Origin of the sequence: Pseudidiomarina sediminum DSM 21906, assembly GCF_000423165.1 — a bacterium.
Taxonomy (GTDB): domain Bacteria; phylum Pseudomonadota; class Gammaproteobacteria; order Enterobacterales; family Alteromonadaceae; genus Pseudidiomarina; species Pseudidiomarina sediminum.
The window spans coordinates 1-57671 of sequence record NZ_AUHL01000008.1 but is presented as its reverse complement, the minus strand read 5'-3'; the positions used below and the strand labels follow the sequence as shown (position 1 = coordinate 57671).

Annotated in this window: 58 protein-coding genes (1 of these 58 running past the window's edge); 27 read left to right on the top strand and 31 right to left on the bottom strand. The window is 51.4% G+C overall.

Annotated features, from left to right (window positions below; all coding sequences use genetic code 11):
• Window positions 1–32: the 5' end (the start) of an ABC transporter permease gene (locus tag G535_RS0104540; protein WP_026860981.1), read on the bottom strand. 697 nt of this gene lie to the left of the window's left edge; 32 of the gene's 729 nt are visible here — the first part of the coding sequence; the start codon lies at window positions 30–32; its stop codon lies off the left edge, out of view.
• Entirely contained in the window at window positions 10–765 is a 756-nt protein-coding gene (locus G535_RS12885; protein WP_051206960.1) for an ABC transporter ATP-binding protein, read from the bottom strand. Before G535_RS12885 ends, G535_RS0104540 begins: the two co-directional genes overlap by 23 nt.
• Window positions 766–906: 141 nt before the next feature.
• Here G535_RS12885 and G535_RS0104530 point away from each other — a divergent pair, with 141 nt between their 5' ends.
• On the top strand, window positions 907–1986 hold the full coding sequence (locus tag G535_RS0104530) for a sensor histidine kinase (RefSeq protein WP_026860980.1): 1080 nt from the start codon (window positions 907–909) through the stop codon (window positions 1984–1986).
• A complete protein-coding gene (locus G535_RS0104525) occupies window positions 1983–2579 on the top strand; it encodes a response regulator transcription factor (RefSeq protein ID WP_026860979.1) in 597 nt (198 codons plus the stop codon). The genes G535_RS0104530 and G535_RS0104525 overlap by 4 nt, the downstream gene beginning before the upstream one ends.
• Here the strand turns inward: G535_RS0104525 and G535_RS0104520 are convergent.
• Both G535_RS0104520 and G535_RS12880 read right to left on the bottom strand, forming a co-directional pair.
• Window positions 2576–4972, bottom strand: a complete 2397-nt coding sequence (locus G535_RS0104520) for a DUF2309 domain-containing protein (protein WP_026860978.1) — start codon at window positions 4970–4972, stop codon at window positions 2576–2578. The two genes, G535_RS0104525 and G535_RS0104520, sit on opposite strands and share 4 nt — an antisense overlap.
• Window positions 4969–6408, bottom strand: coding sequence for an NADH-quinone oxidoreductase subunit L (locus tag G535_RS12880; RefSeq protein WP_084616786.1), 1440 nt, complete (start codon window positions 6406–6408; stop codon window positions 4969–4971). Before G535_RS12880 ends, G535_RS0104520 begins: the two co-directional genes overlap by 4 nt.
• A gap of 110 nt (window positions 6409–6518) precedes the next feature.
• Here G535_RS12880 and G535_RS12875 point away from each other — a divergent pair, with 110 nt between their 5' ends.
• A complete protein-coding gene (locus G535_RS12875; protein WP_051206958.1) occupies window positions 6519–7454 on the top strand; it encodes a LysR family transcriptional regulator in 936 nt (311 codons plus the stop codon).
• Window positions 7430–8863: a protein adenylyltransferase SelO gene (locus G535_RS0104505; protein WP_051206957.1), complete on the top strand. Its 1434-nt coding sequence runs from the start codon at window positions 7430–7432 to the stop codon at window positions 8861–8863. The genes G535_RS12875 and G535_RS0104505 overlap by 25 nt, the downstream gene beginning before the upstream one ends.
• Before the next feature lie 2 nt (window positions 8864–8865).
• Here G535_RS0104505 and G535_RS0104500 read toward each other — a convergent pair whose 3' ends face one another.
• Complete coding sequence (locus G535_RS0104500) at window positions 8866–9354, bottom strand: TspO/MBR family protein (RefSeq protein ID WP_026860976.1); 489 nt, start codon at window positions 9352–9354, stop codon at window positions 8866–8868.
• 13 nt (window positions 9355–9367) lie between these two features.
• A complete protein-coding gene (locus tag G535_RS0104495; protein ID WP_026860975.1) occupies window positions 9368–9634 on the bottom strand; it encodes a TIGR03643 family protein in 267 nt (88 codons plus the stop codon).
• Between the two features lie 137 nt (window positions 9635–9771).
• On the opposite strand from G535_RS0104495, the gene G535_RS0104490 reads away from it, so the two are divergent.
• Genes G535_RS0104490 through G535_RS0104475 form a run of 4 tightly spaced genes read left to right on the top strand, consistent with a single transcriptional unit; the run spans window position 9772 to window position 15395 of the window.
• Window positions 9772–11553 (top strand): long-chain-acyl-CoA synthetase, encoded by a 1782-nt coding sequence (locus G535_RS0104490; protein WP_051206956.1) that lies wholly within the window; start codon window positions 9772–9774, stop codon window positions 11551–11553.
• Window positions 11554–11562: 9 nt separating this feature from the next.
• Entirely contained in the window at window positions 11563–12801 is a 1239-nt protein-coding gene (locus tag G535_RS0104485; RefSeq protein WP_026860973.1) for a DUF418 domain-containing protein, read from the top strand.
• 57 nt (window positions 12802–12858) lie between these two features.
• Window positions 12859–13272: a hypothetical protein gene (locus G535_RS13830; protein WP_051206955.1), complete on the top strand. Its 414-nt coding sequence runs from the start codon at window positions 12859–12861 to the stop codon at window positions 13270–13272.
• Between the two features lie 47 nt (window positions 13273–13319).
• Entirely contained in the window at window positions 13320–15395 is a 2076-nt protein-coding gene (locus G535_RS0104475; protein WP_051206954.1) for a TonB-dependent copper receptor, read from the top strand.
• A 3-nt stretch (window positions 15396–15398) separates the two neighbouring features.
• On the opposite strand, the gene G535_RS0104470 is transcribed toward G535_RS0104475, so the two are convergent.
• The 6 genes from G535_RS0104470 to G535_RS0104445 all read right to left on the bottom strand — a co-directional run bounded on the left by G535_RS0104470 (window position 15399) and on the right by G535_RS0104445 (window position 22408).
• Window positions 15399–15812 (bottom strand): YchJ family protein, encoded by a 414-nt coding sequence (locus G535_RS0104470; RefSeq protein ID WP_026860971.1) that lies wholly within the window; start codon window positions 15810–15812, stop codon window positions 15399–15401.
• Window positions 15812–16990: a 2-methylaconitate cis-trans isomerase PrpF gene (gene prpF, locus G535_RS0104465; RefSeq protein WP_026860970.1), complete on the bottom strand. Its 1179-nt coding sequence runs from the start codon at window positions 16988–16990 to the stop codon at window positions 15812–15814. The genes G535_RS0104470 and prpF overlap by 1 nt, the downstream gene beginning before the upstream one ends.
• A 2-nt stretch (window positions 16991–16992) precedes the next feature.
• A complete protein-coding gene (gene acnD, locus G535_RS0104460) occupies window positions 16993–19596 on the bottom strand; it encodes a Fe/S-dependent 2-methylisocitrate dehydratase AcnD (RefSeq protein ID WP_034727628.1) in 2604 nt (867 codons plus the stop codon).
• Between the two features lie 15 nt (window positions 19597–19611).
• The gene (gene prpC, locus G535_RS0104455) at window positions 19612–20736 is read right to left on the bottom strand and encodes a bifunctional 2-methylcitrate synthase/citrate synthase (protein ID WP_026860968.1); all 1125 of its coding nucleotides are present in this window, start codon (window positions 20734–20736) and stop codon (window positions 19612–19614) included.
• A gap of 106 nt (window positions 20737–20842) precedes the next feature.
• Window positions 20843–21721: a methylisocitrate lyase gene (gene prpB, locus G535_RS0104450; protein ID WP_026860967.1), complete on the bottom strand. Its 879-nt coding sequence runs from the start codon at window positions 21719–21721 to the stop codon at window positions 20843–20845.
• A gap of 3 nt (window positions 21722–21724) precedes the next feature.
• A complete protein-coding gene (locus G535_RS0104445; RefSeq protein WP_026860966.1) occupies window positions 21725–22408 on the bottom strand; it encodes a GntR family transcriptional regulator in 684 nt (227 codons plus the stop codon).
• A gap of 267 nt (window positions 22409–22675) precedes the next feature.
• On the opposite strand from G535_RS0104445, the gene G535_RS0104435 reads away from it, so the two are divergent.
• From G535_RS0104435 to G535_RS13825, 3 genes are read left to right on the top strand one after another with little or no spacing between them, the layout of a single operon-like run.
• A complete protein-coding gene (locus G535_RS0104435; protein WP_034727623.1) occupies window positions 22676–23257 on the top strand; it encodes a YceI family protein in 582 nt (193 codons plus the stop codon).
• A 3-nt stretch (window positions 23258–23260) separates the two neighbouring features.
• The gene (locus G535_RS0104430; RefSeq protein ID WP_026860964.1) at window positions 23261–23719 is read left to right on the top strand and encodes a GNAT family N-acetyltransferase; all 459 of its coding nucleotides are present in this window, start codon (window positions 23261–23263) and stop codon (window positions 23717–23719) included.
• Window positions 23720–23764: 45 nt separating this feature from the next.
• Window positions 23765–27268, top strand: coding sequence for a sensor domain-containing protein (locus tag G535_RS13825; protein ID WP_051206953.1), 3504 nt, complete (start codon window positions 23765–23767; stop codon window positions 27266–27268).
• Here G535_RS13825 and G535_RS0104420 read toward each other — a convergent pair.
• Window positions 27261–29285 (bottom strand): BCCT family transporter, encoded by a 2025-nt coding sequence (locus tag G535_RS0104420; protein ID WP_026860963.1) that lies wholly within the window; start codon window positions 29283–29285, stop codon window positions 27261–27263. The genes G535_RS13825 and G535_RS0104420 overlap by 8 nt on opposite strands.
• A 113-nt stretch (window positions 29286–29398) precedes the next feature.
• On the opposite strand from G535_RS0104420, the gene G535_RS0104415 reads away from it, so the two are divergent.
• Window positions 29399–30769, top strand: a complete 1371-nt coding sequence (locus G535_RS0104415) for an SLC13 family permease (protein WP_026860962.1) — start codon at window positions 29399–29401, stop codon at window positions 30767–30769.
• Here the strand turns inward: G535_RS0104415 and G535_RS0104410 are convergent.
• Genes G535_RS0104410 through G535_RS0104395 form a run of 4 tightly spaced genes read right to left on the bottom strand, consistent with a single transcriptional unit; the run spans window position 30766 to window position 35822 of the window.
• Window positions 30766–32133 carry an MBL fold metallo-hydrolase RNA specificity domain-containing protein gene (locus tag G535_RS0104410; protein ID WP_026860961.1) on the bottom strand — a complete coding sequence of 456 codons (1368 nt, stop codon included), beginning with the start codon at window positions 32131–32133 and terminating at the stop codon, window positions 30766–30768. The genes G535_RS0104415 and G535_RS0104410 overlap by 4 nt on opposite strands.
• Before the next feature lie 17 nt (window positions 32134–32150).
• Entirely contained in the window at window positions 32151–33617 is a 1467-nt protein-coding gene (locus G535_RS12860; RefSeq protein WP_051206952.1) for a phospholipase D family protein, read from the bottom strand.
• Between the two features lie 12 nt (window positions 33618–33629).
• Window positions 33630–34733 (bottom strand): ferrochelatase, encoded by a 1104-nt coding sequence (gene hemH / locus G535_RS0104400; protein ID WP_026860960.1) that lies wholly within the window; start codon window positions 34731–34733, stop codon window positions 33630–33632.
• Between the two features lie 21 nt (window positions 34734–34754).
• Window positions 34755–35822, bottom strand: coding sequence for a hypothetical protein (locus tag G535_RS0104395; RefSeq protein ID WP_026860959.1), 1068 nt, complete (start codon window positions 35820–35822; stop codon window positions 34755–34757).
• A 153-nt stretch (window positions 35823–35975) separates the two neighbouring features.
• Between G535_RS0104395 and xthA the strand changes: the two genes are divergently transcribed.
• Window positions 35976–36785 carry an exodeoxyribonuclease III gene (gene xthA / locus G535_RS0104390; protein WP_026860958.1) on the top strand — a complete coding sequence of 270 codons (810 nt, stop codon included), beginning with the start codon at window positions 35976–35978 and terminating at the stop codon, window positions 36783–36785.
• On the opposite strand, the gene yfbV is transcribed toward xthA, so the two are convergent.
• The gene (yfbV, locus tag G535_RS0104385) at window positions 36782–37195 is read right to left on the bottom strand and encodes a terminus macrodomain insulation protein YfbV (RefSeq protein ID WP_026860957.1); all 414 of its coding nucleotides are present in this window, start codon (window positions 37193–37195) and stop codon (window positions 36782–36784) included. The two genes, xthA and yfbV, sit on opposite strands and share 4 nt — an antisense overlap.
• A 184-nt stretch (window positions 37196–37379) precedes the next feature.
• On the opposite strand from yfbV, the gene G535_RS0104380 reads away from it, so the two are divergent.
• From G535_RS0104380 to G535_RS14030, 4 genes are read left to right on the top strand one after another with little or no spacing between them, the layout of a single operon-like run.
• The gene (locus G535_RS0104380) at window positions 37380–37727 is read left to right on the top strand and encodes an arsenate reductase (RefSeq protein ID WP_026860956.1); all 348 of its coding nucleotides are present in this window, start codon (window positions 37380–37382) and stop codon (window positions 37725–37727) included.
• Window positions 37724–38869 carry a succinyl-diaminopimelate desuccinylase gene (dapE, locus tag G535_RS0104375; RefSeq protein ID WP_026860955.1) on the top strand — a complete coding sequence of 382 codons (1146 nt, stop codon included), beginning with the start codon at window positions 37724–37726 and terminating at the stop codon, window positions 38867–38869. Before G535_RS0104380 ends, dapE begins: the two co-directional genes overlap by 4 nt.
• Window positions 38863–39597, top strand: coding sequence for a M15 family metallopeptidase (locus tag G535_RS12855; protein ID WP_051206951.1), 735 nt, complete (start codon window positions 38863–38865; stop codon window positions 39595–39597). Before dapE ends, G535_RS12855 begins: the two co-directional genes overlap by 7 nt.
• Window positions 39582–39743, top strand: coding sequence for a DUF2897 family protein (locus G535_RS14030; protein ID WP_084616784.1), 162 nt, complete (start codon window positions 39582–39584; stop codon window positions 39741–39743). The genes G535_RS12855 and G535_RS14030 overlap by 16 nt, the downstream gene beginning before the upstream one ends.
• 7 nt (window positions 39744–39750) lie before the next feature.
• On the opposite strand, the gene purC is transcribed toward G535_RS14030, so the two are convergent.
• Genes purC through dapA form a run of 3 tightly spaced genes read right to left on the bottom strand, consistent with a single transcriptional unit; the run spans window position 39751 to window position 42440 of the window.
• The gene (gene purC, locus G535_RS0104360) at window positions 39751–40464 is read right to left on the bottom strand and encodes a phosphoribosylaminoimidazolesuccinocarboxamide synthase (protein ID WP_026860954.1); all 714 of its coding nucleotides are present in this window, start codon (window positions 40462–40464) and stop codon (window positions 39751–39753) included.
• Window positions 40465–40494: 30 nt separating this feature from the next.
• Window positions 40495–41553 carry an outer membrane protein assembly factor BamC gene (gene bamC, locus G535_RS0104355; RefSeq protein WP_026860953.1) on the bottom strand — a complete coding sequence of 353 codons (1059 nt, stop codon included), beginning with the start codon at window positions 41551–41553 and terminating at the stop codon, window positions 40495–40497.
• Window positions 41550–42440, bottom strand: coding sequence for a 4-hydroxy-tetrahydrodipicolinate synthase (gene dapA / locus G535_RS0104350; RefSeq protein WP_026860952.1), 891 nt, complete (start codon window positions 42438–42440; stop codon window positions 41550–41552). Before dapA ends, bamC begins: the two co-directional genes overlap by 4 nt.
• 145 nt (window positions 42441–42585) lie before the next feature.
• Here dapA and bcp point away from each other — a divergent pair, with 145 nt between their 5' ends.
• Window positions 42586–43050 (top strand): thioredoxin-dependent thiol peroxidase, encoded by a 465-nt coding sequence (bcp, locus tag G535_RS0104340; RefSeq protein ID WP_026860951.1) that lies wholly within the window; start codon window positions 42586–42588, stop codon window positions 43048–43050.
• Here the strand turns inward: bcp and G535_RS12850 are convergent.
• Window positions 43047–44153 (bottom strand): AI-2E family transporter, encoded by a 1107-nt coding sequence (locus G535_RS12850; RefSeq protein WP_051206950.1) that lies wholly within the window; start codon window positions 44151–44153, stop codon window positions 43047–43049. The two genes, bcp and G535_RS12850, sit on opposite strands and share 4 nt — an antisense overlap.
• Window positions 44154–44322: 169 nt before the next feature.
• On the opposite strand from G535_RS12850, the gene bepA reads away from it, so the two are divergent.
• Window positions 44323–45783: a beta-barrel assembly-enhancing protease gene (bepA, locus tag G535_RS0104330; protein ID WP_026860950.1), complete on the top strand. Its 1461-nt coding sequence runs from the start codon at window positions 44323–44325 to the stop codon at window positions 45781–45783.
• Here the strand turns inward: bepA and G535_RS0104325 are convergent.
• On the bottom strand, window positions 45780–46244 hold the full coding sequence (locus G535_RS0104325; protein WP_051206949.1) for a TlpA family protein disulfide reductase: 465 nt from the start codon (window positions 46242–46244) through the stop codon (window positions 45780–45782). The genes bepA and G535_RS0104325 overlap by 4 nt on opposite strands.
• Before the next feature lie 54 nt (window positions 46245–46298).
• Here G535_RS0104325 and arsC point away from each other — a divergent pair, with 54 nt between their 5' ends.
• From arsC to G535_RS0104310, 3 genes are read left to right on the top strand one after another with little or no spacing between them, the layout of a single operon-like run.
• The gene (arsC, locus tag G535_RS0104320; protein ID WP_026860948.1) at window positions 46299–46649 is read left to right on the top strand and encodes an arsenate reductase (glutaredoxin); all 351 of its coding nucleotides are present in this window, start codon (window positions 46299–46301) and stop codon (window positions 46647–46649) included.
• Complete coding sequence (gene wrbA / locus G535_RS0104315) at window positions 46650–47234, top strand: NAD(P)H:quinone oxidoreductase (RefSeq protein ID WP_026860947.1); 585 nt, start codon at window positions 46650–46652, stop codon at window positions 47232–47234. It abuts the gene before it with no gap.
• Window positions 47231–47620 carry a DUF2069 domain-containing protein gene (locus G535_RS0104310; protein WP_026860946.1) on the top strand — a complete coding sequence of 130 codons (390 nt, stop codon included), beginning with the start codon at window positions 47231–47233 and terminating at the stop codon, window positions 47618–47620. Before wrbA ends, G535_RS0104310 begins: the two co-directional genes overlap by 4 nt.
• Here the strand turns inward: G535_RS0104310 and hda are convergent.
• Both hda and G535_RS0104300 read right to left on the bottom strand, forming a co-directional pair.
• Window positions 47617–48297 carry a DnaA regulatory inactivator Hda gene (gene hda, locus G535_RS0104305; RefSeq protein ID WP_026860945.1) on the bottom strand — a complete coding sequence of 227 codons (681 nt, stop codon included), beginning with the start codon at window positions 48295–48297 and terminating at the stop codon, window positions 47617–47619. The genes G535_RS0104310 and hda overlap by 4 nt on opposite strands.
• Window positions 48294–49346 (bottom strand): DUF2066 domain-containing protein, encoded by a 1053-nt coding sequence (locus tag G535_RS0104300; RefSeq protein ID WP_026860944.1) that lies wholly within the window; start codon window positions 49344–49346, stop codon window positions 48294–48296. The genes hda and G535_RS0104300 overlap by 4 nt, the downstream gene beginning before the upstream one ends.
• Before the next feature lie 165 nt (window positions 49347–49511).
• On the opposite strand from G535_RS0104300, the gene G535_RS0104295 reads away from it, so the two are divergent.
• Complete coding sequence (locus G535_RS0104295; protein ID WP_026860943.1) at window positions 49512–50813, top strand: MFS transporter; 1302 nt, start codon at window positions 49512–49514, stop codon at window positions 50811–50813.
• On the opposite strand, the gene pgm is transcribed toward G535_RS0104295, so the two are convergent.
• Window positions 50810–52447, bottom strand: coding sequence for a phosphoglucomutase (alpha-D-glucose-1,6-bisphosphate-dependent) (pgm, locus tag G535_RS0104290; RefSeq protein ID WP_026860942.1), 1638 nt, complete (start codon window positions 52445–52447; stop codon window positions 50810–50812). The genes G535_RS0104295 and pgm overlap by 4 nt on opposite strands.
• Window positions 52447–52947 (bottom strand): N-carbamoyl-L-amino acid amidohydrolase, encoded by a 501-nt coding sequence (locus tag G535_RS0104285; RefSeq protein ID WP_026860941.1) that lies wholly within the window; start codon window positions 52945–52947, stop codon window positions 52447–52449. Before G535_RS0104285 ends, pgm begins: the two co-directional genes overlap by 1 nt.
• Before the next feature lie 81 nt (window positions 52948–53028).
• On the opposite strand from G535_RS0104285, the gene G535_RS0104280 reads away from it, so the two are divergent.
• The 4 genes from G535_RS0104280 to fur all read left to right on the top strand — a co-directional run bounded on the left by G535_RS0104280 (window position 53029) and on the right by fur (window position 55173).
• The gene (locus G535_RS0104280) at window positions 53029–53820 is read left to right on the top strand and encodes an alpha/beta fold hydrolase (protein ID WP_051206948.1); all 792 of its coding nucleotides are present in this window, start codon (window positions 53029–53031) and stop codon (window positions 53818–53820) included.
• Window positions 53821–53875: 55 nt separating this feature from the next.
• Entirely contained in the window at window positions 53876–54091 is a 216-nt protein-coding gene (locus G535_RS0104275; RefSeq protein ID WP_026860939.1) for a DUF2788 domain-containing protein, read from the top strand.
• 41 nt (window positions 54092–54132) lie between these two features.
• Window positions 54133–54657, top strand: coding sequence for a flavodoxin FldA (gene fldA, locus G535_RS0104270; protein WP_026860938.1), 525 nt, complete (start codon window positions 54133–54135; stop codon window positions 54655–54657).
• Window positions 54658–54726: 69 nt separating this feature from the next.
• Window positions 54727–55173, top strand: coding sequence for a ferric iron uptake transcriptional regulator (gene fur, locus G535_RS0104265; protein ID WP_026860937.1), 447 nt, complete (start codon window positions 54727–54729; stop codon window positions 55171–55173).
• Here the strand turns inward: fur and G535_RS0104260 are convergent.
• From G535_RS0104260 to G535_RS12845, 4 genes are all read right to left on the bottom strand, one after another.
• Entirely contained in the window at window positions 55170–55403 is a 234-nt protein-coding gene (locus G535_RS0104260) for a putative signal transducing protein (RefSeq protein ID WP_026860936.1), read from the bottom strand. The genes fur and G535_RS0104260 overlap by 4 nt on opposite strands.
• Before the next feature lie 148 nt (window positions 55404–55551).
• Entirely contained in the window at window positions 55552–55734 is a 183-nt protein-coding gene (locus G535_RS0104255; protein ID WP_026860935.1) for a hypothetical protein, read from the bottom strand.
• 159 nt (window positions 55735–55893) lie between these two features.
• The gene (locus tag G535_RS0104250; RefSeq protein ID WP_026860934.1) at window positions 55894–56322 is read right to left on the bottom strand and encodes a hypothetical protein; all 429 of its coding nucleotides are present in this window, start codon (window positions 56320–56322) and stop codon (window positions 55894–55896) included.
• Window positions 56322–57671, bottom strand: a 1350-nt coding sequence (locus tag G535_RS12845) for an RHS repeat domain-containing protein (protein ID WP_034727617.1), incomplete at its 5' end; no start/stop codon positions are given. The genes G535_RS0104250 and G535_RS12845, both read right to left, overlap by 1 nt.

The window sequence follows — 57671 nt, the reverse complement described above, 5'->3', positions numbered from 1 at the left end:
TATTTGGCTTCATTCTGATAGATCGTCAACATGCTGCTGTGCTCCAATTAAGGTGAGGTAATGTTGTTCAATACTGATGTCGGCGTGTGCGGCTTGCGCCTTAAACACATCCATACTCAGCTCGGTGGTAACGCTGCCATGGCCAAGCACCACCACCCGATCGGCAAGTGCAACCACCTCTTCTAGATAATGCGTGGTCAGGAGCACGCCACAGCCTTGCTGGCGTAACCATTTCACTTGTTGCCACATCAAATGCCGGGCGGTAATATCCATGCCTAAACTCGGCTCATCTAAAAACACCAACTTAGGAGCGCCGCAGACTGCGATGGCAAACAACAAGCGTTGTCGTTGGCCACCCGAGAGGTTGCCAAACTGCGTCGTGGCAAGTTCCGTCAAAGCAAAACGTTGCAGCAGTTCAGGTACCGGGATCGGAGTGCCATAGTAGCTGGCAAATAGCGTCAGTTGCTCAGTAACGGTGAGGTTAGCGGTCAACCCCGCCACCTGCATCATCACGCCTATTTGCCGTTGAAGCGCGCGCTTTCGATGCTGGCCGTGCTGGCGTTCACCGAACAAGGTTAACTGCTCAAACTGCGCCGCCACGCTGCCGAGCAACGCGTGAATCAAGGTTGTTTTACCCGTGCCATTAGGCCCTAGCACCGCCACAACTTCACCGGCCTTTATTGCCAGATTTACATCATTTAGCACGGGTTTGCCTGCCTGATAGGCGTGGCGTAATGCTATTGCTTCTATTAAGGTGTCCTGCATGCGTGCTTTCCCCTCTGCCGTGATGCAATGATTTCGTCAGCTACTTTATCGAGCACAAGAACATTTAAGCAGAAGCATTTGTCATCTTTTTCGATGACATTTGTCACTGGTAACCCCATTGGAATGCGGCATAATGAAGGCATGAAACATCTCAAACTCGATCAAGATTACGCGTGGGTATACCTCTTAAATTTAGGTTTCTACCTACTCCCTATGCTGCTGTTTCCATACAGCACTTGGCAGTTGCTGATCATGAGTGCAGTGCTTGTCGGCTTTATCGTCACCTACTACAGTGTCTACCGCTGCACAGACCAGCAGCGACCGTGGCGTATTGCCTTATTGTTTTGCGCTGCCGTGCTCATGAGTCACTGGAATCCTGGTACCATTGCCATGTTTGGCTTTGTCAGCTTCTTCTTGGGCTTTTACTACCAAGGAAAACGCGCCTTTCCACTGATTGGCGCACTGATCGCGACCTTGTTTGCGATTCAATGGCAGATAGGCACCTATTGGGACTACTTTGCCATGTACGGTGCCTTTCTCGTGGTGCTGATAGGACTCTTTGGCGTGATTGAACGGCAACGCTGTCTGCGTTTGCTTGAACAGCAGCAAAGTGAAGCCGAAATTCGACGATTAGCGGCCAGTGTCGAGCGTGAGCGCATCGCGCGTGACTTACACGATATTCTCGGCCACACGCTTTCGAGCATCGCTTTAAAAGCTAACCTCGCCGAAAAACAGTTACAAAAGCAGCACTATAACGACGCTCAGCAGCAGGTACATGAACTCAACGCCATTGCCCGTGACAGCTTGCGTAAAGTGCGCGAAAGCGTCAGCGGTTTTCGTCATAACGGCTTAGACAATGAACTAAAAAGTCTCGAACACTACCTCAATGATGCGGGCTTTAAGGTTACCATTCAGGGCGACTTACCTGAGCTTTCCAAAGCCTCAGAACAGGCGGTGATCCTTGCTTTGACGGAGCTCGCGACCAATATGATCCGACACAGTCAAGGGCAAGCTTGTCACATCCGCTTTGTGCCGCAAGCTGAGACCTTAACCATTGAGATCAGCGACGATGGCGATTGTCCCCCGTTTACCGAGGGCAATGGCCTGCAAGGTATTCGTGAACGTTTGGAGGCATTAAACGGTCGTTTTGACTATCACCAACAGCACGGCTGTACGTTTTGCTTAACCCTCCCTCTGCCGGCACCGAAGGCGACGCCATGAAACTGTTACTCGCTGAAGATCAAACCATGGTGCGCAATGCGCTTGCGGCGTTATTACGCCTCGAAGGTGACTATGACGTACATGAAGTTGCCGACGGCCAGCAAGCTCAACAGGCCTTGCAGCACCAACCTTATGATGTGGTTCTGACCGATATTGAGATGCCAAACCTGACAGGTCTTGAGCTGTTGCAGTGGAGCAAACAGCATGCGCCAGCGACCAAGGTCGTGGTGATCACAACCTTTCATCGCAGTGGCTATATTCAGCGGGCGATTCAAGCCGGAGCCGACGGCTTTATCTTAAAAGACGCGCCGATTGAAGAATTGTTGCAAAGTCTACAACAGGTGTTGCAAGGGCAGCGTGTCATTGCCAATGCACTGCTGCTGCAAAGCTTAGATCATCACGACCCGTTAACGGAGCGAGAGCGAAAAGCCCTGCGCCTCGCCGCCGACGGACATAGCACTGCCGCTATCGCAACGGCATTGTTTATTGCTGAAGGCACAGCGCGCAATTGCTTATCTGAAGCAATGAGCAAGTTACACGCCAGTAACCGCATTGAAGCAGCCCGTATCGCCCAACGGAACGGCTGGCTTTAACTTATATCGACGGCGTCAAACAGCGCCTCAGAGAGTTCGTGCCAACGCCCATCACAGCGTTGTTTTAACGCACCTGTGGCTGGTTGCCACTGCCACAAATGCAGCCAATGTTGCTCTACCAAATCACGTACGACCTTTTCACTTGCCAGCACCAGCTCTAACGCTTCAATGGGCGCGGCAACCACGACGGTCAAGCGTAACGGTTGGTGGTACCACTGCTGACCATCGTGCAAGGACTGCTTGGCTAGTCCAATCCGCAAGTCGCCGCCATTGCCTTCAAACACGCCGACCCCATCAGCGACCACGTTATGCAGCATTTTGTTGCCACTCCCGAAGGTTTCGGGTGCGGTCATGGAGCCGTAGTACTGCATGTTGATCCAATGAGCCACCACCATCGGCGCTGTCAGTAGTTGTCGTAATAAGCCCGCATCAGGGTCTTGCGCGGCATCGTAACTATGCAAAAACGTACGACCATCAAAGTGACTCTTTCGGGTAGCCGCACGCGGTCCGATAATCATCGCGGCGTTCCGCGCAAGGCCCCACTCGGGACGTAACTCGGCCCAGTTTGCCGCCCGCCGCGATAGCGCATTTAACGCTTGCGGACGGTCAACTAAGCGGGTGCGCTGCTCTTGCTGCGCCAAACTACTCGCCTTGGTGAAATAAGCCGCCACCATCGCAGGTGCTTGGCTAGCCGATAACAAGCGCAGTTGCTGTTGCGTGGTATCGTGCAACGCTGCGTAAAACACCGTTTGTTCAGGAATGTGGATACCATACTCGTGCGCCAAGTGTGTCCGCACCTGGTGATCATTAAACAACTGTGCCAGTACCCGCGCATTCACTTCACCAGACTGCCCCCCACACGCTCCACAATCGAGACTCGCGGCATGCGGGTTATTGGTGACACAGGCGCTATGCCCGACCAATACCACCGCTGGCGCAAATTCTCGCGTTAACCCCATACCTTTCAGCGCATTGGCGGCCAAGTTCGCCTGTTGCGCCACACTTAACGGCTGGTCGTGGTGACGGATCTGCCAAGCACTTTCACGGATCACTTCAGAACCTATGCGTAATTGCGGTTTCGGGAAAAAGCTTCGCTCGAGTAGCTTCCATACTTTCGCCAAGCCACTCATTTCAACCCAACCATAAGCACCAGCTGGACTTTCCAAGGAACGGTGCCAGCTGGCCGCACGCCAACTGCGTCGCCGCCGTGCGTGCGCAGTCGCGTCGGCCGCTTGCTGCACACTAAATTGCGCAGACAGTAAGCCCGGCACTTGCGGTTTTTGCAGGCCATCGCTCACACAATAATTTAACGGCAGGCCAAAGAAGCCCGCAAAACCAAAGGTTTGCACCTGTTCACTTTGCGCTTCGAGTGCCCGGCGTATCGGTTCAGAACGCACATCGATACAAAACACCGCTTGCAGCGTCGCTGGCGGCGTTGGCGACGCCAGCGCGGTCTGTAACTTGTGCTGCAACTGTTGTTGGTAACTTAACTCTAATGCACGTTGCCAAACCCATAACGGCGCATGGCTTTGCTGCGCATCGGCTTCCAGCTCTGGCAGGCGTGCATAGCACTCGCGCAAGGCTTGCTGCTGACACGACGTAGCACGTTGCCAGCACACCCATTCCCATGCCAAGCGAATGGTCAGCAATTGGTTCAAGGCATCATTTTCATGCGCACCTGACGCGCCTTGACGCTCCCAACGGCGTTGCGCGAAGATACTTGCCCAGCCATAAACATCGTGCAAGATGCGCTCTAACCATGCCTGTTGCTGCGCCACATCCGGCAAAGCCACCGCAGCAATCACCTGTTGCCAGAGTTCCTCGCTTGTGCGTGGCAATTGCGCCAACAACCTGCGTACCTGGGTGTCACCAACCACCAAGGCAATCCCGCGGTCGTGCCGCACAATGTCCCGCCATGCCAAATACATAGCGTCCTCTCTAGATCGCGCATCAAATTGTTCAGGATAATTCACCCACAAGGCACAAAATTGACTGATTTGCTGGACAATTTCTGTCGCCCACGGAAGCTGTTTGGCCGAGGCTGACGTTGCATCCAACAGGCTTGCCACACTCGGCAGTGCTGGCTCACAGCGTTGCTCACTTGCGTTGGCGTGCGACAGCGCATTAAGGAGTTCAGCAACGGACATTGGTACTTGTTCAAGCGCTGCGGCAGTGCGCAAATGGTGTTCTTGAATACTACTGAGCCAACACTCTTTGTAATAGCTTGGCGGCATTAGCATACGCACATTTTTTCGCGCCCATTGCCGTGCCGCAACATCCGCTATAGGCTGTTGGTGCTGTTGCCACCAAGGGTTGACCGCAATACTCCGCGCCAGCGGCCAGACCGGTGCTACTTGCTGCGTTACCTGCTGTTGCAGTTTCAACATCGTCATGATTTGTTCTCCAAAACAAACTTCGGTGCTGCACCACGTGAGCGCAGCGGCCACATGCGTAAGGTCAACCGTGTCGCCCACTCATCAAGATAGAGCCCAGCGTTCAGGGCAATAAACAGACGGTGCCCAAGGGCCTGATGCGGGTGATACAGCAGCCAAAAATACACGCTCGCAATCGCGACCAAGACCAGACAAATCCAAACATCGATGCCGATCAGGTAGTTCTGCGACGCGGGGCTGGGGAGAAGATGATTGAGCCCCCAAACGCCTAAGCTATACAGCAGTAGCCATGCCGCAGCATTGCCCAAGGTCCGAATGGCATAACGCCAGCTTAACTGTTCAACTTCAGAAGCCAACCACAATGCTAACGCCATGCCCACCGCGAACCAGGGCGCCAAATAAAACGCTTTATCGACCAGCGCTACGGTCATCACAACCAGTACCAACGCTACGCTTGCCCCCAGTAGCAAGCTCTGGAACTTAGGCAACCCCACTTGTGCGAACTTTTGCCGCTCATGTTGCTCCACGACGCTTCCGGCCATTAAGAAGGCATGCGCCTTGTAACACGAGTGCGCGACCAAATGCAGCATGGCTAAGGCGTAATAACCCAGACTGATTTCCACCAACATCAACGCCATTTGCGCCACCGTTGACCAAGCTAAGCGCACCTTGACGCTAATCCGCGTCATCGTGACCGACGCAGCAACTAACATGCTGATGCCAGCCACCACTGCTAACAACCAGCGTGCGGCTTCAGCCGGGGCGAGCAGCGGCGTAAACTGCAATAGCAAGTAGCCGCCGAGGTTAATAATGCCGGCATGCAGCAATGCCGAAACGGCTGTTGGTGCTTCGACCACTTGTAACAGCCAGCCATGCACCGGCAGTTGCGCACACTTCATCGCGGCCACGGTGACCAGGAGCAAAGCAAGCAGATGGCTGACGTGGTTGTGAGCCAGTTGCCCTAACGCACTGATCCGCACAATATCGAAGTGCCAATACAAGGTCAGTAGCACAACGGCTAACAAGGTTTCGGCGATACGCGCAAAAATAAACTTTTTATGCGCGGCGAGGATTGCCCGAGGTCGGTCCGGATAAAACAGCAGCAAACGGTGTAAGGTGAGACTAACGGTCACCCAGCCGAGCCAAAACAATAGAAAATGATCTGCGACAGCGGTAACTAAGATGGCACTTAAGGTCGCGACCAGACGCCAAAAGAAGCGGTGCTGATCCGGCTCATCACGAAACTGTACAGCGGCATAACGCAGCACTATCAGACCAATAAAGCAGATCATTGCGGCAAAACCAGCACTCAGTGATGTAAGTAACACGCCCGATACCCCGAGAGGAGCCATCAGCGCGTTTGCAACCAAGCCACTGACCACCGCAAACCCCACTCCTAATATGAGCAATAGCCCTTGTGCGCTGCGCCATAACATGTTTCGTTCGTCTCCTCGATGGGTTGATGGCGCTATTGTGCAGAGACTGGAAGCATACTAAAAATACATATATTCTATTGATTCGTTCTATTTTATAAATAGGTTTGCCGATGCCACGTCTGAACTACCATCATCTTTATTACTTCTGGCGGGTCGCCAAGCATGGCAACCTTACCGCCACCGCGGAACAACTGGCTCTGTCACAGTCGGCGCTCTCGGCCCAAATCAATCAACTGGAACACAGTATTGGCCAACCGCTATTCTCCCGTGAGGGGCGGCGTCTGGTATTGACTGAGCTGGGGCAGCGTGTGTTGGTGTACGCGGAAGATATTTTTCGCCGCGGTGAAGAGTTACAGCAGCTGTTAACACGCGGAGCAACCACCGTCCCCACCCTGCGGCTGGGGGTCTTATCGAGTATGTCGCGTAACTTTATCGAGAGCTTTATCGAGCCTTTAATGGACAAAACCAAGCAAGGCTCAGCATTAAAATTTCGCTTGGTCGCGCGTCCGCAAAATGAATTGCTGGAATTACTGGCGCAGCATCAAATAGATATCGTCTTGACCAACCGTGAAGTCACCAGTTACGCCGACATTGCTTGGCAAACCCAATTGTTAACGCGTCAAGCGGTTAGCGTCATCGCGCCGGCAGAGTTGGCGCATTTACCAGCGCAGATGGATGCCAGCTACACCCAACAGAAATGGGTGGTACCCAGCGTCACCTCACCGGTGCGCACGGCGTTTGATAGCTTTTGTACGCAACACAACTTTGAACCTGAAATCATTGCTGAAGCGGATGATATGGCAATGCTACGCCTCTTAGCACGTGACAGCGGAGCGCTTACCGTGATGCCTGAAGTTGTGGTGCGCGACGAGCTGATCAGCGGTTTGTTGAGTAAGCGTTTCGCCTTGCCCAATGCCTTCGAAAACTTTTATGCCGTTACCCTCACACGTAAATTCGGTCATCCTTTATTGCCAGAACTGTTACACTTTTGGCTCACCAACGACACGGTCAGCGAGGCATCATGCACACCGAACTCTCCTATGTAAAACTGGACCCACGCTTAAGTACCGCTTGCCAACCCACACCGGTAAAGCAACCGCAATGGTTAGCCTTCAACAGTGAACTGGCGGCCTTACTCCAGCTCCCTGAAACGCTCTGCGCGACTGAACTTGGCGCACAAGTTTTTGCCGGCAACAGCACCCCTGATTGGGCTCAACCGCATGCGTTAGCTTATGCAGGACATCAGTTTGCCCACTTTGTGCCGCAACTCGGCGATGGCCGCGCGTTGTTATTAACAGAGGTGATCGCCGCTGATGGCGAACGGTATGATCTCCAACTGAAAGGTGCTGGACGCACGCCCTACTCACGCGGCGGTGATGGCCGCGCGCCCATTGGGCCAGTGCTCCGTGAGTACCTCGTCAGTGAAGCCATGCATACCCTCGGGGTGCCTACCACCCGTGCGTTAGCGGCAGTAGCGACCAGTGAATGGGTGCAGCGCGATCCGGCTCAACCCGGCGCCGTGCTCACACGGGTCAGTAAAAGTCATTTACGTGTTGGTACCGCGCAATACGTGTTGGCGTTGCGTGAGAAGAAACTGCTCAAAGCCTTTGCCGACTATGTTATTCAGCGCCACTACCCAAGCTGCGCTGACCAAGACGCACCTTATCTGGCGCTGTTAAAGGCGGTCATTGATCAACAAGCGCAACTAATTGCCCAGTGGATGTCGCTCGGCTTTATTCATGGCGTGATGAATACCGATAACATGACCTTATCCGGGGAAACCATTGATTACGGTCCCTGTGCCTTTATGGAAGCTTACGACCCAGCCACAGTGTTTAGTGCCATCGACCAGCGTGGCCGCTATATGTTCCAAAACCAGCCGCCGATCGCGATGTGGAACTTGGCACGCTATGCCGAAACTTTGCTGCCGTTGTTTGATGCCGATGAAGCCACCGCGATAGAGCAAGCGACCCAAGCTGTCACCGAATTTGAAAGCAGCTATCAGCACTACTATTGGCAACGTATGACCGCAAAATTAGGTCTGAATGACAGTGTCGAAAACCGTCAACTTGCGCAGGATTATCTTGATTTAATGCAGCAACGCGGTGTTGATTTCACCCTTGCCTTTCGCTATCTCGGCGATGCCGACTCAGAGCGTCTCGCGGCCTTATTTGAGCGGCATGAAGATTGGCAAAAGTGGTATCAAAAGTGGCAGCAAGCGTTACCGTCATTGGCGGCGCGCAGCCAGTTAAAACTGGTGAATCCGGCCTATATTCCACGCAATCACTTGGTGGAAGCGATGATTCAAGAAGTGCTCGAAACCGGGGCATTGACGCGCTTTAATCGTTTGCATGACGCTCTGAAAAAGCCCTACCATGAGCGTGAGGAGCTGGCCGATCTGATGCGACCGGCCAGCGCACAAGAGCAAGTGAAACAAACCTTCTGCGGCACTTAAGCTTATAAGACGCCCGGATTAAGCTGCCAAATACTGTAGCTTAATCCGGCAGCGAAGGTGACCCACAACCAATAAGGCACCAAAAGCAATGCCGCGGCTTTGTTTAAGCGCCAGTAAGCCACGACAGTCGCAGCAATGGCAAACCATAGCAGCACAATTTCAATAAAACTTAATGCGCCCAAATACCACGCAAAAAACAACCAGCTCCACAAAGTATTCAAGAGCAACTGTACGATATTAATACTTAAGGCAATTTTGGCTTTTCCTGCAAAGCCATGTTGGCGCCAGACCAGCCAAGCCGCCACCGCCATCATGGTGTAAAGCGCAGTCCACACTGGCCCAAACAACCAGGTCGGTGGCGCCCAACTCGGCAACTGCAATTCTTGATAAAATACCGGGGCATTGACCGAGCCTAGCCCGCCTATCGCAGCCACAATAAAGCTCACCAATAACCAAGCGATTAAACCTAAAAACTGTTTCATGACCGACATCAAAGCTTCCTCTTCAACGTTTGTACTGGGTTGGACAATACCCACGCAACACCTTTGGATCGCGTAACTTTGCGTGTTTCGTCACCCGTGCGCTAACGCGTTTACGCCATAATCGAAACGATGCAGGTTTTAACCATGCGCGCATGAGCTGAATCACTGCAGGCTCGGTTAACCCATAAAGGCTCGCAATCGCTTCAAACGGCGTGCGATCCTCCCACGCCATTTCGATAATACGTGAGCGGTCGGCCTCGGACCATTGATGTTGTTGAACGCTCGCCACCTTTACTTCCTTTTTCTGAATCGACAAACACCATACGTACAACAGGGCGAAACAGATGACCGTCCCTCAACCTGGGTCTATTGATTCTAGCTGAAAAGCCTCCTATGCTAGCCAAGACCTCATTAGGTGACTTTTTTATGACGATAACAACAACAAATAATAACAATAGTTTTTCGTTCGGCACCATGGCGTTGACCTTTGTGCGCTTTATCCCACGGCTACCACGACTTGCCATAACCTTAGTACAATTGACTTGGGCTAAAAAGCAACGGCGCGGCTCCACCGGCTATTATTTGCAGCGTGCAGCCTACCGTCATCCACAACGCTTGTTCCTGAAACATCAAGATGTCAGCTACACCTATGCCGCCTTTAATCAGTGGGTGAATGCCTTAGCGCATCAGCTTCAGCAGCAAGGTATCCGGCACGGCGATTGTGTTGCCTTGTATTACCCCAATAGTCCAGAGCTGTTAGCTTGGGCTTTCGCTATCAATAAGATTGGCGCCATTGCTGGACTACTCAACCCCAAGGAGCAAGGCGATAGCCTTGCCCATGCACTAGCAGTCATGCAGCCCAAACTAGTGATCGCTGCGCCCGAACAACGCCAGCTGTTTGATGAACTGCGCCAGTATCCAAGCTTCTTTCCAAGTGCCGAGTGGTTGCAGCAACAGCGTGCGCGCTATCATGACAACCCGAGCCAAACCGCACGTTTACGACTCGGTGACACCTGTTTTTATATGATGACTTCAGGCACCACCGGACGTCCAAAAGCTGCTGCTATGACGCATTTGCGCTGGTATAAAGCAGGTATTGCATTTGGTCGTTTAGCGCTGACATTAAAGGCGCGCGATACGCTCTACAATTGCTTACCCTTGCATCACAACACCGCGCTTTCGATTGGGGTAAGTTCCGCGGTATTGACCCAGACCTGCTTGGCCATCGCTGAACGCTTTAGCGCCAGCAATTTCTGGCAAGATATCGAGCATTACCGCGCCACCTGCTTCGTTTATGTTGGCGAAGTCTGCCGCTATCTACTCCAGCAACCCGCACGCGACGATGACGCCAAACATGGTGTGCGCGCGGTGGTCGGCAATGGTTTGCGCCCCGAACTTTGGGACGCGTTTCAGCAGCGCTTTGGTATTCCACGTATTTGTGAACTCTACGGCGCCAGCGAAGGCAACGTAGGCTTCGTCAACGCCTTTAATCTCAAGGGCACGGTCGGATTTTCGCCGATGACTTTCGCCATTGTTCGCTTTGACAATGTGAACGAAACCCCGGAACGCGACCGCAAAGGACGTCTTCAGAAAGTAGCCAAAGGCGAGACGGGCCTGTTGCTCACCAAGGTGTCCGCTAAAGCCCCCTTTGACGGCTATACACATAATCCTAAAGCCAACGCTGAGAAACTGTTTCACGATGTATTTAAGCCCGGTGACTGTTGGTTTAACACGGGCGACCTCGTGCGCCATCAAGGCTATCGCCATATCGCCTTCGTTGATCGGGTCGGAGATACCTTCCGCTGGAAGTCGGAGAATGTCGCGACCACAGAGGTTGAAGCCCAGGCGGGACGCTTTCACGGCGTACTTGCAGCCGTTGCTTACGGGGTCAAAGTGCCCCACACTGAAGGTCGTGCAGGTATGGTCTCCTTGGTGCTTGAGCACGGCCGCGCGTTCGACGCCAAGGCTTTTTACCAGCATATTCGTCAAGCCTTACCCGACTATGCGCAACCTCTATTCATTCGGCTGCAAAGCGCCCATGACATCACCTCGACGTTCAAAATACGTAAACATCAACTGAAGCTAGAGAATTTTTCCATCGAACATGTTACCGATCCCCTCTACGTACTGTTGGATCGCCAACAAGGGTATCAACCGCTTGATCGCCACATTTTCAGTGCGATTCACCAAGGAACATTACGGTTTTAAGGGACAACCATGAGCACCATTACACCCATAGGGGTAACACAGCGTCTTGTTTTACTGGATATTCTTCGAGGCTTTGCCTTACTTGGCATTCTCTTAATGAACATGGAGTTCTTTCAACGGCCACTGCTGGCCGGTGCCTTGGGGTTTGACCAATCCTTGACTGGCCTCGATCGCACCGTTGGACTCAGTGTTTACACCTTAGTGCAAGGCAAGTTCTACACTTTGTTCTCCATGTTATTCGGTATCGGCTTTATCCTGTTTTATGAACGCTTAAAAGCAACTCATGCTGCACCACATAAACTCTATCGTCGTCGGCTCTTTTGGCTAGCACTTATTGGTGCCACGCATATTGCTTTGGTGTGGGCCGGTGATATTTTATTCATGTATGCCGTAGCCGGTTATTTCTTGGTGTTCTTTCGGAATCTCCGCGCAGATATTCTTTGGAAGCTAGGTTTGGTCTTTATTTTCGCCCCGGTCGCGCTATTTTGGCTCGGCGCTTTAAGTATTGCAGCGGTTGCCAATGACCCGACCATGAGCGCCGAGTTTATGGCAAGTCTTAACAAGGACCGAGCCGAGCTACTCAACACCTTAACCTTGGCCAATCAAGCCTACCAAAGCGGTGCTTTTACTGACGTCATGCAGGTGCGTTTGCAAGAATACTTTGGCAGCGGTGTGTTATTCATGGCGCCCATGGTGCTGGGTACCTTTATGATCGGCGGTAGCCTGGCCCGCTACGGCCTGTTTGTTCAGGAACAAGACAGTGCGCTTTACGGTAAAATCATGCGCCGCAGCCTGCTTGTGGGCCTGCCCCTGGCAGTCTACGTCGGGCTGTTTGGCAACGACATCGACTATTTGCTCCCAACCGTCCAAAGTGCGTTAAGCTTCACCTTGATGACCATTGCCAACCTTGCCTTAGCGCTGTTTTACATGACAGGTCTTGCTTGGCTCTGGCACCGTCATGCGCAACCTACGTGGTTGGCCCGGCTTGCCCCGGCGGGACGTATGGCATTGACCCACTACCTCCTGCAAACAGTGTTCTTCACAACCCTGTTTTATGGCTATGGCTTCGGCTTTTACGATAACTTTGGGCGTGCCACCACCACCTTAGCTGCAGTGATCTTCTGGCTCTTGCAAGTGGCAATAAGTCCTTGGTGGCTCGCGCGGTTCCAGTATGGTCCTTGTGAATGGCTCTGGCGCAGCCTGACCTACAAAACTTGGTTGCCCTTTAAGAAAAGCCCTACAAACTAAGTGACAATTTGCGCAAAAGTCGTATCCTATAGGCAGGTTGTTAAACGGGTGTGAGCTTTGCGTAAGTTATTCTCATCTTGGTTCATTGCACTATTGGCATTACTGCTGCTTAGCAGTAGCGCCAGTAATGCGTGGCTCAATACCCATACGCAACTGCAAGCCAATCCCTATAAAAACGAACGCCTGGATCTGATTTGTACCGGCGACGAACTGCGCTGGATTGACCCACTCGCCAGTATTGCGGCGGGTCAGTTTGTCTTCGTTACGCCGCCTACCGATGCTCCGCAAACGATCCAGCACCCTGACTGTGGCTTAGCGCAACTCAGCGATCATTCCAGTCCGCTGCCCCAGCTTCCGTATTTACCTGCCCGCAATGCCCTAACCGATGCGCGCTTGCCGGCAGTTACACCGCTTGTTGTGGTACGTTTCCGCGTTACCCCTCCGGCGCGTGCTCCACCTGTCCTGTCCTAACCCTCTAACGAAACAGTCCATTTATTTCTTAGAATTAGGAACAGCATATGTCCAAACATTCTGTGCCTGCGTGCAAGCAAACCCTGCGCGCAGCGAAAACCCCTGTAGCACTCGCGGTTGCAGCAATCTATAGCCTTGTACCCGCGCTGGTTGTTGCACAAGAAAAGCAACAAGAGCCCGTCGAGCATATTGTCATTACCAGTGAGCAAATGGTGTCACCAAGCGTGGTGGTTACCGATCCCAAACAGCCGCGACAACCGTTACCGGCCAATGATGCGGCGGATTTTCTCAAGACCATTCCCGGCTTTAATGTGATCCGCAAAGGCGGCGTCAGTGGCGATCCGACCTTCCGGAGCATGGCAGCCTCACGCTTGACCATTATGAGCGACGACAGTCTCGTACTCGGTGGCTGTAACAGCCGGATGGACCCACCTACGGCGTATATTACGCCGCACAATTATGATGTGATCCGTGTCATTAAAGGCCCGCAGTCGGTCCTCTACTTGCCCGCGCAAGCGACCGTGCTCTTTGAACGGGAAAACTATCGGCTAACCGAGACCACCTTACGGGGTCAGCTAGGAATGACGTGGGCGCGCTTCGGCCGCTTTGATACTGAGCTTGATGTAACTGCAGGCACCACTGATGGTTACGCACGGGTGACCGCGAACCAAGCCCAAGGCAATGATTACAAAGACGGTGATGGCAAGGCCATCAATAGCCAATATCAACGCTGGAGTTATCAAACTGAGTTAGCCTGGACGCCAACGGACGACACCAGTGTGATTGTCAGTTTTGGTCGCAGTGATGGTGAAGCCGCCTATGCCGACCGGAGCATGGACGGCGCCCTGTTTGACCGTACTTCAAAAGGCCTCAAAGTACGTCATGACGATCTCACCAACTGGCTTAAACGCATTGAGTTCAGTGTCACCGATACTTACGTTGATCATGTCATGGACAACTACAGTTTACGTGATTTTAGTCCCAGCATGATGATGCCAAACCCCAGTGCCATGAACCCTGATCGCGATACCCAAACCTATCGCCTCACCGGCGAACTCAGTTGGGCACCCGCGTGGCTGGCCGTCGTCGGTGTTGATGCGAGTGATAACCAGCACAGTAACCGAATGAGCATGAATCAGCCGCTGATGCCCTACCAAGCGAAACCACGGCTCCCCGATGCTGACTTTGCACAGCAAGGCCTGTTTGTTGAAGTCACCTATCAACCGAACGCCGCACTGCGCTTGCATGCTGGGCTTCGACAAGATCGTTGGCAAACCGAAGATTTGCGCGCCATGCTGATGAAAACCATGCAACAAAAGGTTGTTAACCCTACCTTCGGAGCGACGCGAGACGAACGCTTACACAGCGGCTTTGTCCGAGCCGAAGTGCAACAACAGGCACATACACTGTACATGGGACTCGGTCATGCCGAACGTTTCCCTGATTACTGGGAACTCATTGGCAAAGCACGCGGGAGCGAAACCAGTGCGTCAGCCTTTTTCACCGACATTGAACGCACGGATCAACTCGATCTTGGCTGGCTTTATCGCAGCGGTCAGTTGAATGCCGAGCTTGCGCTCTATTTTGGCGCTATCGACAACTTCATTTTGTTAGAGCAACAAAGCATGATGGGGCCAGAAACCGTGCGTAACATAGATGCGCAGATCTGGGGCGGTGAAGCCAGTCTCGGTTATCAATGGACCGAACAGCTGCACCTGCAAGCAACCCTCGCCGTCAGTCGCGGTAGTAACATCACTGATGCGCGCGACTTAGCCCAACAAGCGCCTACCGAACTACGTTTCGCGGCGGATTATGAGTGGCATGATTGGCGTCTCGGCGCCTTGTGGCGATTGGTGGATGGACAGGATCGTTTTGCCCCGAAGCAAGGCACCATTGTTGGTTTAGATAGTACGGCGACCGCCGGATTTGGCGTGCTATCGATCAACGCCCAACGCCAGCTTGCGCAGGGTTGGACGTTACATCTCGGGATCGATAACCTGTTGGATAAAAGCTATCAGGAGCATTTGAGCCGTCAAGCCAGTGCGATTCCTGGCTATGTTGCCAGCGAACGCGTTAACGAACCGGGCCGCGTGGCCTGGGCTCGTGCCACTTATAGCTTCTAACGGCTAGCTTTCGGTGTGGCCGCTGAGGTAATACCAGCGGCCATTTTCACGCACAAAGTCAGAGACTTCTTCGTGTTCACCTACTTCACCGTCGATTTGAAAGTAGGCACAAAAATGCACTTGCGCCTTATCGCCTTGCTGTTCGGCACCATAGATGTCCAATTGTAGCCACTTAGGGTTTCCCTCAAGCGTCAAGGGTTGCGGACAGGTCGATGGATGCCACGTCGCCACCAAATAGTCCACCAACTCCAACGCAAAAGCACTGTAGCGCGAACGCATCAGCAGCTCAGCCGTTGGTGCTGGCTTGACCGCATCTTTGGCAAACTCCGGATGAAAACGCCCACAGCATTTGCGGTACAAACCGCCACCGCAGGGGCATTTTTTCGGTGCTTTAAAGCTCGTAGTTGTCGACGTCATTAAAAACAATCACCCGGTACGCGCACCCAGCCTTCCATCAGCACCCGTGCGCTGCGGCTCATGATCGCCTTGGTGACCGTCCATTCACCGCCCTGTTGCGCCGCTGCGGCGCCCACTTGCAAGGTGCCCGACGGATGACCAAAACGAATCGATTGACGCTCACCACCACCGGCGGCAAGGTTGACCAAGGTCCCCGGCACGGCCGCTGCAGCTGCAATCGCCACCGCTGCTGTACCCATCATGGCGTGATGCAATTTCCCCATCGACATCGCCCGTACTAACACGTCAATGTCGCTGGCATGGATCTGCTTGCCACTGGAGGCAAGGTAATCTTGCGGTGGCGCAACAAAGGCAATTTTCGGAGTGTGTTGACGCTGCGCAGCTTCGGCAACATCAGTAATCAACCCCATTTTTACCGCACCATGTGCCCGTAGGCTTTCAAACTGCTGTAAGGCTTGCGGATCTTCGTTGATAACCCCTTGTAGCTCAGTACCTTGATAACCAATCTCAGCGGCATTCACGAAAATCGTTGGAATACCGGCATTGATAAAGGTCGCCTGCAAGGTACCAAAACCCGGCACCTCAAAGCTATCCACCACATTACCGGTGGGGAACATCGCGCCCTCACCGGCCGCTGGGTCCATAAACTCAACTTGGACTTCCGCCGCTGGGAAGGTCACACCATCGAGCTCAAAGTCACCGGTTTCTTGGACTTCGCCATTACACATCGGCACTTGCGCAACAATGGTTTTTTCAATATTGGCTTGCCAAATACGCACGGTACAAATACCGTCTGCAGGCACCTTAGCAGGGTCAATCAAGCCATTGCTGATCGCGAATGAGCCGACTGCCGCCGTTAAATTACCGCAGTTGCCGCTCCAATCGACAAAAGGTTTGTCGATGGCCACTTGCCCAAATAGATAGTCGACATCGTGATCAGGCTTTTGACTGCACGACAAAATGACCGTTTTGCTGGTGCTTGACGTTGCCCCCCCCATACCATCGGTATGTTTGCCATAAGGATCTGGGCTACCGATCACCCGCAACAGCAACGCGTCACGCGCGGGTCCAGGCTGCTGTGCAGCTTCCGGTAAGTCCTCAAGGCGGAAAAATACGCCTTTTGAGGTCCCGCCACGCATGTAGGTGGCGGGAATTTTGATTTGCGGAGCAAATGCCATGATTAGTTTGCCTCTGCTTCTAAGAAGTCTTGCGCGAAGCGCTGCAACACACCGCCTGCTGAGTAAATCGAAACTTCTTCAAAGGTATCAAGACGGCACTTGACTGGCACTTCCAGCACTTCACCGTTATCACCACCACGATGAATCACTAAGGTCATGGTCGCGCCTGGCGCAATCTCACCCTTCACATCGAAGGTTTCGGTGCCATTAATGCCCAGGGTTTCACGAGTGGTGCCCGCTTCAAATTCCAGCGGCAACACGCCCATACCAATCAAATTGGTGCGGTGAATACGCTCGAAGCCTTCGGCGACAATACATTCAACACCCGCCAAACGTACACCCTTGGCTGCCCAGTCACGCGACGAGCCTTGACCATAGTCTGCGCCGGCAATAATGATCAACGGTTGCTTGCGCTCCATGTAGGTTTCAATAGCTTCCCACATGCGGACCACTTTGCCTTCTGGCTCCACGCGCGCCAGTGAACCTTGGATCACCGCACCCTGCTCATCCCGCACCATCTCGTTAAACAGTTTCGGGTTGGCAAAGGTTGCCCGTTGCGCCGTTAAATGGTCACCACGGTGCGTTGCATACGAGTTAAAGTCTTCTTCTGGCAAGCCCATTTTGGCAAGGTACTCACCAGCAGCACTGTCCGCCAAAATGGCATTCGATGGTGACAAGTGGTCGGTAGTGATGTTGTCCCCGAGCACCGCCAATGGACGCATGCCCTTGAGCTGATTCTCGGTTGCCAACGAACCTTCCCAATACGGCGGACGACGAATATAGGTACTCATTTCGCGCCATGCGTACAATGGATTGTTCTGCTCACCGTAATCAACCGACAGGCTGAACATAGGGTCGTAAACTTTACGGAACTGCTCTGGCTTCACTGACGCTTTCACGATGGCGTCAATTTCTTCATCACTTGGCCAGATGTCTTTCAAGGTAATAGGGTTACCATCAGCATCAAACCCAAGCGGATCTTTTTCGATATCGAAACGAATGGTTCCGGCAATCGCATACGCAACCACCAATGGTGGTGACGCTAAGAAGGCTTGTTTCGCATACGGGTGAATACGGCCATCAAAGTTACGGTTGCCCGACAACACCGCCGTCGAGTACAGATCACGCTCAATGATTTCTTTCTGGATCTTCGGATCTAGAGCGCCACTCATACCGTTACAGGTGGTACAAGCAAACGCGACCACGCCAAAACCGAGCTGTTCAAGTTCAGGCAAAAGCTGCGCTTCTTCGAGGTACATTTTGACGGTTTTTGAACCGGGAGCCAGCGAGGTTTTCACCCATGGCTTACGCGTTAAGCCAAGCTTGTTGGCATTACGCGCAATCAAACCCGCAGCAATCATATTGCGTGGGTTACTGGTATTGGTACAGCTGGTAATCGCCGCAATAATACAAGCCCCATCAGGCATCAAATCGTCTTCTTGGGTCACTTTGCCGGCGATGCCACGCTTCGCCAGTTCTGACGCCGGTAACAACGCATGCGGATTGGATGGTCCTGCTAAGTTACGCGCGACACTGCTCAAATCGAACGTCAACACGCGCTCGTATTCGGCGCCCGTCAAGCTGTCTGACCACAGGCCAGTCTCTTTGGCAAACTGCTCCACCAATTGCACCTGTTCGTCATCACGACCGGTCAATTTCAAATAATCGATGGTTTGGCCGTCGATATAAAACATCGCAGCAGTAGCACCATATTCAGGTGTCATGTTGGAGATGGTGGCACGATCACCTACGGTAAGTGCGTCCGCACCTTCGCCGTAAAACTCTAAATAAGCCCCAACTACACGTTCGCGACGCAAGAATTCCGTCAAAGCCAAGACCAAGTCCGTACCGGTAATGCCTGGTTGCAATTTGCCGGTGAGCTCAACCCCAACAATGTCTGGCAAACGCATGTACGACGCACGGCCTAACATCACGCTTTCTGCTTCCAAACCACCCACACCCACGGAGATGACACCAAGTGCATCGACCATTGGCGTGTGACTATCGGTACCGACACAAGTATCTGGGAAGGCAACGCCGTCACGCACTTGTACCACCGGCGACATTTTTTCCAGATTGATCTGGTGCATAATGCCGTTGCCCGGAGGGATCACATCAACGTTTTTAAATGCCGTTTTGGTCCAGTTAATAAAGTGGAAACGGTCATCGTTGCGACGATCTTCAATGGCACGGTTTTTCTCAAACGCATCTTTTTCAAAACCCGCGTGTTCCACCGCCAATGAGTGGTCGACGATTAACTGGGTCGGCACCACAGGGTTCACTTTCGCAGGATCACCACCTTTCTCGGCGATGGCATCACGCAAGCCCGCCAAGTCAACCAATGCGGTCTGTCCTAGAATGTCATGACACACCACGCGCGCAGGGAACCATGGAAAATCTAAGTCGCGCTTACGATAGATCAACTGGCTCAACGCGTCGGTCAGCTGTGACGGCTCACAACGACGGACGAGGTTTTCCGCAAGAATGCGTGAGGTATACGGCAGTTTGTCGTAAGCACCTGGCTCGATGTCGTTGACCGCTTGACGCGTGTCGTAGTACATCAGCGAGGTACCGGACAACTGCTTCCGGTACGCTTCATTAAACATAATCAACTCCTTCGCTTAGCGTTCGTTCAACGCTGGCACTGGACGTGGCTCTGGACCAGTATAATCGGCACTTGGACGGATAATACGGTTGTTCGCGCGCTGCTCTTTCACGTGTGCGGTCCAACCGCTGACGCGTGACATGACAAAAATTGGCGTAAACAATTCTGTGGGAATACCCATAAAGTGGTACGCCGAAGCATGGAAAAAGTCCGCATTCGGGAACAATTTCTTCTCGCGCCACATGACTTCTTCACAACGTACGGAGACGTCATACAAACGCGTATCGCCATGCTCATCGGCAAGCTTCTTCGACCAAGCTTTGATGATGTCGTTACGTGGATCGAATTCACGATAAATCGCGTGACCGAAGCCCATGATCTTTTCTTTGCGCTCGAGCATGCCCATCAAGGTTTGCTCAGCGTCATCAGCATCTTTCATGTTCTCGATCAATTCCATCGCTGCTTCGTTCGCGCCACCGTGTAAAGGACCACGCAATGAACCAATGGCACCGGTCACACATGAGAAAATGTCTGACAAGGTTGAGGCACACACACGCGCAGTAAAGGTTGACGCATTGAACTCATGCTCTGCATACAAAATGAGTGACGTGTTCATGACATCGGCATGCAACTGCGAAGGCTTCTCGCCATGCAACAATTCAAGGAAATGCGCGCCAATCGAGTCCGCGTCGGTCTCAGTTTCGATACGCTTGCCGTGATGGCTGAATTGGTACCAGTACAGCAAGATGCTTGGGAAAGCTGCCAGCAAACGCTCAATTTTGTCATCCGCTTCACTGAAGTCATGCTCAGGCTCAATATTGCCGAGGAATGAACAACCGGTACGCATCACATCCATCGGGTGTGCGTCTGCTGGAATACGTTCCAACACATCTTTCAAACTTTGTGGCAAGCCACGTAACTTGGCCAGACGTCCTTTATAAGCGGCCAGCTCATCGGCGTTTGGCAACTCACCGTGCGCCAATAAATACGCTACTTCTTCAAAGCTAACTTTGTCCGCCAATTCTTTAATATCGTAACCATAGTAGGTCAAACCAGAACCGCTTTTACCAACGGTACATAATGCTGTTTCGCCAGCGACTTGTCCGCGCAAACCCGCGCCACCTAATTTTTTATCAACCATGTCTCTGCTCCTTCGTTATTCGTTATTTGCTGCTTGTTGCTTGTTCTTTGATTTGCTGCTTTTTTGTTTTTTTCAAACAGCAAGCAGCGAGCAACAAGCAACGTTCTTATTTATTAAACAACTGATCGAGTTTTTCTTCGAACGCGTGATAATTCAAAAACTCATACAATTCCGCGCGCGTCTGCATGCTCTCCACCACAGCTTTTTGATCGCCGTCGGCGAGCAAGTGCTCGTACACATTCAGTGCCGCTTTGTTCATGGCACGGAACGCACTCAATGGATACAACACCATCTCGACACCAACGCCTGCCAATTCGGCTTTGTTGAACAATGGCGTGGCACCAAATTCAGTGATGTTGGCAAGCACAGGTACGTTCAACGCTTGGGTAAACGCTTGGTATTGCTCTAAGGTGTGCACCGCTTCAGCAAAAATCGCATCAGCACCGGCCTCAACACAAGCTTGCGCACGGGTGATGGCTGCTTCTAAACCTTCTTGTTGTAACGCATCGGTACGCGCCATGATCAAAAACTGGTCATCGGTACGCGCATCAACAGCGGCTTTCACGCGATCGACCATTTCTGTTTGGCTAACGATTTCTTTGTTTGGACGATGGCCACAACGCTTTTGCGCAACTTGGTCTTCAATGTGAAAACCTGCCGCGCCAGCGCGGGTCATTTCTTTAACAGTGCGGGCAATATTGAACGCGCCACCCCAACCGGTGTCAGCATCAACCAACAAAGGTAAGTCCGTTGCGCCGGTAATACGGCGAATGTCTTCACAAACGTCATTCAACGAGGTCATACCTAAGTCAGGTAAACCGAACGACGCATTCGCAACACCTGCGCCAGAAAGATAAAGTGCTTTATGACCGACTTTTTCAGCCATCATTGCCGTGTACGCGTTAATCGTACCGACAATTTGCAGCGGGCTTTCAGTTTGAATCGCTTGGCGTAACTTGGCGCCAGCACTAACAATGTGACTCATAAATTAATCCTTCTCTGCTTGCAGTTGTTGTTCAATATTACGACGTGATGCACTGATATGACGACGCATCAATAAGTCCGCCAACTCACCATCACGATTCGCGATGGCCGTTAAAATTGCTTTATGCTCGTCAAAGGCACGGGACACACGCGGTCCATTCATACCCATCTGTACCCGATACATACGCACCAAGTAGTACAACTCGTCACAAAGCATATTAATTAAATAGGGATTCTTGCTGCCTAAGATGACACGATAATGAAAGTCGAGATCACCGGCTTCTTGATAATAACTCTCACCTTCACGCACGCGCTGGCTGGATAGGTGTTGGTCAAGCAGTGCCGCCAACTCTTGCACTTCATGTTCTGGCATTTGTTCTGCGGCTAACCGACAGGCCAACCCTTCCAGCTCTTCACGTAACTGGTACAAGGCAATCAAGCCTTCGGGTGACAAGGTCACCACGCGCGCCCCAGCATTTGGTGTACGTTCGATAAGGTGGCAACGCTCCAAGCGCGCCAGTGCCTCGCGTAATGGTGCCCGACTGACATCAAAACGACGCGCCAACTCAGGTTCACTAATTTTACTGCCGGCCGGGATGCTACCTTCGACAATCGCAGATTGAATTTCATACAAAACGCGATCAGAAGCTGTAATTGCACGGCGTAGGAGATGCGGATGTGTACTCAAAAGGCTTCCTCATCAATGGGCTGAAACACCAAGATTGTCGACATATTACGCCTTTTGACGGGCGCCATCAACAATACCAGCATACATTGTCGACATGTTACCCATAATCCTTAGAAATAAACTGTTCAAATTTCTGCACACTTAACGCTACATCGCGAGGGAATAAAGGCTATGTAAAGTTTCAACGCTGCCATCAAATTGAAATGACCACGACTAAAGATGTTGCTAGTATTGAGCGCCTAAACCCCGAACCGAGAAGAGGTGTATATGTTTAAACAATTGCTATGTTCAACGGTGGCTCTGATGGCGAGCCAAGCTGCCCTTGCCGACACTTGGCAACTCAATAGCGAAAACGCAGAACTGTATTTCGCTTCAGTGAAAAACGATACCGTCGAAGAAACCCACCGCTTCACCAGCATCACGGGTACGCTTGAGGACGGTGCCTTGAGTATCAGCATTCCACTAAGCAGCATCGACACCACCATTCCTATTCGGAATGAGCGGATGTTGGAGCACTTGTTTGATGCGAGTAAGCACCCAGCAGTCACGGCTACAGCGACATTACCAGAAGCGTTATATGACACCAGCAACGCACCAAGCACCCAAGTTGCCACAGTACCACTAGCGCTAACCATCGCTGGCGAGACCATTACTGTCGAAGCTGCGGTACAAGTGACCCACTTGAACGAAACCACCTTGCTGGCGACCACCCGTCAACCGATCTTAGTTAACGCCAAAGCGTTTGACCTTGTTGCAGGTATCGACAAGTTACGTGAGATTGCTGGACTGAACGCCATCGACTATGTCGTGCCAGTCACCTTTTCTGTGCAGTTTGAAAAAGAAGATTAACTCATGACATTGCGTTTTCGTACTGCATCCACTGCGGATGTTGCTGTGCTGGCTTCACTCGAAGCCAGCTTCTATCCAGATGATGGATACCCTGCCCCAGTCTTCTTTCAAGCTATTCACCAGTGGCCAGAATTACTTTACGTGGCAGAGGTTGAAGCGCAAGTGGTGGGCTACTGTATGGGAGCACCAGGCACGCAAGCGGGACAAATTTGGTTGATGTCTTTACTCGTTGGCGCATCACAACGCGGCCAAGGCGTTGGTGCTAAGCTTTTGCAAACATGGTTGCATGAGGTCCAGCAATTGGGGTATCACAATGCCTGGTTAAGCGTGTCACCAGCCAACCCTAAGGCGGCAGCACTTTACCAAAAACACGGCTTTAACATCGTCGCAGAGGAACAAGATTACCTCGGCCCCGGTGAAGACCGTTACATCATGCAGCGAAACGCGTTGACCCACGCCTAACGTTGCGCCTACTATAAAGACAAATGAAAATCATTAACAACAACTATGCTCTATCGCCGTAGTCTTGCTTTATCGCTCGTCAACGTCACTTTGTTTGTGACCATTTGTGCCACCTTTGTGTTTGGTATTCTCGGCGTTGCTGTGAATACCTATACCCAACCTGCAACGGCGTTTGAACGGATTATTTCGTCAGCCTCGGCCATTGTAGCGCTGGCGACGGCCATAGCGCTCTTTGCGCAAGCCGCGAAGCGCAGGGTGTTACAAATTAGCGCTGCGCTGTTGGTGATTGTCATAGCAACGCATAGTTTGTTGCTTCATTTATCTATCGACAGCCTCTTTCAGCTGGAGTTTTTGGGCTATCTGGATGCTTACTTTTATCCTCCCGTAGCCAGCACCTTTGTGCTCCTCGGTTTTGCCCTACTGCTGAACCCGCGACACATGTTGCAACGGCGCTGGCTACGCGCAGCTTCATGCATTCTACTGGTGATGGCGATCACCGCCTGCGCCCTTCACTTTGTGGACGACGGCTTCGCCTACTTAGGTCCGCATCCACCAGTTACCTCGTTAGCTGCGGTGATGTTATTGCTGGTAAGTTTATCGTTGTTTTTGGTCTCGGCCCGGCAACGTCTGTTCTTCCGTGTTGAGAACACGCCAGCGACCTGGCTTACCTTTTTCTTTATTGCGTTGATCTGCGGTATTTGGTACCACCAAAGCTTGGCGCAAATCAAAAGCATCCGCCACGAAGCGGTCGACACCATCGAAAAAGTCGCCAAAGTTCGGCAGCAAACCGTTGCGGTCAACGTTCAAATTCTCAACCGCCTACGGGAACGCTGGCAGCAATTTGATATTTCGCCACTTGCTGAAGCGGCGCGTTTTGATAGTGCCAGTTACCTGCGTGATATCCCGCATTACTTGGCAATTCATATGCTCGACAAATACGGGCGACCGGTTTGGCAACAGCAAAGCGACGATCAACGCGACTACTTGCGCCAGTTGAACCAACCTGAAGTACAAAATTGGTTGATGTCAGCCCCAGAAGATATCGCCATGCTGGTACCGAGCACCGATTTTCGTAGCAATGCCAAACCGCTCGGCTTTATTCTCATGCCGGTCGGCTACCAAGCCGACGAACACTACTCACTGCTGGTGGTGGTGGACTTAATGCAGCTGTTAAGCCCTGAAACGCGGTTACTACCTAGCTTCTTAAAAATTTATGTGGGCCATGATGACGAGCGCACCATGAGTTTTGATACCAGTAAGCCGCGTCATCGCAACGAACTTTTAGTCGCCAGCGCGACGGTCAACCTGCCACACACAGCGCCATTATTGCTGACGGTGAGCTTGTATTCGTTTGATAACCTTTCCAACGCCTCAAACTTACGGATGATCGTTGCCTTTTTAGGTTTTATGTTCTGTATTTCGTTTTTAGTGGTAGCGCAACAGAATCGTCAGTTACAACAGCATAGTTTGCGGCTTAAAAATGCCCAGCGCCGTATGCAAGAACAACAACGTGACCTGCTGGTGAATGAACAACAATTTCGCTCGCTGTTCACCTTCCACCCTGACGCAATTTATTCGCTTGATACTGAAGGTACCATCATCAACGCCAACCATGCGGTGTTCTCAACCTTGCAGCATGACCCTGAACAAGTGATTGGCAGTAACTTCGTTGAGTTTCTTCACCCGGAAGATGTGGCGCACGCACAAGCCAACTTTAAAGCATCCTTGAACGGTGAGTCGGTGCAATATCAACTGCGTGTCTACAATTCTCAGAAAGCATTGCGTTTTATTGATATCACCAGCTTGCCGATCAAAATCAACGGTGCCATTACCGGTGTTTTCGGTATCGCCAAAGACACTACCGCACAGCGCCAACAAGACGAACGCCTGCATGTACTGGAACGTAGCATTCATGCCAGTACCAATGGTATTGTCATTTCCGATGCCCAGCATCCAAGTAGCCCTATCACCTACACTAACGAAACCTTCCAGCGCATGACTGGCTACAGCGCCAAAGAGCTCGAAGGTCGATCGTGCGACTTCCTTATTGGTCCGCGCACCAACCCGGCAACTATCGAAGCGATTGGTAGCGCACTAAATAACTGCACCGAGTACACCGGCGAAGTACGTCATTATCGCAAAGACGGCACCTCGTTTTGGGATGAATTACAACTGGCCCCGGTGGCGGATAGCAAAGGTACCATTACGCACTTTATTGGTATTCATCAAGACATTACCGAGCGTGTGGAAGGTAAAGCACAATTGGCCTTCCAAGCGGAACATGATGCCCTAACACAATTGCTCAACCGTAATTCATTTGAACGGCGCCTCGCGACCACCTTACACAAAGAGCAGAAAAATGGCTTGTCGTGTTTCTGGGCCGTCTTATTCATTGATTTAGATAGCTTCAAACCGGTCAACGAAGCGATGGGACTTGCCTCCGGCGACGAGGTGTTGAAACAGGTAGCGCAACGCCTTAATGACGCGCTCGAGCCGCCCCACTTCATGGCACGCTTTGGTGGTGATGAGTTTGTCGTTGCGCTCAGCATCAAAGAGCTCATTGAAGCTGAACGCATTGGTAATCATTTACTTGAGCTGATTGCAGAGCCCTATGAGATTCGCAAGCAAAAGGTCTATATCACCGCCAGTATTGGGGTTTCGTGCTACTGCTCGGCGGCGCAATCAGCGGTCGATCTGATCCAACAGGCCGACCGCGCGATGACCATGGCGAAGCGCCAAGGTCGCAACCACCTATGTTTCTATAACCGCACGCTTGAGCACCATCAACGCGTTGATGTGCACCTGCGGAACCAGTTTCAACAAGCGATTGACCAAGAGCGCCTGCAACTGTTCTATCAACCTATTGTGCACCTTGCCAGCGGCAACATTGTCGGCGTTGAGGCACTCATGCGTTGGCAGCTGAATGATGGCAGCTTTATCGCTCCGGACAAGTTTATCCCGATGGCCGAGGCCACCGGCCAGATTATTCCAGCCAGCCAATGGGCTTTTAGTCGTGCCTGCGAAGATTTACAACGCATGCGTGAAAAACATCCTGATTTGCGCGTGGCAGTCAACTTGTCAGCGCTCCAGTTTCACCGTGCGAACTTCTTCGACAGCATTCTCGACACCGTCGCGTCGTACGGCCTAAGCAACAATAGTATTGAGCTTGAGCTGACAGAAACGATTCTCATGGACGATAGTAAGCATGCCGTCGCGTTAATCGAGAAGTTCCGTGATGCAGGTTTCACCATGGCGATTGATGATTTTGGAACCGGCTTTTCGAGCTTGAGTTACCTGAAGCAATTACCTGTTAGCAAGCTCAAGATTGACCGCGCGTTTATTCAAGAAGTCTGTCAAAAATCTAGTGATGAAGCCATTGTACGTGGCATTTTGGCAATGGCGCGGCAATTAGATATTGCTGTGGTCGCGGAAGGTATTGAAACCGCCGAGCAAGCGGTGCGCCTGACAGAACTCGGCTGTGAGTTTGGGCAAGGCTACTTCTTTGCCAAGCCCAAACCATTAGACGAACTGCTCGACGACCTTACTTAAGGTCGTCGTCATGTTCTTGTAAATCCCACGGCAAACTGCCCGGCGAGATATGCATGAATTGCAGGTAGTTTTCGAATTGATTGATCACATCGTTGATGAGATCGCCCGGTTCATAGCCATACACATCATAGGCTTGACCGCCCTGACGTAAGAACACTTCGGCGCGGAAGTACTTCTTGTCCTCACGCTTGTCATCGACCATCGCAAACTCTGGGCGCTGATAGGCACGTAAGCGAACTTCATAGTTAAACTCGACCTCGCCTTCGCGCTGAATGGTGAGAATGGCGCGAATGTTCTCTGCATCAAACTCCGTATCGGTTTCCCAATCATGGCGCTGTAATTCTTTGGCGACATCATGGAAGCACTCGATCACCGTGTGCTCGATAAAGGTGCGCACTTCTTTTTGATGCGGAAAGTCCACCACCCCTGCCAAACGTTTTTTCCAGTAGCCTGGTCCTGCATGCACGCCACGACGGTGGGTGCGCATGGCACTTTTCAAACTGGCATGCTGATGCCCTTCGATGACCAACGCGCGCCACATCCCAAAGGCAGCCACTAAAATCACCACCGCAAAAGGTAAGGCACTGGCAATGGAGGCGGTCTGCAAGGCGCCTAACCCTCCTGCCAACAACAGCACCCCAGCAACGATGCCCTCAGAACTCGCCCAGAACACCCGTTGCCATACCGGCGTATCAGTACGTCCGCCAGAAGCAAGGGAGTCGATGACCAAAGAACCAGAGTCCGATGAGGTGACAAAGAAGGTAATGATTAACAGCACCGTCGCGAACGACAGGATACTGGTCAGCGGTAAGCGCTCATAGAGCTTAAATAGTGCGATGGCTTCATCGTTTTGCACTTCGGAGATAAGCGTTGTGTAACCTTCGTTCATGATCAGGTTGAGCGCCGTGTCACCAAACACACTAAACCAGAAAAAGGTAAACATTGTCGGTACGAACATGACCCCAAACACGAATTGACGAATGGTTCGGCCACGACTGATTTTGGCGATAAACAAACCGACAAAAGGTGCCCAAGCAATGGTCCAACCGAAAATAAATAAGGTCCAGTTGCCAATCCAGTCACTGCGTGAATAGGCTTGCAAATTAAAGGTTCGCTCAACGATATTATTTAAGTAAGCGCCGGTGTTTTGCAGGTAGGTTTCCAGAATATGAACGGTTGGGCCGGCAAAAAACACAAACAGTAGAATAAACAACACCAAGGTCATGTTGAGGTATGACAGCCGTTTAATCCCTTTGTCCATGCCCGCAACCACGGACATGATCGCAAACACCGTAATCACGGCAATCGCAATTAACTGCACAGTGGTACCTACCGGAATTTCTGGCCATAAGTAGTTCAGACCAGCATTGATTTGGATCACCGATAAACCGAGGGTAGTGGCGATACCAAACATGGTTCCGAGTATCGCGAAGGTATCCACGGTATGCCCGGCAACGCCATGAATGCGCTCACCAATCAACGGATAGAGCGTTGAACGCATCGATAAGGGTAAGCCGTGGCGAAACGAGAAGTAAGCCAGCACAAGGCCAACCAGACCGTAGATCGCCCAAATATGAAAGCCCCAGTGAAAATAAGCAATTTGCATGGCTTGCTTCGCGGAGTCGACCGTTTCGGCGGCGCCCACTGGCGGACTGGAATAGTGCAGCACAGGCTCGGCCACACCAAAGAATAATAAGGCAATACCATAGCCAGCCGAGAACAGCATCGCGAACCAGGCCGGAAAACTATACTCGGGTTCAGCATGGTCGGGACCTAGTTTGATGCGGCCCCACTTTGAAATTGCGACGCTGACGATAAAAACTAAAAATATCGCCACGGCAAGCATATAAAACCAACCAAAGTCAGCGGTGATCCATGCCAGCACATCACTGAACACTTCACCTGCTAATTTGGGGTTCGCTAAGGTGCCAATCACCAAAAGCGCAATTACGGCAACCGCCGGAAAAAATACCGGAACTAGGATAGCAGAATTCCACTTCCTACGTTCAGTCATCATCAACTCCTTTGTTATATTATTGTGCCTTATTACCCTACGGGGTGCGCAGCCTAATTTCAAATAACTCAGCCATTTGCTAAACTTTAGTGTCTCCCTTACACAGCGAACCTAACATGCAAAAATTGCATTTGTTCGGCGCTCCTTTGAGCGCAGTTATCGTTTATTTTCTGAGCCTGAACCTTGCTGGCTTTACGCACGCACCGGCGTGGACACTGGCCACCACCGTTTGGGTCGCTTGGTGGTGGATCACTGAAGCCCTACCATTGCCGGCCACCTCCCTGCTGCCTTTTGTGCTGCTCCCCGTCGGCGCGATCACGCCGTTACAGGAGGTCTCGTTAGCACTTGGTAATCCCATCATATGGCTCTTCATGGCAGCATTTATGTTGGCAAAAGCGGTTGAACTAAGCGGTGTGCATCGCCGTTTAGCCCTCAGCCTGGTACATACGGTTGGCAATGGCCATGGCAAGCGCATGTTATTCGCCTTCATGCTAGCCAGCGCCTTACTTTCCATGTGGATTTCAAACACCGCGGCAGTGCTGGCGTTACTGCCGGTCGCACTCGCCCTTGCCGATGCCTGTGACGATCACTCCTTTCAACGCGCCCTGCTCTTGGGCTTGGCCTACTCGGCGTCAGTCGGTGGCATCGCAACCTTAGTTGGCACGCCGCCGAACCTTATTTTTGCCTCGGTCTATGAGGCAAGCACCGGCGAAGCCTTTAGTTTCACCGACTGGTTTGCAATTGGTTTGCCCTTTGTCATTGTCTCGCTGCCAATCATGGCATGGTGGTTATCGCGCCACATCAGCGCGAACGTGACCCTCAACATTGAAGCTCCAGGACCACTGCAAAGTGCAGAAAAACGGGTACTAGCTATTTTTGCGGTAGTGGTCGTGCTGTGGATTACCCGCACCACGCCGTTTGGCGGCTGGAGCGCATTAACCGGGCTCTTGGATGTCGGTGATGCAACCGTTGCCATTGCTGGCGTTTTGGTGATGTTTATGGTGCGCGACAAACACGGCGAGCCGTTGTTAACTTGGTCCGCCGCTGTGTCTATTCCTTGGGGTATTTTGCTGTTATTTGCCGGCGGTATCGCCTTAGCACAAGGTTTTATTAGTAGTGGCTTAAGCGCATTGATTGGTCAAGCGCTGTCGAGTTTAGGCACCCTACCTTTGGTCGTCTTGATCTTTTGCTTAACCTTGAGTGTGTCGTTTCTAACCGAGGTAACCTCTAATACCGCTACAGCAACCTTATTAATGCCAATCATGGCAGCAACGGCTACGGCGCTTGACCTGCCTCCTGCGCTCTTGATGATCCCGGCCACCATTGCCTGTAGCACAGCGTTTTGTATGCCGGTCGCCACACCGCCGAACTCGATTGTGTTTTCATCGCAACGTTTAACGGTTAAAGAAATGGCGCGTGAAGGCGTGGTGCTGAATGTCTTTTTGGCGGTGGTGACCACCGCCATCGTCATGCTAATGCTGACTTAACCGTCATTATTAAAATGGAGCACTTGCCGATAGGCCGCGACATGCACGTCATAGCTGGTGGTTTGCTTGAGGTGATCTGACATTGCCTCAAGCGCGTCGGGCTCGCCATGCACCAAATACACTTTGGTGTTCGCTGGCAACGCAGACTGTTTCAACCAGTCGCCAAGCTCGGCATAATCGGCATGGCCGGACAAGCCATCAAGCTGGCGAATACGCGCTTTGACCGGTAACCACTGCCCATGCAATTTGATCCGCTCAACGCCCTGCGCCATTTTCGCCCCACGGGTACCACCTGCTTGGTGGCCACTGAACAATACGGTACTTCGGTGGTCACTCAACCAATGCTTAAAGTGATGCAAGATCCGCCCACCGGTCGCCATCCCGCTACCAGCAATAATAATATGGGGGGCGCCTTGGTGCGCAATGGCTTTCGATTCCTCCACACTATGGGTATAGATCACCGCGCCTTCCATCGCATCACACTGTGCGTCACTCAAACGATGATAGTCACATTGTTCGTCATAGAGTTGTGACACACTAATCGCCATCGGGCTGTCCAAGAACATCGGTAAGCGCGGAATACGCCCTTCTTTCATCAAGGTGACCAGCATATGTTGTAGCAATTGCGCGCGCCCGACGGCAAAACTCGGGATCATCAATACGCCGCCAGCAGCGGCCGTCTCATTGACCACATCAGCCAATTGCTGCCATGGGTCTTCATCGGTGTGGCGACGGTCGCCGTAGGTGGCTTCCAGCAATAAGTAATCGACTTCGGGCAAAGGTTTCGGTGGCTTCATTAAGATATCGTTGGGACGCCCCACATCACCACTAAAGCCAATGCGGGTACCTTGGTGCTCGGCGATAATACTGGCAGCGCCAAGAATATGCCCGGCGGGTTGGAGGCGTAAGGTGATATCACCGATCTGAAAGACTTCCTCGTATTCGACCCCACGCAGCAAGGTCAAGGCCTGATCTGCCGTGGCCTCATCGTATAGTGGACGTGGTTCGCGGTGCTTACTGAGCTTGTGCTTTTTGTAGAATTTCGCGTCTTCTTCCTGAATGCGACCACTGTCAGGCCAAAGAATTTGGCACAGACCTAGGGTGCCGTAATGACCATACACAGGCCCACGAAAACCATGTGCATAGAGCACAGGAACATAGCCAGAGTGGTCAAGGTGTGCATGGGTCAGAACGACGGCATCAACCTCATTGATGCCTAGTGGAATGGGTTGCCAATTGCGCTCACGCAACCATTTATAGCCTTGAAATAACCCGCAGTCGATCAGCACGCGCGTGGTGTCTGTCTCCAATAAGTATTTTGAGCCGGTAACCGTTTCACTCGCGCCTAAAAACGTTAATCGCATAACCCATCCCTCGTGCGTTAAAGCAAACGTTCGATCGGCAACCGCTCCAAAATACGTACAGCAAGCCGACGCCAAATCGATGCATTAGGTTCAGAGTAATACCATGACTTTTGTTTGCCAAGCCTTTCCACCCAAACAATACGGTTACCAATTAAACGCAGTTGATAAGCATAGTTTGGCAGGGTTTCAACAATGGTAGCTTCAATCCGCGCGGCCAACGCCTTACTGTGCATCACGAAGCCGAGTTCGGTGTTAATGGCAGCTGAACGCGGATCGAAATTTAACGAACCGACAAACACTCGCGCCGAATCCACTAAGAAGGTTTTCGCGTGCAAGCTTGAGGCTGAGCTACCGAAGCGCTCCTTGCCTTTCAAGCGCTGCCGTCGCGCCCGTCGTTCTTGCCAACGCGCCAAAGGTGATAAGCGTTGCATTTCAAAAAGTTGAATGCCATGACGCAGTAATTTACGACGCCATTTCGCATAACCTGCATGCACCACAGCCACGTCGGTGGCTTCCAATGAGTTGGTCAAAATGATGATTTGCACGCCCCGCTTGGCCATGGCAATCAACTCGTTCACGCCAGTTCGGGTCGGGACGAAATACGGCGACACCAGGGTGGTATGCGATTGCGGCTCATCCAATACTTGTTTTAGTTGATGCGGTACCATTTGTTGCGGTTTGGCGCGGCCCAACGCTTTCGCCGGTGAGTCACTGACCAATTGCGTCGGTGCCCAATAGACCTCAAGCTCACGCTGCAAGAGCTGCTGAATAAAGGGGAGCTCTTCAATCGCTTTGACATAGGCTTGAGCTTTCGTGTCTTGCTTATAGCGCTCAGCAATCGCATGCAACGTGGACAGGTCTTGTGGTTTTGTGAGACTAAACAGCCGCTCTAACGGCCATGCCGACTCGCTCTCCCAATAGCGATCAAAATCGCTCTGTACCTTTTTCACTATTGGACCTATCAGCAACACATCTAAATCGGCGAACAACACATCACTGGTCGCGCCAAAATACTCATCACCGATGTTACGTCCGCCGCTAATGACCACTTCACCGTCCACGACAAACGCTTTGTTGTGCATGCGTCGGTTGACCCGCTTGAAATCGAACAGGTAATTCAACATGCGCGGCCGGCGCAAACGCAACGGATTAAATAAGCGAACCTCGATGTTTGGGTGCTGGTGCAAGCCCTTTAACGTGGCATCAAGCCCGGCAGTATTATGATCATCAAGCAGCAATCGTACTTTCACGCCACGGTCAGCGGCCTCATGGAGGGCCTCAAACATAATGGTGCCAGTAATATCATGTCGCCAAATATAGTACTGAACGTCTAGAGTAAACTCCGCTTGGTGCGCCAGCAGTACCCGAGCAGCAAACGCTTCACGGGCATCGACCAAGGGCACCACACCGCTCTCCCCCTGATGCGCTGCGGCAAGAGGTGCAATTGCGCGTGCTAGACGTCCCGGTACGACCGCTTCACTCACAAATACGCTTCCTTACAAATCAGATGTCTCAATACTGCCATAGTTTTGTTTCAAGGCACTGGCGCGGTCTTCTGACGCTTGACTGTCACGGGTCACCTGCCAACCTTGTAATTCCCTTTCGATCAGCCGTGTTAAGGCATCAATATGTTCGGCATTGGCATTGAGCGCCGGAATATAGGCGTAGTTTTCCCCGCCTGACTCGATAAAGTATTCGCGGTTTTCCTCGCCAATTTCTTCAATGGTTTCTAAACAGTCAGCACTAAACCCAGGACAAAACACATGCACGTCTTTTACGCCCTGTGCTGGCAAGGCTTTTAAGGTTTCGTCGGTGTAAGGTTTGAGCCACTCTTCACGACCAAAGCGTGACTGGAAAGTCGTCAAATACTCGTCTTTGCGTAACCCAAGGGCTTCGCCAATCAAACGCGAGGTTTTGTGGCACTCACAATGGTAAGGATCGCCTTTTTGCAAATACTTCAGCGGCACGCCGTGATACGAAAAGATCAATTTCTGCGGACGGTCATGCTGCTGCCAATAACGCCGGATCTGTGCTGCACAGGCCTCGATGTAACCTTCATCGTCATGATAGTGGCTCACAAAGCGCAAATCAGGTAACCAACGCCGTTGGGTAAAATCTTTCGCCACCGCATCAAAGGTAGATGCGGTGGTTGCCGCGGAATACTGCGGATAAAGTGGCAACACTAAAAGCTTGCGCACGCCATCTTCTAACATGCTGTCAATCACACTGGCCATACTCGGATTGCCATACCGCATGGCATAACGCACAATCACCTGCTCACCATACTGTTGCTTGAGTTGGTGTTGCAGTTGCTCCGCTTGTGCTTTGGTATGGGTCAGCAGAGGCGAACCTTGCTCGGTCCACACGGTTCGATAGGCTGCGGCAGAACGCTTGGGGCGAATGCGTAGTATCACGCCGTTGAGGATCAACCACCACAACGCTCGCGGTACTTCCACCACCCGCGGGTCAGATAAAAACTCTTTCAAGTAACGTCGCAATGAGGGGGTATCGGGCGCATCAGGGGTACCTAAATTGGTGATCAAGACCCCAATGCGATCCTGCTGTGCGTGCGAAAAATCTGGCATTCCACGGTAATCCATTCTCAACCTCTACAAACTAAATTAGGTCCAAAGCTGTACTTTCTCTCGAATCCGATCCGTTGCGATCCACTCGTGCAGCTGCTCCGCCATCCATTTCCCTTGTTCGACCGCTTGTTGCCAATACTGAATGCGTTGCTCTGCATCAAGCTTAGCAAAGTCTGTGCGATCTGGGATTTTCTTGTAAGGTAGCGCCTCAATGAATTCTGCGGTAGGCGTTAAAAGGATCACATTCGGCCAATGCTGGCCCGTCGTTCGCCGTGACTTGATGCTTTTATCAAACCACCCCGGAATCACTTCTTGATGAAAATGAGGATACAGTACCAGCCCATCAACACCACCAAAATCAAGATCGAAGTGGTAGTCAGTAACCCCGCCGTCACGGTAGGTACCCGCTGGGGCACCGGCAATATCACGCACGCCGGAAAGCACCATAGGGATCGACCCGGTGGCTAATAAGGCTTGCTTAAAGTTTTGTTCCGATAATGCGGCATAGCGCGTCGGCAAATCGTTCCACTGCTGCGTAAATGTCGCATTCGATGCCGGGTGATGAAATAGCACCCGCTCATAAAACTTACCCAGCCACTGACGTTTCACGCGGTTAGCCGCTGCTGAGGCAAGCAGCCCAAGCAATTGGCGCTTGCCTTCAATCGCAGTCATGCCGCGGCAACGGGCAACAATCCAATGATGACGAAACCGGTCTTGCTGCAGAATATCGCCCACAGCACTATCGGGAATGTACTCGGCCAACAGCTTGCGTGCTTCATCGGTGATTTCTTGCACATCGGGTTTGGCACTGTAGGTTTGCGTGCTGTAGAGGCGACAAAACAGCTCACTCGCGGCAACTGGGTCACGCTGTCCTAGCGCTGCAAAGCGCCATGCGCCAGCTGAGGTGCCTAAGAGATCGAGAGGCTGCTGACGATCAGCAAAAAACTCACCAAATAAATAGCGGTCCAAACCTTGTAAAACGAACCACTTAGGTCCGCCCGACGCTCCTACTAACAGTTGAATGTCTGCCGCGCTTAACCCTTGCTCTTTGATGTGCTGGTACGCGCGTTGTCCGGCGCGTACTTGCAACCAATCGGTCGCCATACAGCTCTCCCTTCTTTTTTCTCATTTTTGTGCCCCCAGTATACCCAAAAACAACGCCGCGGACAGCCTCAAGGTCGCACCGCTTTAGGGCTTCTGGTATGCTTGCCAGCATTGTTTAACAACGCCTTTTACAGCAATAGGATTCATGCCCGTATGAAAGTCATTTCGTTTAACATCAACGGTATTCGCGCCCGCTTGCATCAGTTGCAAGCGTTGATTGAAAAACATCAACCGGATGTGATTGGTTTACAAGAAACCAAAGTCCACGATGAACAGTTTCCGGTCGCCGACGTTGAGGCCATGGGCTACCACGTGATCTATCACGGTCAGAAAGGTCATTATGGTGTCGCCCTATTGAGTAAACAGCCGCTTGAGAACCCCATGTTCGGTTTCCCGAACGACGGTGAAGAAGCGCAACGCCGCATGATCATGGGCGATTGGGTCAATGCCGATGGCACCCGCGTACGCGTTCTGAACGGCTATTTCCCGCAAGGTGAAAGCCGCGACCATCCGTTAAAGTTTCCGGCCAAAGAAAAGTTTTATGCCGATTTGATGGACTACTTACACACCTCGCTTGATCCGCAACAACCGGTGGTGGTGATGGGTGATGTTAATATTTCGCATCAAGATTGCGATATCGGTATTGGCGACGCGAATGCGAAACGTTGGCTACGCACCGGTAAATGTAGTTTCTTGCCCGAAGAACGGGTTTGGCTCAATACCTTATTAGATTGGGGCTTAGTCGACACTTTCCGGCAGCAACATCCAGACGTGACCGATCAGTTCAGCTGGTTCGATTACCGTTCTCGTGGCTTCGACGATAACCGCGGTCTGCGTATTGACTTAATTTTGGCTACCACAAACTTAGCTGCCAAAGTGGTGGATACGGGCATTGATTACGAGCTCCGCGGTATCGAAAAGCCATCGGATCACGCGCCGATTTGGAGCGAATTTAAGCTCTAATGTTCTTCTGGCGGCAGTTCCTGCAACGCCTTACGCAATACCCGTGCTAAGTCCATCCGAGTGGGCTTAGGGCGGGGTTGCATCGTCAACTTTCGCGTCAACTCTAAATACCAATGCTGCAACCGTGGATCAAGGCGACTCACGGCCCGCCGTCCTAGCCAATACCAACCTTGTAATGGCAACGAGATTAAAAACAACGAGCTCACTAAGGCTTGCGGCAAAAAGCTCATGCCCAACCACTGGTATTGCACTAAAAAGTTGACCACTGCCACCGCAGGCATCCATTTCGAGGCAAACTGCACCGCCGGCACCACCCGTGTTTCCGTCATGGCAGCCACCACCGCGTGATGCGGCCAAATCGCCGCGTACTGATGTCCGGTTTTTAACACTTGCCACAACGAAAGTTTCATTTGCTGTCCTTTTGATCAACATGGTCAAGGAATGACCACACCAACTTAACCAATAAAATCATGCACTTAAATAGTTCACAGCAGCTAACCCACAGAGTTATCCACACAAATTGTGGAGAATCCACCGCGCTTTTGTCACAATGCGTCTGCACCTCGAATTATCGCAGTAAAAAGGACCAAAACAATGACCCTCACGGTATATGGCATTCCCAATTGTGACACCGTTCGTAAAGCCCGTCGCTATCTTGAGCAACAGCACGTGAATTATGACTTTCATGACGTGCGTGAGCAACCGTTGTCACACGACACGCTGGCCGCGTGGTTGCAACAGGTTCCCCGTGAGACCCTTGTGAATAAGCGTAGCACCACTTGGCGGCAATTGAGTGACGAAGCAAAGCAACTCGCCTCTGACGAGGTGGCGATTGCGCTGCTACAAGAACACCCGACGCTGATGAAACGCCCAGTATTATGTCACTCTGACGGTATTCTGGTTGGCTTTAATGAAGCACAGTGGCAGCAGGTTATTGCATGAGTCAGCACCCTGTCACCGACGATGTTATTGCGCTCGCTGAAGCGCTGATGGAACGTGTTTCGGTAACCCCTGAAGACGCTGGCTGCCAACAACTTATGGGCGACCGCCTACGGCCGTTGGGCTTTGCTCTTGAAACCATGGTGTTTGCCGATACCACCAACTTGTGGGCGCGGCGCGGCACCAGCGGGCCAGTGTTTTGCTTTGCTGGCCATACCGACGTCGTGCCAAGTGGCAATGAAAGTGCGTGGCGTTATCCGCCTTTCACCCCGACCCATGATGACGGCTACCTATATGGGCGGGGCGCAGCTGATATGAAAGGCAGCTTGGCGGCCATGCTAGTCGCCACCGAGCGTTTTGTGCAAAAGCACCCCGACCATCGCGGCAGTATTGCCTTTTTGATCACCAGCGATGAAGAAGGTCCCTTTATTAATGGCACCCCCAAAGTGGTCGAAACCCTCGAAGCGCGTGACGAGAAAATCACCTGGTGTCTGGTCGGTGAACCTTCAAGTACGACCCATTTGGGCGACGTGGTCAAAAACGGCCGTCGCGGGTCGCTTTCCGGTGAGCTGACACTTTATGGTGTGCAAGGTCATGTGGCCTACCCGCACTTAGCGCAAAACCCCGTGCACCGCGCCGCACCAGCCTTAGCTGTGCTCGCAGAAACCGAGTGGGACCATGGCAATGCCTCCTTTCCACCGACCAGCTTTCAGATTTCCAATGTGCATGCTGGCACTGGCGCTGGCAATGTCATTCCTGGTGAGTTTCACGTTAGTTTTAACTTTCGCTTCAGCACCGAAACCACAGCGGAAGATCTCAAGCAACGCGTTCGCGCTATATTAGATGCGCATGAGCTTGATTATGCGATTGACTGGAAGCTCAACGGCGAGCCATTCCTCACCGCCGAAGGTGAATTGGTACAAGCGACCGTGCATGCCATTCAAAAGCACACCCAACGCACGCCTGAACTCTCAACCGCTGGTGGTACCTCAGATGGTCGCTTTATTGCGCCCACCGGTGCGCAAGTGATTGAACTTGGCCCCGTCAATGCTACCATTCATAAGGTAAACGAATGCGTTCGAGTCGACGACTTACAGCTGTTGGTCGACGTGTATGAGAGTATCTTGGAACAATTGCTATGCTAAGCATCGCTGAGCTGACCGGTAAAGCCGCAACGCACGTGGTCAACGACCCGATCACACGGGCGACGGTGAAGTTACAACCTGAGGTGTTTGCCGCCTATCGTGCCATGCACGCTGCGGCAACCGAAGCAGGGCTCGCGCTTGATATTGCATCAGGGTTTCGTGATTTCGAGCGGCAGCGCAGCATTTGGAACCGCAAATTCAACGGTGCAGCGCCACTCTACAGCATTACCGGTGAAGCACTTGATGCCGCGCGTCTAAGCATTGGTGAACGCATTGAAGCCATGATGACCTGGTCTGCGGTACCCGGTACTAGCCGCCATCATTGGGGCACTGACTTAGATGTATTCGACCCTCGCCCGTTTGCTGACGGCAAGCGCCAGCTTGAATTGGTGCCCGCGGAATATGAGCGCGGTGGCCCCTGCCATGAACTTGCCCTTTGGCTGTATCACCATGCGGAAGACTTTGGTTTCTTTTTTCCCTATCGCCAATACCGCGGCGGCGTCGCCGCCGAACCCTGGCACTTGAGCTACCGGGCAAGCGCCGAGCAAGCGCATCAGCAGCTCAGTGAAGAGGTATTACGGCAGGTACTTAGCGATGACAGTATTGCCGGTCATGACTACCTATTAGCGCGTGTCAGCGAGCTGAAGGAGCGTTTTATTGATACGCTTTGTGCGCCTCTTTATGGCGATGACAGCGATGGAGGTTCCAACCCATGGCTTTTTGGCTAATTCTCGGTTTAGCGTTAGCGGTTATTATCGGCAACTTAATGCTAGTAAAACATACTGCACATATGAAAATGCCGTCGCAAAAGCAACGGCATTCAGACAAGCAATCGTCGAACGGCTATGATGACGACGATGAAGATGACTGGTGAGTCAGTCTTAGAGTGGCACACCTAAGCGCTGGGCTACTTCTTCGTAAGCTTCAACCACACCACCAAGACCTTGGCGGAAGCGATCTTTATCAAGCTTCTTACGCGTTTCTTTGTCCCACAGACGGCAGCCATCTGGGCTAAACTCATCACCCAACACGATGTTACCTTCAGCATCGACACCGAACTCAAGTTTAAAGTCCACTAACATCATGCCAGCGGCATCAAACAACGCTGACAACACTTCGTTGACCTTCAACGTTAGCTGTTTCATGGTGGCAAGCTGCTCTGCCGTTGCCCAACCGAATGCCACCGCGTGACTTTCGTTGATCATAGGATCGTGCAACGCATCGTTTTTCAAAAACAACTCGAACGTTACTGGGTTAAGTGCCAACCCTTCTTCGACACCAAGGCGGCGTACCAGACTACCTGCAGCATAGTTGCGCACCACACACTCGACCGGGATCATGTCCAAGCGCTTAACCAAGGTTTCGGTCTCGCTGAGCACATGATCGATCTGGGTTGCCACGCCTGCCGCTTCAAGTTTGGCCATAATGAAGTTGTTGAACTTATTGTTAATCATGCCCTTACGTTCTAATTGCTCAACTTTTTCACCATCAAAAGCCGAGGTATCATTACGAAAGTGCAAAATCAAACGCTCCGGATTATCCGTTGTATAAACCGTTTTGGCCTTACCACGATAAAGTTCAGTACGTTTTTCCATGAGCAGCAGGGTCTCCAGCTAAATCACAAATTACAGCGCGCTACGCCGACGAATTTCAGCAGCAATTGGGCCATAGAGGCGGTCAATATCGGCTGCAGAGAGTGGGGTTTCCCCCTGATAAATCGTTACAGTAGATGTCGAGCGATCACCTTTCACGTTGATCTGATAGTCGCCATCAGGTAAGTCGAGTTGGCCAGCTTGCTGCTCTTGCCAGAACGCGAGGCTGAAGCCGCCGTCACGACGGTATTCGGTGTAGTACATACCGGTCGATTGGTTCAAGTCATCGATGTCAAAACCAAGCCCTTCAAGCACGTCTGACATCAACACCCATGCGACATCAAATCCAACATTTAATTGGTACGCAGCGAAACCTTCATCGTTAAAGGTGGCTTCAATTTCAATATCTTCTGGCGTCGCAGCTGCGGTGATGCCTTGCTGACGCACGGCCACCTCGTTGATCATGCTGTTCAACAAGTTTGCTTCAGCGTTGCCGTCACTGACACCACCAGGCACTTGCGCTGCACCGGCGCCGCTCACGCGCTTGTCAATCATCTCGACCGCGACGTTCGCAGTGCGGCGGTGATCCGGCACATTCATAAACACCTTAAAGCGGCGTTCAACGGTCGCTTCAAGTTCATCGTCACCGACCACCCAGTTTTCAGCCACCCAACCAGTGGTGAGTTGTTGTTCCGCAACTTCGTCAGTGATGGCAATAGCTTCACGACTTAGTGCCGCTTTCAAGCCTTCCCAGGTAAACTCAGGCAAATTGCTCATACCTTCAAGTTCCGAGAAGTCGACCGATTTACGTTCGGTCTCATTCGATGGACGACTGCCGGCGGCAGTACCACGCACCAATACAGGTGGTAACACATTAATGCGTTGACCAATCTCCCCACTGGTGTCCGCTTGAGGAATTTCGTAGGTGCGCGCAGTCACTGGTAAACGCTTACCTGGCGCAGGCTTTAGCCCTTCCGTGTGTTGCACATTCGTGTAATCAAAGTTGCCTTCAGCTTGCTCTCGCGGTGTGAAGCTACACGCCGACAAAGCGAGTGCTGAGACACACATCAATCCTTTTGAGTAAACGTTCATTCTGACTCCGCGCTTAATAATCCAGCTTGTTGTAATGTTTGTTCGATATGTTGTTGTTGCGGAAGTTCCGGTACCGTCATCGGTAAGCGGTAATTAGGTTCCATTTTCCCCATACGCGCTAAGGCCCATTTCACTGGAATTGGGTTGGCTTGCACGAACATTGCTTCGTGTAACGCCGACATTTGCCCGTCAAGCTGCTCGGCCTGCGCACGTTCACCACGTAAGGCTGCGCTGACCATTTGCTTCATCAGGCCGGGGACGACATTGGCCGTGACACTAATCACGCCATGCCCACCTTGTAACAAGAATTCACAACTGGTTGGGTCATCGCCGCTGAGCAGAAGAAAATCATTCCCGCACAACTGACGAATCGCTGCCACCCGAGCGACATCACCCGTTGCTTCTTTAATACCGACAATGTTATCAATTTCTGCAAGTTCAGCGACCTGCTCCGGCAGCACGTCAGCAGCGGTACGGCCTGGTACATTATAAAGCAGCTGCGGCAAATCACTGGCGGCGCAACACGCACGATAGTGCTCGATAATACCGCGTTGGGAAGGCTTGTTGTAATAAGGATTTACGTTCAAAAAACCAGCGAGCGGCAGATGTGCCATACGTTCTGTAAGATGCACGGCTTCATTCGTGGCGTTCGAGCCGTTCCCGGCAATCACAGAAATACGCCCATCAGCAAGTTCACATACAGCACTCACAACGTTCACGTGTTCGTCATGACTCATGGTTGCCGATTCACCGGTAGTTCCCATCGCAACGATGCCGTCACTGCCCTGCTCGACATGCCAGTCAACCAGTTGTTTTAGTGCGGTGTAATCAACGTTGCCGTGTTCGGTAAATGGCGTCACCAGTGCTACGATACTGCCTGTTAACATTACTGCTCCTGATCTTTTTTGAGGCGACAATGGTACTTTTGTAAGGCGCCAAACACAAGAGCTGAGCCTTTGCGTTCAGTATTTAGTTTGCCTAAGATAAGCACCTCTTGTGCAAAACCCATTTGAATAATGAACGAGGTAAGCGATGAACACACTTAACGTCGGTGATACCGCCCCCCAATTTACGTTGCGCGATGCCAATGAGCAGGAAGTGGCCCTAGCCGACCTACTGCAACAAGGTCGCGTACTCGTCTACTTTTACCCGAAGGCAATGACCCCAGGTTGTACTATGCAAGCACAGCAACTCCGTGATCACCAGGCGCAACTGGCTGAGCAAGGTGTGATTACCGTCGGCATCAGCCCTGATGCACCGAAACGTTTGGCCAAATTCACCGAGCGTGATGCCCTTAACTTCACCCTGTTAAGCGACGAAGATCACGCAGTCGCCGATGCCTTTGGCGTCTGGGGACCGAAAAAGTTCATGGGTCGTGAATACGATGGTATCCACCGCATGAGCTTTTTAATCGGTCAAGACGGCAAAATTGCCACCGTCTATGATAAGTTCAAGACCAAAGACCACCATCAAGTGGTCCTCGATAGCCTGTCTTAAGCCTTATCGGACGTCGCCGATTGTTGATCTGTGACAGTTGGCGGCGTAGTCATTGGCACATCGGACGATAACGCCCGAATAACGGCTTTGACCAAGCTCGCCAATGGAATCGCGAAAAACACTCCCCAGAAGCCCCACAAACCACCGAAAATCAATACCGCTGCGATAATGTAAACGGGGTTCAGACTGACCGCTTCCGAGAACAACAAGGGTACCAGCACGTTGCCATCTAAGGCTTGAATAATCAGGTACGCCAAGATGACATAGGCAAACATACCCGACCAACCAAACTGAAACAGTGCCACCAAGGCGACCGGCAAGGTCACGACCGCAGCACCGATATACGGAATCAACACCGACAAGCCCACCAATACTGCCAGCAGTGCTGCATAACGCAGGTCAAATAGCGCAAAACAGATGTAAGTAACGCCACCAACAATCACCACTTCGAGTGCCTTCCCACGAATATAGTTCATGATTTGCAGGTTCATTTCATCACTGACTTGGGCAATCAAGCGACGGTTGCTCGGCAGGGTCCGATTGATATGTCCTAACAGCTGGTATTTGTCCTTCAGCATAAAGAACACCAGCAGCGGCACCACGATTAAGTAGATCAACAGCGCCATAACGCCAACAATGCGACTTAGCGACTGGCTGATGATGGTTTCACCAAGCTGTAGCGCACGTTGGTTGAGATTATCCATAAAGGTGTTGATGTAACTTTCACTGACGTAGCCAGGGAAACGCTCTGGCAAGTGTTCAAGTAAACTGCGAACTTGGCCGACCATCGCCGGCAATTCGGTGATCAATGCGATACTTTGTTGCCAAATCACCGGTACCAAAAACAAAATGAGCAGCACATTTAGGGTGATAAACAGCGAAAACACCACCAGAGCCGCGACCGGATGGCTCATGCCGGTGGCTTGCAACCGCTGTACCGGCCAATCCAACAAATAAGCCAGTACCACCGCCACTAGAATCGGCGCCAGTAAGTGGCCGAAAAAGGTAATCAATAAGAAGAAGACCAGCAGCGATAAAAACAGCGTAATCGCATCAGGATCGGAAAATTTTCGTTGGTACCAAGACGACAAATAATCCCACATTAGGACCCTACTCCTGCGTTGTTGGTCGTTCACCGCGTAACGGCATTATTATCGCCACATAATAGCCATGTTTGCCCACTTTATACAATTTAAAAGGTTCAAAAACGGGAACCTTTTACCTATAGTAAACTCTATGAGCTAGCCGTGTTAAAAAAGGTTGATTAACTTTATGCCGTACCCGTTTCGTTCGCGTCTTGCAACGCTAAGTCTTGCTGTATCGTTTGCTGTATTAAGTGCCAGTAGTGCTGGTCAACAGCAGCAGACGCGTTTGCCCGATATCGGGACGGCGGGCACAAGCGTAATGTCCATCGAACGTGAAATGAGTGTCGGTGCAATGTACATGCGCCAACTCCGGGCCTCGGCACCACTTGTCAGTGATCCTGTGCTCAACGCCTATCTACACGACTTAGGCACGCGCTTGGTGCGAAATGCCGATGACGTGCGTTTCCCTTTCAAGTTTTTCTGGGTTAACCAAAACCAAATCAACGCCTTCGCGTTTTTTGGCGGCCATGTCGGCATGAACACCGGCTTGATTGCTGAAACCCGCACAGAATCTGAATTGGCCTCAGTTATCGCCCACGAAATTGCGCATGTTTCACAGCGTCATATTGTGCGTAACATGGAAGCCATGCAGCGTAGCTCGCCGATTTCCATGATTACCCTGCTCGGTTCATTGTTGTTAGCCATGGCAAACCCAGAAGCGGGAATTGCTGCGGCGCAAGCTTCCGCGGCAGGGATTCAACAGCGCAGCATCAACTACACGCGCCTTTTTGAACAAGAAGCGGATCGTATTGGTTTGACGATTTTGAGTAACAGCGGGTTTGATCCTATGGGGGCGCCTGACTTTTTTGGTCGCTTGGCAGAAAAATACCGCTATGTTAGCAAGCCACCGGAAATGCTGTTAACGCACCCGTTGAGCGAATCACGGATTGCCGACACGCGCGTCCGCGCCGAACGCTTGAGTCAACAGCGCACAGCAACGCGCGATGAAAGTGCATTTTGGTTAGCGAAGTACCGCGTTCTGGTACGTCATTTGCGCACCTACAATGCCGAAGCCGTGAAACGCGACCTCGATAACCCTGATCCTGCGATTGCAAATGCAGCCCGCTATGGTTGGGCCATTGCTTTGCTGGACACTGACCAAGCCGAAGCTGCGGAAAAGGTCTTGGCGCCGTTGTACGAAAAAGAACCGCTTAACACCTTCTACTTAGACGTGCAGACCGATATTTTATTGCAGCAAAAACGCTACGATGAAGCGCTGGCGATGCTCGAACATGCGTATCAACGGATGCCGAATGAACACACGGTGACCATGAACTATGCCAACGCGGCCATTGAAGCAGGTCAAGCCAACCGTGCGGTAGAGGTGTTACGTAGTTACCTCATTAAAGACGCCAACAGCACGGTCGCCTATTCGCTGCTTATTGATGCCTACCGCCGCCTTGGCAACGTCAGTGGTATGCACGAAGCCAATGCCGAGCTGATGGCGCTGTATGGCCAGTTTGAGCGCGCCATTGACCATTTGCATAACGCCCACTCGGGCAGCGAAAGCCGCCTCGAGCAACGTCGGTATCAAGCGCGCATTGAGCAACTTATGGCGCAACAAGTGGAACTTGAAAACTTGCGTTAAGCTGCCGGCTGACCGATAGCTTCCAATAAACTGGCTTCGGTCTGCTCGCCCATCAAGGGGCCATGAATGTCGCCGTTGGGCGTAATAATATAAGTAGCTGGCAACGCTTGTGGTTGCTCAAATGGTAAGAGCGGGTACGAGTCATTGCGAATCAAGGGAAAGTCGATGTTGTGCTTCGCAGCTAACGCCGCTAGTTCTTCATCGTTTAAACCATCGAAACTCACCCCCAACAAATGCGCTTTGTCCTGATGTTGGTGATAAAACTCATTTAATTCAGGAAGTTCACGTAAGCAAGGCGCGCACCATTCAGCGAAATAATTGACGATTACGTAATCGCCATAAAAATCCTTCCAGTCGTGAAATTGACCATCATTGGTTTCAAAATCACCCGACGGTGTACAGGCAGTTAAAACCAGGGCTGCCGCAGTCACTTTCAATGCGGACTTGAATCGACAAAACATAAGCTTTCCCGTAAGCTAGCGCTCATAATTAGATGATTAAAAGTAGGTGTTAGCATGTCTGAAGTTTTTATTTATCACAACCCTCGTTGCTCTAAAAGTCGCCAAACGTTAACGTTACTTGAAGCGCAAGGGATCACTCCGACCATCATCGAATACTTAAAAGACACACCATCGGCGGCAGAGCTTAAAACCCTGCTGCACAAACTCGGTTTTATTTCAGCGCGCGAACTGATGCGCTCGAAAGAAGATGCCTACAAAGAGCTGCAACTTAAAGACGAAACCGACGAAGACAAATTGATCGCGGCAATGGTTGCGCATCCCAAACTGATTGAACGTCCGATTGTAGTAAACGGTGATCGGGCGCGCTTAGGTCGCCCGCCGGAAGCGGTATTGGAGATCCTCTAAATGAGTACAGCCGTGCAAGTGCTCGTCTTGTATTACAGTCGCGGGGGTAGCACCCAGCAACTGGCAGATGCCATCGCCAATGGGATCGAAAAAGCCGGCGCTGAAGCGATGATGCGCACCGTCGCTTCCGACGATGAGGCAGCAAGTGCGCGTGACCTTATCGTCGCCAATGAAGACCTACAGCAATGCGATGCTTTAGTGCTTGGTAGCCCTACCCGTTTTGGCCATATGGCCAGTGGTTTGCAGCGTTTTTGGGAAACAACCTCGCGCGACTGGCTTAAGGGTGTTTTGGTGGATAAGCCTGCAGCAGTATTTACTTCGAGTAGCTCCATGCATGGTGGCCAAGAAAGCACCTTACTGTCGATGATGGTGCCGCTTTTGCACCATGGCATGATGGTGCTTGGCATTCCCTATACGGAGCCCGAGCTGCAACAAACTGAAAGTGGCGGCAGCCCCTATGGTGCCTCGCATGTAGAACATGCTGCAGGACCTCGGTTGAGTCGTCACGAACTCACCTTAGCAGAACAATTAGGTTATCGTGTGGCGCGCGCTGCACAGCGTTATTCCAAGGAGAATGCATCGTGAATGCAAGTATTGCACGTTATCGCTGGCTGGCATTGAGCAGCTATGTGGGGCTTTTGATTTGGGTCATTCTGTGGCAGTTTGCCACCGACTATAGTGAGCTTTCAGTACACTTTAAAATCGTATTTTACGTGCTGCCGTTATTATTCCCACTACTTGGCATTATCAAAGCCAAGCCTTACACCCATGCGTGGGCCAACTTTGTCTTGATGTGGTATTTCTTACACAGCCTCACGCAGTTATACGTGGCGCCGGAGCAGCGTTTGTGGGCTGGGGTAGAGTTAGCACTGGCAAGTCTTGCCTTCGCTGGTTGCACCTTGTTTGCTCGCCATCAAGGTCGCGCGCTCGGACTTGGCTTGAAGAAAGCCAAGGAACAACAGCAGGACTAAATCGCCAGCACGGCTTTAATAAATGGAATCGTTAGCTTCCGTTGCGCGGCAATGGAAGCGCGATCCAAGCGCTCCAAACTAGCAATCAAATTGACCATATCACGGCCCAGGCGTTGCACCATAAATTGTGCCGTATCACTCCGTAACTCTAAGCCCATGGCTTGCGCGCGTAACTGCAGCGCGGTAATTTTATCGGCATCGGATAACGCATGCAGTTGTAACACCAGCCCCCAGCTTAAGCGCGACTGCACGTCAGGGTACGCCGCATGTAACTGCGCAGGTGAGGTGGTCGCCGTCACCACTAAGCGGGCGCCTTGAGTGTCCCGTACACGGTTCAACAAGGCAAACAGCTCATAGCCCCAGCTCTCTTCGCCGACCACCGCATCAATGTCATCCAGACAAATCAAGGCGTAGCTTTCTAAGCCACGTAAAATACCAGCATCGACACTTTCTTTGAGCTCAGCTAAGGGCAAGTAAATGACCTGCGCACGCGTTTCACTGCACATCGCATGCAGCAAATGGCTTTTACCGACCCCGGCTTTGCCCCAAAGGTAGGTCAAGGGTTGTTCGCCCTTAGCGAGCAACGCCAAAGCTTCCGCATTTTGCCCTGCAACCCAGGTTGCAAAGGTTGCTGTGCTTGGCAGTTGCACGTTTAAGGGTAACTGTTGCAATGTCATGGGTTGATGATCCACCGGAAATCCGTTTGGCTGTCAGTTTCCAACGCCTGCATCCGCTTGCTTAACATCATCGCTTGTCGGATCTGCGCCGGGTCGGTTTGCAATGACATCCGGAACTGCCCCACGCCTTTGCCATAGCCAATCAGCTGTACCTTGCTGACCGACGGCAATTGCGCCAGAAACTGCTCCGCAGCAATGGTATCGTCCACGCTACGTAAATTTTGAATGTTTACCGTCCAGTCCATACGCTGCTCGCTTTGACTGCTAATACGATAGCGTGCTGCGAGTTGGGCGGTGACATCTTCAATAATTGCTGCACCCAAGGTGTCAAAATCCATCCCTGAGACAGTGCCTCGCCAGCGTAAATCAGCGACATGTAAACTCCAGTCACCGGCCCATTTAGATGCATTCAGATCATCTTGATTCGGGTTCGGATAAATACGAGCCACGACCATGCCATCGGAACTGTAGCGCGCCGCCCCGAAGCTCAAGGTGTCCATAAAACGCGCCCAGACATCGATCACCGACACTGTCATACTGTCGTTTAAGTCCATCAGGGGCAGCTGGATCGGTAATCCGCGCTGCTCAGCAGCATTACGCAGCTGTTGCACAACAATAGCTTCACTGTCAGCAGGATAAAGCTCGCGCTTGCCCTGCTCATCTTCAGCCACAAACCACACCAGCATGCGCGGACGCAGATTACTCCAGATCCCTGAACCGGCGTCTTGGATCAGGCGATCCAAGCGCGGCTGGTCAAACTGTGCCCATAACCACAATTGGTCATCTTGCTGATAGCCGTATTGCACCACGTAGCTACGCACATCACGTAATGCCGCACTGACCGCAGGTTGCTGCAGCAGCTCGGTATCACCCGATAATTTCAATAGCGTCGCGCGTAACGCTTCTTGTAAGGCACGATCGCGTTCAGCATTCGCCTGACTGGTCACCGCCACACGATGCTGATACAAGTCGGTTAGTTCAACGGCGGCATTTGCCCCCTGCCAGCTGGTCGCTAACAGGAGTGCAACCACAATAATGAGTTGTCGCATAGGCATCCTATTCACTTCATCTCTACACATCATAAACAGCCCCACAAGGCTGGGCAAGTAACAAGCTGTGGATAACCTCTTGACGTTTCCGAAAATTTTTTAACATGTTACACTTTCGAACACTTTTCGCCCGACCGGTTACCCTCAACACAAGGATCTGTTGGCATGCTCAAGCAACAATTACGCGCCATTAGCTCACTGCTCTCAAGCATCACCCTTATTGGCATTTGTGTCGGCATGACCAGTACGCTGCTAAGTTTACGCGCTACCATTGAAGGCTTTGGCACCCTTACCACGGGTGTCATTATGTCGGCGTACTTTATCGGCTACCTATTTGGCACCACGCGGGCCCCCAAAGATATTCGCCGCGTTGGCTATATCCGTGCTTTCGGCGGCCTCGCCGCACTAGCAGCAGCGTCCATCTTAATCCAAGCGATCTGGGTTGATCCTATCGTTTGGTTTGTCATGCGCTTTTTGACCGGTTTCGCTATTTCGGCCATCTTTGTTATTGTCGAGAGTTGGCTAAATACCATGGCTGATAACAAAAGCCGAGGCACTTTACTCTCCATTTACTTGGTCTTGATCTACGGTGGCTTAGTTGCTGGCCAACTTATTTTAGGCGTGGCCGACCCTGCTGGCTTCTTAGCCTTTGCAATTGTTGCCTTGCTGATCAACCTTGCCTTGATCCCGATTTTGATCAGCGTGACCGTTGAACCCACCACACACGAACCGAAAAAAGTACCGATTCGCGACCTATTGAAATTGGTGCCCTTGGGTATTGTGAACTCATTTATCATGCAGGCCTGCTACGCCATGTTTTATGGTATCGGCCCCATGTATGCGACCTATATCGGCTTATCCGTTGCACAAGTATCGCTATTTATGGCGGCCTTTATTTTTGGTGGCATGCTGGCACAAGCTCCCATTGGGCTATTGTCCGATCGCTACGACCGTCGTTTGATTATGGCAGTGAATGCAGGTTTGGGCGCGTTCATGGCATTTATTTTGTCGCAAATGACCGCAACCGAAGCTTGGTTGATTTACCTTTGCGTCGGCTTACTTGGCGCATGTATTTTGCCCCTCTACTCGCTTGGCATGGCACACACCAATGACTTCCTAGAGAAAGATCAAATGGTTGGCGCAACGGGTGCGATTATTAAGGTCGGCGGTTTAGGTTCGATTATCGGGGCGCCGGCAGTTGCGGCCTTGATGCAGTTTGGTGCCGTAGACTTCTTTTTCTTACTCATCATGGCGCTGACGACGGTGGTCTGTCTGTACTCACTGTATCGTGTGACGCGCCGAGCGAAAGCCGACGACCAGTTAGGGGCGAGTTATGCAATGCTGTCACCAGCACAAACCTCTGATGAACTGTTGACGAGCTTGGTGACGGAACATGAGTACCGCGCCGAGCAACAACAGGAACAAGAAGATGTTGTTGCTCAGCCCGAGTCAGACGCAACGCGTTAAGACAGCCACTCCAGAACCAAGGCTTGTGCTTGCGTACTTAGTTCCTCTAAGTGCGCTGCGCTGACAAAACTTTCACAGTAAATCTTGTAAATCGGCTCGGTGCCCGACGGTCGAGCCGCAAACCAACCGTTGGCTGTTGCGACTTTCACACCACCAATCAACGCCCCATTGCCGCTGGCTTTAGTACTGATTTCAAGCACTTCATCACCCGCCAGCTCAGTCACTTTCAACTTGTAACCACGAATACCAGCAAAGGCCTGATTTAGCTCTGCTGATGAAGCCACATCGAGGCGTTGGTAGTAGCTGGTACCGTGTTGTGCACATAAATCTTGATAATAAGCACCAAGATCTCGCCCAGTTACCGCCGTGATTTCTGCCGCCAGCAAGGCAAGTAAAATGCCATCTTTATCCGTCGTCCAAGCTTGACCGTCACGCGCGAGGAAGGTCGCCCCTGCGCTTTCTTCACCGGCAAACGCCAAACGGCTTTGATGTAACCCTTCGGCAAACCATTTAAAACCGACCGGCATTTCTTTCAAAGGCCGCTGATGGGCCGCTACGACACGATCAATCATGGCGCTCGACACCAAGGTTTTGCCAATCGCGATGTCCGCAGCCCATTCACGGTGCTGACATAAATAATCAATGGCAACCGCCAAATAGTGATTCGGGTTCAGCAAACCATGCGCGCGAGTCACAATGCCGTGACGGTCGTAATCAGGGTCATTGCCAAAGGCCACATCATAGTCCTCTTTCAAAGCAACCAGTGAGGCCATCGCGTAGGGTGACGAACAATCCATGCGGATTTTGCCGTCTTTGTCCAAGGTCATGAAGCGGAAACTTGGGTCTACTTCGGTATGGAACACATCCAATTGCAGGTCATATTGTTTTGCGATTTCGTGCCAATAGCTTGCGCCTGCCCCACCCATGGCATCCACGCCGATGCGCAATTTCGCGTCACGAATGGCGTCCATATTGATGGCGTTGCCAAGATCCGCAATATAACTTGCCCGCCAGTCCACTTGCTTCAGCAAACGACTGCTGCGTGCTTCGGCATAGCTCACTGCGTTCACGCCCATTAACTCGGACGACAGCAACGCATTGGCATACTTCTCAATAACTTTCGTGGCGTCGCTATCAGCAGGACCACCATGCGGAGGATTGTATTTAAAGCCACCGTCGGTCGGTGGGTTATGCGACGGTGTAATCACCACGCCATCGGCTAAACCTTGTTTGCGGCCTTTGTTGTACTTAAGAATGGCGTGACTGATCACTGGCGTTGGCGTGTAGCCATCGTCCGTTTGAATATGCACTTCAATACCATTGCCAATAAAGACTTCCAACGCGGTCATGTACGCCGCTTCTGACAAGGCATGGGTGTCGCGACCAAGTAACAGTGGCCCGGTAATGCCCTGCTCTTCACGGTAAGCGACGAGCGCTTGGCTAATGGCCAGAATATGTGCTTCGTTAAACGAGTGCAGCAACGAACAACCACGATGACCCGAGGTGCCAAACTGCACTTGCTGAGCGCGCTGACGCGGATCCACATCATTGACAAAATACGCACTGACTAGCTGTGCGATATTGGTTAAGTCTTGGGCTTGGGCAGGTTGACCTGCGCGCTCATGCATCGCCATTATAAAAAGTCCCTAATTTGTTCTGCTTGCGGTTTGTCATAGCCGAGTTCTAACGCCACTTGCGTCAGCATCGATTTTTTCCGAGTGGTGTTGTTGTTGGTCACCACAAAATAATCCGTGTCCGGGATCTGCTTCGGGTTGGTGCTGGTGCCACTGGCTTCGAGTTGCTCCGCAGTACGCGCAAAGTATTGGCGATCACGACCGCTGATCTGTAATACCTTGGCGAAGGTTTGTGGATGACACTTGTGCAGCATACTAAGAATGTATAAGAACCGCGCAACCACGCTACGTTGTCCGGCAAGATCGGCGCTGGTCATGCTGTCAAAAATAGTACGGCCATGGGGCTGCTCTGCAACTGCCGCAGGTTCTGCTTGCAGTTCTGGCGCACTTTCAAGCCCTAATAAACGACGTAGAATAGCCGACGCACTTTCACCGATATGTTGCGTATGACTCGCGATGTGACGATAAATATCGTCATCAATTTCAATTCGTTTGCTCATTCGTCTTCACTTTTTTAGGTTTATAGCCTGCTCTTTGCACGCTATTATACCCAACCCAACTCAAGGGTACAGGAAATCAATATGACTGCGCAGCAAACGAACCTTGTTAACTATGAAGAAATGAGCAACCAAGGCCCTGCCGTACTACTCATCCACGGCCTTTTTGGCGATCTTGATAACCTCAAAGGTTTGGCGCGTGACTTGGTCGATGACTATCGCGTCATTGTTATGGACTGTCGCAACCACGGTGATTCATTTCATAGCGACAGCATGAGCTATGCAGCAATGGCGAACGACGTGATACAGCTCCTGGATCACCTCAAACTCAACGAGGTACATCTTGTCGGTCACTCCATGGGCGGTAAATTAGCCATGGAAGTTGCCCTAACGGCTCCCAAGCGCGTCACAAGTCTCGTGGTCGCCGATGTTGCACCCGTTGCCTACGATGCCCGCCACCATCACATTTTAGATGCGTTACAAGAACTCGACCTAAGTACGGTCAAACAACGCAAAGATGCTGACCAGCAGCTGGCGAAAGCTATTGATACTGCCGGCGTGCGTCAGTTTTTGTTGAAGAACCTCAAGCGGGTCGATGACAGTTATGTGTGGCGATTAAATTTGAACGTGCTGGATCGTTGTTACCCAGAAATCGCTGGCGCCGTGCGCGAAGGCCATTACCCAGGCCCGGTACTGTTCATCAAAGGTGGTGACTCGGATTATTTGACCCGCGACCATCAGAGCGCTGTGACCGCACGCTTTAGCCAAACCGACATCAAAATTATCGAAGGCACGGGGCATTGGTTGCACGCCGAGAAACCGCGTATTTTTAATCGGTTGGTGAAGACCTTTCTCGAGCAACATTCTCGCACCTAAGCGCCGTGCGTGTTATCATTAACCCACTTAAATCGGTCGAACTGGTAGTGCTATTATGTTGTCAGAGCATTTTGAAACCATTGAAGTGATTGGTACGAACTTAGCCATTGCAATTTTGTTCATTTTGATTGGCCTTGCCATTCAAGATGTCCTGAAGAAAAGTCAGGTGCCTAAGTTTGGTCGCTGGTTCGTCTGGCTAGTACTGTTTTTAGGCTGTGCTGGCTTTATTGCGAAAGGTATTATTCAAGTCATGTGGGAATCTGGCATTTAATCTATTCCCCTTCGTCATTTAATTAAGGTAGTAAACGAACTATGGCAAGTGTTGGTATTTTCTTTGGTAGTGACACAGGTAACACCGAAGCTGTTGCGCAAATGATTCAAAAAGAATTGGGCAAACAGCTCATCGATGTCTTTGATATCGCTAAATCAAGCAAAGAAGACATCGCCGCTTTTGATGTACTCATGTTCGGTATTCCGACCTGGTACTACGGTGAAGCACAATGTGACTGGGATGACTTCTTCCCAGAACTCGAAGAAATCGACTTCAACGGCAAGCTTATCGCTATTTTTGGTTGTGGTGACCAGGAGGACTACGCAGAGTACTTCCTTGACGCGATGGGCACCCTTGGCGATATCGTTGAAGCCAAAGGCGGCACCATTGTTGGTCATTGGCCAACCGAAGGTTATACCTTTGAAGCATCACGTGCTTTGGTCGGTGATGACCACTTTATCGGTTTGGGTATCGACGAAGATCGTCAGCCTGAACTTACGAAAGAGCGTGTGCAAAAATGGTGTGCGCAAATTCGTGAAGAGATGGCGCTGGATCAGTTGGCCTAACAGCCATTCCCTTTCTGATCAAACTTTGCCTATAATGGCCCCACGTTTCAGTTAATTAAAGTGAGATAGATGAGCAGCAACGGCGAACAACAGTTAAAGAAAGCAGGGTTGAAGGTCACCTCTCCGCGCGTCAAGATCCTTGAGATTTTAAAAAATCCGGACAACCAGCACATCAGTGCTGAAGACGTCTACAAGATTTTGCTGGAAAAGAACGAAGAGATTGGTCTTGCGACCGTGTACCGTGTTCTCAATCAATTTGATGACGCAGGTATCGTCACCCGCCATCACTTTGAAGGTGGACGCTCGGTCTTCGAACTAAGTGCAAAAGACCACCACGATCACTTGGTTTGCCTCACTTGCGGCCACGTGTTTGAGTTTGAAGATGAAGTGATTGAAGATCGTCAGTTGCAGGTCGCTAAAGCGAACAATATTAAACTGACAAATCATAGCTTGTATCTATATGGCGAATGCCAGAACGCCGATACCTGCGAAAACAACCAAGCCGACGCTGATTAATCAGCGTCGGTGACGGCAAACTCCCCCGCTTCATAAGCTTGAATAAGCGCTAACGCCTGCTCTACATCAGCATCATCCACCCAAAGCTTCGCAAAACCCTGACTGGCCAGCTCGCCGACACCACCTTGTAAATAAAAGCCACCGCTATGGCATGCAACATCATGCGCCGCCAGCAAGCCCTTCAGTAGCTCTGCCTCCACCACATTATCCGCTTGATACACACACTGCATCGCTTACCTCCACTAACACTTAACACAGCCTAACAAATCTTAGCGTAAAACGTGTAAGACCGTTGCGCAATGTCAGTGCGCAAACCTAACTTTAACCTGTTTGTACGAATAGTTTAGGCAAGTAGAAGGAGCCTAGAAAAATCAGGACTTACCAGTCACGATGACCGTGGCGACCGACCGATTTGGCTGCTGTGCTGATGCGTTCAATCTCTGATGATGTTAGATATTCACGTTCACGAACATCTTTGTATTTGCGGGTATTGGTAACTTTCGAGTTTTTGGTGTTTGGGGTGGGTGTTCTGTAATCTTCTAAGTTGCTGATATTACTCATCTGGCTCTCCGTGACTTTCGAGATTATAGCCCAAAGTGGGAATGTTTTGGAGATGGTGATGATTGCTAGTAATGCTGAAGTAGGTGTGAAGCTTTGATGACCTGATTAAAAGTGGACGCTCAAAATAATCAGGTCATTTAAATTATGGTTGGATAAATATTATTTTTTCCCCGTACCTCGAATAAGTATGAATGGTGACAAGACACTAGCAACAATGACAAAAAACATAAGCGGGTCACCAGTTATTATTTGTGCGTCTTCCGTAAACTTCAGCATTCCAGTAAATAAGCCGTAAGTAATAGCAAAAAGCAATCGGGCGATAGATACCTGCCATGCCACGATTTTACAATTGAAGTACCTATGCAGCAGGAAAATCACTGCAATTTCAATGGGTAGCTCAACGGTGATTTTTGCTATTGCAATCATCACCCCGATAAAAGCACCTATATCAATTACGGCACTCATGAGCGAGGAATCTTGCTGTGTCGCCAACAGCACGGTTGTTATCGCCGCATCAAGCAGGGCTAAAAGTGCCAGCCTGATTAACCAGACTTTAATGATACTTCCTGTTGAGTCGTTTATGCTCATCAGTAGCGCTCCTTAGCTAAGGCTATACCCAGTGACACCCGATGAGACTCATTTCCAAAATCAAAACTCTTGCTACCAAATGATTTGTTTAGAGCGTGTGAAACTTTGTTTAATTCTGGTATACCTATATTGTATTGCCTTGCAAATCTAAATCTACTATTCAAACCAGAAATCATTGAGTTGTACCCTGAAGGGTTGCTAGATTTGAATTTATCCAACTGCCCCTGAACTAATCGCTGCTCAAAGCCAACAAGCGCCACATCCAGCGACTTACCTGAAAGCCCCTCAAGTCCACTTATGCTGCCACCCCTCATGAGGCTTAGATAATTATCCGTATTGTGCGGAAATAGAAATGCATTTGTAGAATTCATAAAGGAGTCGGTACTCCAGCCACCGTTGCCGATAAAATCACCGGGAATCATGTCATAACCCTTGTAGAGCAGTGAGGCCATATCACCAGCAACACCGAACCATACGCAGCCGTCACACTTCCCTGTCATATCCAGCGCAGCTTGATAACCGTAATATGTTTCAGCCCTACACTTAATACCATTACATCCCTCGGCCACAGTTGATGCTTTTTGACTTGAGTTGCCAAGGTCGTCTGCGGCAGCTTGACCTGCGGCAATAAGTGCCGACTCTCCACTGGTACCAACCTCCCCAGGCCCACCAATTGCCTCTCGCTCCTGCGTATTGATGTCTACCGCTTCGCTATGTGTAGGCGGTGCCGAGGTCGTGGTGCTGCTACCGTTACTTCCCGCAGCTGCTAGAGTGGGTGAGCCCAGTGACTCCTGACTACCACCATGATTCAGCTCTAAACGCCCACAGACAGATTCAATACGTGAGGCTGTACATCCAATATAACCACTCGGGTCTGTTCCCGCTAGCGGATTGTTCATCAAATAACTGTAGGGATTCAGGCTCTGGCTGTTATCCGGCGCTTGTACAAAGGGATCGACACTCATAAACCGCCCCAGATTATAATCATACACCCGCCCGTTCATATGAATTAGCTCTAGCTCATCCAAGTGAAGATGGTCCGTAAAACCACGTCGCGTGAGAGCTATGTTCTCGATCCCACCAAACGCCATAACGTTCGCTAGACGAGGGCGATAGCCCGGCTCCATCTGCTGCCCTCCCATTGTCCGCGGTTTACCAAATGCATCATAATGCCGTCGGCCAACAACCTGTCCTTGATCGTCACTAAACGTGAGAGCACTTCCTAAGCGGTCCTTATGAAGATAACTTATTCGGTACCCACTCTCCTGACTAAAACTAATAATTGCAAAATCATCTAAATAAACTTTCCAACTACCACTGACGGTCTCTTCGTACACTTTATCAATTTC

Coding starts and splice junctions, on each gene's coding strand:
- prpC (WP_026860968.1), bottom strand. CDS start 20,736: ATGGTTGATAAAAAATTAGGTGGCGCGGGTTTGCGCGGACAAGTCGCT.
- purC (WP_026860954.1), bottom strand. CDS start 40,464: ATGGAAAAACGTACTGAACTTTATCGTGGTAAGGCCAAAACGGTTTAT.
- G535_RS12850 (WP_051206950.1), bottom strand. CDS start 44,153: ATGTGGGATTATTTGTCGTCTTGGTACCAACGAAAATTTTCCGATCCT.
- arsC (WP_026860948.1), top strand. CDS start 46,299: ATGTCTGAAGTTTTTATTTATCACAACCCTCGTTGCTCTAAAAGTCGC.
- G535_RS0104420 (WP_026860963.1), bottom strand. CDS start 29,285: ATGATGACTGAACGTAGGAAGTGGAATTCTGCTATCCTAGTTCCGGTA.
- G535_RS12875 (WP_051206958.1), top strand. CDS start 6,519: ATGCCACGTCTGAACTACCATCATCTTTATTACTTCTGGCGGGTCGCC.
- hemH (WP_026860960.1), bottom strand. CDS start 34,733: ATGGATTACCGTGGAATGCCAGATTTTTCGCACGCACAGCAGGATCGC.
- pgm (WP_026860942.1), bottom strand. CDS start 52,447: ATGGCGATGCATGAGCGCGCAGGTCAACCTGCCCAAGCCCAAGACTTA.
- bcp (WP_026860951.1), top strand. CDS start 42,586: ATGAACACACTTAACGTCGGTGATACCGCCCCCCAATTTACGTTGCGC.
- G535_RS0104520 (WP_026860978.1), bottom strand. CDS start 4,972: ATGACGATGTTGAAACTGCAACAGCAGGTAACGCAGCAAGTAGCACCG.
- hda (WP_026860945.1), bottom strand. CDS start 48,297: ATGACATTGCAACAGTTACCCTTAAACGTGCAACTGCCAAGCACAGCA.
- G535_RS0104505 (WP_051206957.1), top strand. CDS start 7,430: ATGCACACCGAACTCTCCTATGTAAAACTGGACCCACGCTTAAGTACC.
- G535_RS0104525 (WP_026860979.1), top strand. CDS start 1,983: ATGAAACTGTTACTCGCTGAAGATCAAACCATGGTGCGCAATGCGCTT.
- G535_RS0104490 (WP_051206956.1), top strand. CDS start 9,772: ATGACGATAACAACAACAAATAATAACAATAGTTTTTCGTTCGGCACC.
- G535_RS0104295 (WP_026860943.1), top strand. CDS start 49,512: ATGCTCAAGCAACAATTACGCGCCATTAGCTCACTGCTCTCAAGCATC.
- prpF (WP_026860970.1), bottom strand. CDS start 16,990: ATGGCATTTGCTCCGCAAATCAAAATTCCCGCCACCTACATGCGTGGC.
- fldA (WP_026860938.1), top strand. CDS start 54,133: ATGGCAAGTGTTGGTATTTTCTTTGGTAGTGACACAGGTAACACCGAA.
- G535_RS0104280 (WP_051206948.1), top strand. CDS start 53,029: ATGACTGCGCAGCAAACGAACCTTGTTAACTATGAAGAAATGAGCAAC.
- G535_RS0104300 (WP_026860944.1), bottom strand. CDS start 49,346: ATGCGACAACTCATTATTGTGGTTGCACTCCTGTTAGCGACCAGCTGG.
- dapA (WP_026860952.1), bottom strand. CDS start 42,440: ATGTTAACAGGCAGTATCGTAGCACTGGTGACGCCATTTACCGAACAC.
- G535_RS14030 (WP_084616784.1), top strand. CDS start 39,582: ATGGCTTTTTGGCTAATTCTCGGTTTAGCGTTAGCGGTTATTATCGGC.
- G535_RS0104250 (WP_026860934.1), bottom strand. CDS start 56,322: ATGAGCATAAACGACTCAACAGGAAGTATCATTAAAGTCTGGTTAATC.
- dapE (WP_026860955.1), top strand. CDS start 37,724: ATGAGTCAGCACCCTGTCACCGACGATGTTATTGCGCTCGCTGAAGCG.
- xthA (WP_026860958.1), top strand. CDS start 35,976: ATGAAAGTCATTTCGTTTAACATCAACGGTATTCGCGCCCGCTTGCAT.
- G535_RS0104430 (WP_026860964.1), top strand. CDS start 23,261: ATGACATTGCGTTTTCGTACTGCATCCACTGCGGATGTTGCTGTGCTG.
- G535_RS0104325 (WP_051206949.1), bottom strand. CDS start 46,244: ATGTTTTGTCGATTCAAGTCCGCATTGAAAGTGACTGCGGCAGCCCTG.
- bamC (WP_026860953.1), bottom strand. CDS start 41,553: ATGAACGTTTACTCAAAAGGATTGATGTGTGTCTCAGCACTCGCTTTG.
- yfbV (WP_026860957.1), bottom strand. CDS start 37,195: ATGAAACTTTCGTTGTGGCAAGTGTTAAAAACCGGACATCAGTACGCG.
- G535_RS0104255 (WP_026860935.1), bottom strand. CDS start 55,734: ATGAGTAATATCAGCAACTTAGAAGATTACAGAACACCCACCCCAAAC.
- G535_RS0104500 (WP_026860976.1), bottom strand. CDS start 9,354: ATGTCGGTCATGAAACAGTTTTTAGGTTTAATCGCTTGGTTATTGGTG.
- G535_RS0104285 (WP_026860941.1), bottom strand. CDS start 52,947: ATGAGCAAACGAATTGAAATTGATGACGATATTTATCGTCACATCGCG.
- fur (WP_026860937.1), top strand. CDS start 54,727: ATGAGCAGCAACGGCGAACAACAGTTAAAGAAAGCAGGGTTGAAGGTC.
- wrbA (WP_026860947.1), top strand. CDS start 46,650: ATGAGTACAGCCGTGCAAGTGCTCGTCTTGTATTACAGTCGCGGGGGT.
- G535_RS12855 (WP_051206951.1), top strand. CDS start 38,863: ATGCTAAGCATCGCTGAGCTGACCGGTAAAGCCGCAACGCACGTGGTC.
- acnD (WP_034727628.1), bottom strand. CDS start 19,596: ATGTTTAATGAAGCGTACCGGAAGCAGTTGTCCGGTACCTCGCTGATG.
- G535_RS0104260 (WP_026860936.1), bottom strand. CDS start 55,403: ATGCAGTGTGTGTATCAAGCGGATAATGTGGTGGAGGCAGAGCTACTG.
- G535_RS0104435 (WP_034727623.1), top strand. CDS start 22,676: ATGTTTAAACAATTGCTATGTTCAACGGTGGCTCTGATGGCGAGCCAA.
- G535_RS12885 (WP_051206960.1), bottom strand. CDS start 765: ATGCAGGACACCTTAATAGAAGCAATAGCATTACGCCACGCCTATCAG.
- G535_RS12880 (WP_084616786.1), bottom strand. CDS start 6,408: ATGTTATGGCGCAGCGCACAAGGGCTATTGCTCATATTAGGAGTGGGG.
- G535_RS0104415 (WP_026860962.1), top strand. CDS start 29,399: ATGCAAAAATTGCATTTGTTCGGCGCTCCTTTGAGCGCAGTTATCGTT.
- G535_RS0104380 (WP_026860956.1), top strand. CDS start 37,380: ATGACCCTCACGGTATATGGCATTCCCAATTGTGACACCGTTCGTAAA.
- bepA (WP_026860950.1), top strand. CDS start 44,323: ATGCCGTACCCGTTTCGTTCGCGTCTTGCAACGCTAAGTCTTGCTGTA.
- G535_RS0104475 (WP_051206954.1), top strand. CDS start 13,320: ATGTCCAAACATTCTGTGCCTGCGTGCAAGCAAACCCTGCGCGCAGCG.
- prpB (WP_026860967.1), bottom strand. CDS start 21,721: ATGAGTCACATTGTTAGTGCTGGCGCCAAGTTACGCCAAGCGATTCAA.
- G535_RS0104485 (WP_026860973.1), top strand. CDS start 11,563: ATGAGCACCATTACACCCATAGGGGTAACACAGCGTCTTGTTTTACTG.
- G535_RS0104395 (WP_026860959.1), bottom strand. CDS start 35,822: ATGGCGACCGATTGGTTGCAAGTACGCGCCGGACAACGCGCGTACCAG.
- G535_RS0104275 (WP_026860939.1), top strand. CDS start 53,876: ATGTTGTCAGAGCATTTTGAAACCATTGAAGTGATTGGTACGAACTTA.
- G535_RS0104530 (WP_026860980.1), top strand. CDS start 907: ATGAAACATCTCAAACTCGATCAAGATTACGCGTGGGTATACCTCTTA.
- G535_RS0104470 (WP_026860971.1), bottom strand. CDS start 15,812: ATGACGTCGACAACTACGAGCTTTAAAGCACCGAAAAAATGCCCCTGC.
- G535_RS13825 (WP_051206953.1), top strand. CDS start 23,765: ATGCTCTATCGCCGTAGTCTTGCTTTATCGCTCGTCAACGTCACTTTG.
- G535_RS0104410 (WP_026860961.1), bottom strand. CDS start 32,133: ATGCGATTAACGTTTTTAGGCGCGAGTGAAACGGTTACCGGCTCAAAA.